The organism is Prevotella sp. ICM33, from assembly GCF_000517825.1.
Classification (GTDB): domain Bacteria; phylum Bacteroidota; class Bacteroidia; order Bacteroidales; family Bacteroidaceae; genus Prevotella; species Prevotella melaninogenica.
In genome coordinates, this window is record NZ_JACD01000028.1 from 1 (window position 1) to 47,574 (window position 47,574).

The 47,574-nt window shown below is 37.8% G+C and carries 42 protein-coding genes and 1 riboswitch; of the genes, 23 read left to right on the top strand and 19 right to left on the bottom strand.

Going from position 1 to position 47,574, the window contains the following annotated elements:
• The 4 genes from HMPREF1505_RS04000 to HMPREF1505_RS04015 all read left to right on the top strand — a co-directional run.
• Positions 1-532, top strand: a 532-nt coding sequence (locus HMPREF1505_RS04000) for an RHS repeat-associated core domain-containing protein (RefSeq protein WP_036922901.1), incomplete at its 5' end; no start/stop codon positions are given.
• Positions 533-668: 136 nt separating this feature from the next.
• Entirely contained in the window at positions 669-908 is a 240-nt protein-coding gene (locus HMPREF1505_RS04005) for a hypothetical protein (RefSeq protein ID WP_155948909.1), read from the top strand.
• Positions 909-938: 30 nt separating this feature from the next.
• Positions 939-1,340, top strand: coding sequence for a hypothetical protein (locus tag HMPREF1505_RS04010; RefSeq protein WP_036922907.1), 402 nt, complete (start codon positions 939-941; stop codon positions 1,338-1,340).
• A gap of 401 nt (positions 1,341-1,741) precedes the next feature.
• On the top strand, positions 1,742-2,209 hold the full coding sequence (locus HMPREF1505_RS04015; RefSeq protein ID WP_036922910.1) for a hypothetical protein: 468 nt from the start codon (positions 1,742-1,744) through the stop codon (positions 2,207-2,209).
• 411 nt (positions 2,210-2,620) lie between these two features.
• Here the strand turns inward: HMPREF1505_RS04015 and HMPREF1505_RS04020 are convergent, their stop codons facing one another.
• A complete protein-coding gene (locus HMPREF1505_RS04020) occupies positions 2,621-4,162 on the bottom strand; it encodes a sulfatase-like hydrolase/transferase (protein WP_036922913.1) in 1,542 nt (513 codons plus the stop codon).
• A gap of 490 nt (positions 4,163-4,652) precedes the next feature.
• Here HMPREF1505_RS04020 and HMPREF1505_RS04030 point away from each other — a divergent pair, with 490 nt between their 5' ends.
• Complete coding sequence (locus HMPREF1505_RS04030; protein WP_036922920.1) at positions 4,653-5,381, top strand: HAD family hydrolase; 729 nt, start codon at positions 4,653-4,655, stop codon at positions 5,379-5,381.
• A 175-nt stretch (positions 5,382-5,556) separates the two neighbouring features.
• Here the strand turns inward: HMPREF1505_RS04030 and HMPREF1505_RS04035 are convergent, their stop codons facing one another.
• The 3 genes from HMPREF1505_RS04035 to rplU all read right to left on the bottom strand — a co-directional run bounded on the left by HMPREF1505_RS04035 (position 5,557) and on the right by rplU (position 7,229).
• Positions 5,557-5,961, bottom strand: a complete 405-nt coding sequence (locus HMPREF1505_RS04035; protein ID WP_036922923.1) for an OsmC family protein — start codon at positions 5,959-5,961, stop codon at positions 5,557-5,559.
• Between the two features lie 643 nt (positions 5,962-6,604).
• Positions 6,605-6,895 carry a 50S ribosomal protein L27 gene (rpmA, locus tag HMPREF1505_RS04040; RefSeq protein WP_004361192.1) on the bottom strand — a complete coding sequence of 97 codons (291 nt, stop codon included), beginning with the start codon at positions 6,893-6,895 and terminating at the stop codon, positions 6,605-6,607.
• A 16-nt stretch (positions 6,896-6,911) separates the two neighbouring features.
• Positions 6,912-7,229 carry a 50S ribosomal protein L21 gene (gene rplU, locus HMPREF1505_RS04045; RefSeq protein ID WP_013263975.1) on the bottom strand — a complete coding sequence of 106 codons (318 nt, stop codon included), beginning with the start codon at positions 7,227-7,229 and terminating at the stop codon, positions 6,912-6,914.
• An 828-nt stretch (positions 7,230-8,057) separates the two neighbouring features.
• Between rplU and HMPREF1505_RS04055 the strand changes: the two genes are divergently transcribed.
• Both HMPREF1505_RS04055 and HMPREF1505_RS04060 read left to right on the top strand, forming a co-directional pair.
• The gene (locus HMPREF1505_RS04055; RefSeq protein ID WP_036922931.1) at positions 8,058-8,624 is read left to right on the top strand and encodes an NUDIX hydrolase; all 567 of its coding nucleotides are present in this window, start codon (positions 8,058-8,060) and stop codon (positions 8,622-8,624) included.
• Positions 8,625-8,655: 31 nt separating this feature from the next.
• A complete protein-coding gene (locus HMPREF1505_RS04060) occupies positions 8,656-8,904 on the top strand; it encodes a hypothetical protein (protein ID WP_036865950.1) in 249 nt (82 codons plus the stop codon).
• On the opposite strand, the gene HMPREF1505_RS04065 is transcribed toward HMPREF1505_RS04060, so the two are convergent.
• The 3 genes from HMPREF1505_RS04065 to HMPREF1505_RS04075 form a co-directional block, all read right to left on the bottom strand.
• On the bottom strand, positions 8,884-10,209 hold the full coding sequence (locus HMPREF1505_RS04065) for an MATE family efflux transporter (protein WP_051412309.1): 1,326 nt from the start codon (positions 10,207-10,209) through the stop codon (positions 8,884-8,886). The genes HMPREF1505_RS04060 and HMPREF1505_RS04065 overlap by 21 nt on opposite strands.
• Positions 10,210-10,303: 94 nt before the next feature.
• Complete coding sequence (locus tag HMPREF1505_RS04070; protein ID WP_036922937.1) at positions 10,304-10,981, bottom strand: DUF4230 domain-containing protein; 678 nt, start codon at positions 10,979-10,981, stop codon at positions 10,304-10,306.
• A 2-nt stretch (positions 10,982-10,983) separates the two neighbouring features.
• Positions 10,984-11,652: a DUF4230 domain-containing protein gene (locus HMPREF1505_RS04075; RefSeq protein WP_036922940.1), complete on the bottom strand. Its 669-nt coding sequence runs from the start codon at positions 11,650-11,652 to the stop codon at positions 10,984-10,986.
• Between the two features lie 789 nt (positions 11,653-12,441).
• Here HMPREF1505_RS04075 and HMPREF1505_RS04080 point away from each other — a divergent pair.
• The 3 genes from HMPREF1505_RS04080 to HMPREF1505_RS04090 all read left to right on the top strand — a co-directional run bounded on the left by HMPREF1505_RS04080 (position 12,442) and on the right by HMPREF1505_RS04090 (position 16,039).
• Positions 12,442-13,650: an L-serine ammonia-lyase gene (locus tag HMPREF1505_RS04080; protein WP_036922943.1), complete on the top strand. Its 1,209-nt coding sequence runs from the start codon at positions 12,442-12,444 to the stop codon at positions 13,648-13,650.
• 518 nt (positions 13,651-14,168) lie between these two features.
• A complete protein-coding gene (locus HMPREF1505_RS04085) occupies positions 14,169-15,563 on the top strand; it encodes a DUF2130 domain-containing protein (protein ID WP_036922947.1) in 1,395 nt (464 codons plus the stop codon).
• Positions 15,564-15,583: 20 nt separating this feature from the next.
• Positions 15,584-16,039 (top strand): DIP1984 family protein, encoded by a 456-nt coding sequence (locus tag HMPREF1505_RS04090; protein ID WP_036922951.1) that lies wholly within the window; start codon positions 15,584-15,586, stop codon positions 16,037-16,039.
• Positions 16,040-17,093: 1,054 nt separating this feature from the next.
• Here the strand turns inward: HMPREF1505_RS04090 and eno are convergent.
• From eno to HMPREF1505_RS04110, 4 genes are all read right to left on the bottom strand, one after another.
• Entirely contained in the window at positions 17,094-18,401 is a 1,308-nt protein-coding gene (eno, locus tag HMPREF1505_RS04095; protein WP_013264782.1) for a phosphopyruvate hydratase, read from the bottom strand.
• Between the two features lie 126 nt (positions 18,402-18,527).
• Positions 18,528-19,103, bottom strand: a complete 576-nt coding sequence (locus HMPREF1505_RS04100) for an LUD domain-containing protein (RefSeq protein WP_036922957.1) — start codon at positions 19,101-19,103, stop codon at positions 18,528-18,530.
• Positions 19,096-20,478 (bottom strand): lactate utilization protein B, encoded by a 1,383-nt coding sequence (locus HMPREF1505_RS04105; protein ID WP_036922961.1) that lies wholly within the window; start codon positions 20,476-20,478, stop codon positions 19,096-19,098. The genes HMPREF1505_RS04100 and HMPREF1505_RS04105 overlap by 8 nt, the downstream gene beginning before the upstream one ends.
• A 34-nt stretch (positions 20,479-20,512) precedes the next feature.
• Positions 20,513-21,244 (bottom strand): (Fe-S)-binding protein, encoded by a 732-nt coding sequence (locus HMPREF1505_RS04110; RefSeq protein WP_036922964.1) that lies wholly within the window; start codon positions 21,242-21,244, stop codon positions 20,513-20,515.
• A 169-nt stretch (positions 21,245-21,413) separates the two neighbouring features.
• Between HMPREF1505_RS04110 and HMPREF1505_RS04115 the strand changes: the two genes are divergently transcribed.
• Positions 21,414-23,282, top strand: a complete 1,869-nt coding sequence (locus HMPREF1505_RS04115; protein WP_036922967.1) for a DNA topoisomerase 3 — start codon at positions 21,414-21,416, stop codon at positions 23,280-23,282.
• 303 nt (positions 23,283-23,585) lie between these two features.
• Here HMPREF1505_RS04115 and HMPREF1505_RS04125 read toward each other — a convergent pair whose 3' ends face one another.
• From HMPREF1505_RS04125 to HMPREF1505_RS04140, 4 genes are all read right to left on the bottom strand, one after another.
• Positions 23,586-24,041, bottom strand: coding sequence for a hypothetical protein (locus tag HMPREF1505_RS04125; RefSeq protein WP_036923010.1), 456 nt, complete (start codon positions 24,039-24,041; stop codon positions 23,586-23,588).
• Between the two features lie 587 nt (positions 24,042-24,628).
• Positions 24,629-25,771 (bottom strand): cytochrome d ubiquinol oxidase subunit II, encoded by a 1,143-nt coding sequence (locus tag HMPREF1505_RS04130; RefSeq protein WP_036922970.1) that lies wholly within the window; start codon positions 25,769-25,771, stop codon positions 24,629-24,631.
• Entirely contained in the window at positions 25,768-27,303 is a 1,536-nt protein-coding gene (locus HMPREF1505_RS04135) for a cytochrome ubiquinol oxidase subunit I (RefSeq protein ID WP_013264766.1), read from the bottom strand. The genes HMPREF1505_RS04130 and HMPREF1505_RS04135 overlap by 4 nt, the downstream gene beginning before the upstream one ends.
• A gap of 79 nt (positions 27,304-27,382) precedes the next feature.
• Complete coding sequence (locus tag HMPREF1505_RS04140) at positions 27,383-27,598, bottom strand: DUF4492 domain-containing protein (RefSeq protein ID WP_004361154.1); 216 nt, start codon at positions 27,596-27,598, stop codon at positions 27,383-27,385.
• 194 nt (positions 27,599-27,792) lie between these two features.
• Here HMPREF1505_RS04140 and HMPREF1505_RS04145 point away from each other — a divergent pair, with 194 nt between their 5' ends.
• The 4 genes from HMPREF1505_RS04145 to HMPREF1505_RS04160 all read left to right on the top strand — a co-directional run bounded on the left by HMPREF1505_RS04145 (position 27,793) and on the right by HMPREF1505_RS04160 (position 33,361).
• Positions 27,793-29,298: a TolC family protein gene (locus HMPREF1505_RS04145; protein ID WP_036922974.1), complete on the top strand. Its 1,506-nt coding sequence runs from the start codon at positions 27,793-27,795 to the stop codon at positions 29,296-29,298.
• A 120-nt stretch (positions 29,299-29,418) separates the two neighbouring features.
• On the top strand, positions 29,419-30,405 hold the full coding sequence (locus tag HMPREF1505_RS04150; protein ID WP_013264712.1) for an HlyD family secretion protein: 987 nt from the start codon (positions 29,419-29,421) through the stop codon (positions 30,403-30,405).
• 323 nt (positions 30,406-30,728) lie between these two features.
• A complete protein-coding gene (locus tag HMPREF1505_RS04155; RefSeq protein ID WP_036922977.1) occupies positions 30,729-31,910 on the top strand; it encodes an ABC transporter permease in 1,182 nt (393 codons plus the stop codon).
• 155 nt (positions 31,911-32,065) lie between these two features.
• On the top strand, positions 32,066-33,361 hold the full coding sequence (locus HMPREF1505_RS04160) for an ABC transporter permease (protein WP_051412310.1): 1,296 nt from the start codon (positions 32,066-32,068) through the stop codon (positions 33,359-33,361).
• A gap of 1,235 nt (positions 33,362-34,596) precedes the next feature.
• Here the strand turns inward: HMPREF1505_RS04160 and HMPREF1505_RS04165 are convergent.
• The 3 genes from HMPREF1505_RS04165 to HMPREF1505_RS04175 form a co-directional block, all read right to left on the bottom strand.
• Positions 34,597-35,361: an SDR family oxidoreductase gene (locus tag HMPREF1505_RS04165; RefSeq protein ID WP_036922980.1), complete on the bottom strand. Its 765-nt coding sequence runs from the start codon at positions 35,359-35,361 to the stop codon at positions 34,597-34,599.
• A gap of 115 nt (positions 35,362-35,476) precedes the next feature.
• Positions 35,477-36,358 carry a DMT family transporter gene (locus HMPREF1505_RS04170; RefSeq protein ID WP_036922983.1) on the bottom strand — a complete coding sequence of 294 codons (882 nt, stop codon included), beginning with the start codon at positions 36,356-36,358 and terminating at the stop codon, positions 35,477-35,479.
• Complete coding sequence (locus tag HMPREF1505_RS04175) at positions 36,339-37,262, bottom strand: DMT family transporter (RefSeq protein ID WP_036922986.1); 924 nt, start codon at positions 37,260-37,262, stop codon at positions 36,339-36,341. Before HMPREF1505_RS04175 ends, HMPREF1505_RS04170 begins: the two co-directional genes overlap by 20 nt.
• A gap of 361 nt (positions 37,263-37,623) precedes the next feature.
• Positions 37,624-37,722: riboswitch (TPP riboswitch) on the top strand.
• A gap of 92 nt (positions 37,723-37,814) precedes the next feature.
• Here HMPREF1505_RS04175 and thiD point away from each other — a divergent pair.
• Genes thiD through HMPREF1505_RS04200 form a run of 5 tightly spaced genes read left to right on the top strand, consistent with a single transcriptional unit; the run spans position 37,815 to position 42,246 of the window.
• Entirely contained in the window at positions 37,815-38,630 is an 816-nt protein-coding gene (gene thiD / locus HMPREF1505_RS04180; protein WP_036922989.1) for a bifunctional hydroxymethylpyrimidine kinase/phosphomethylpyrimidine kinase, read from the top strand.
• Entirely contained in the window at positions 38,627-39,262 is a 636-nt protein-coding gene (locus tag HMPREF1505_RS04185; protein ID WP_036922991.1) for a thiamine phosphate synthase, read from the top strand. The genes thiD and HMPREF1505_RS04185 overlap by 4 nt, the downstream gene beginning before the upstream one ends.
• Positions 39,259-40,836, top strand: a complete 1,578-nt coding sequence (thiC, locus tag HMPREF1505_RS04190) for a phosphomethylpyrimidine synthase ThiC (RefSeq protein ID WP_036922994.1) — start codon at positions 39,259-39,261, stop codon at positions 40,834-40,836. Before HMPREF1505_RS04185 ends, thiC begins: the two co-directional genes overlap by 4 nt.
• A gap of 38 nt (positions 40,837-40,874) precedes the next feature.
• Positions 40,875-41,648 (top strand): sulfide-dependent adenosine diphosphate thiazole synthase, encoded by a 774-nt coding sequence (locus tag HMPREF1505_RS04195; protein WP_036922997.1) that lies wholly within the window; start codon positions 40,875-40,877, stop codon positions 41,646-41,648.
• Positions 41,649-41,658: 10 nt separating this feature from the next.
• The gene (locus HMPREF1505_RS04200) at positions 41,659-42,246 is read left to right on the top strand and encodes a thiamine phosphate synthase (protein ID WP_036923000.1); all 588 of its coding nucleotides are present in this window, start codon (positions 41,659-41,661) and stop codon (positions 42,244-42,246) included.
• Positions 42,247-42,305: 59 nt separating this feature from the next.
• Here the strand turns inward: HMPREF1505_RS04200 and HMPREF1505_RS04205 are convergent, their stop codons facing one another.
• A complete protein-coding gene (locus tag HMPREF1505_RS04205) occupies positions 42,306-43,028 on the bottom strand; it encodes a hypothetical protein (RefSeq protein ID WP_051412311.1) in 723 nt (240 codons plus the stop codon).
• Positions 43,029-43,814: 786 nt separating this feature from the next.
• Here HMPREF1505_RS04205 and HMPREF1505_RS04210 point away from each other — a divergent pair.
• From HMPREF1505_RS04210 to HMPREF1505_RS04220, 3 genes are all read left to right on the top strand, one after another.
• The gene (locus HMPREF1505_RS04210; protein ID WP_036864285.1) at positions 43,815-44,804 is read left to right on the top strand and encodes a 2-hydroxyacid dehydrogenase; all 990 of its coding nucleotides are present in this window, start codon (positions 43,815-43,817) and stop codon (positions 44,802-44,804) included.
• A 306-nt stretch (positions 44,805-45,110) separates the two neighbouring features.
• Positions 45,111-45,710: a porin family protein gene (locus HMPREF1505_RS04215; RefSeq protein ID WP_036923003.1), complete on the top strand. Its 600-nt coding sequence runs from the start codon at positions 45,111-45,113 to the stop codon at positions 45,708-45,710.
• 445 nt (positions 45,711-46,155) lie between these two features.
• Positions 46,156-47,514 (top strand): MATE family efflux transporter, encoded by a 1,359-nt coding sequence (locus HMPREF1505_RS04220; RefSeq protein ID WP_036923006.1) that lies wholly within the window; start codon positions 46,156-46,158, stop codon positions 47,512-47,514.
• Positions 47,515-47,574: the final 60 nt, after the last annotated feature.

The following is a 47,574-nucleotide window of genomic DNA, read 5'->3' on the forward strand; positions in this document are numbered from 1 at the left end:
GTATGACGCTTTAGGCAGACGCATTGAGAAGGTCTTTGACGGACGAGTATATCGCTACCTNTGGGATGGTGATGTCATCCTGCACGAGTGGGACTATGCCGAGGCTGACCGTCCGAACACGATTGTTACCGAGACTGGTGAGGTCACACTTGACAGACCNGAACCANTTGAGAANCTCATCACGTGGGTTTACGATAGTGACAGCTACGTCCCTACAGCCAAGATTGTCGGCGACAGGCATTACAGCATCATCAGCGACTACATCGGTCGTCCTGTCCAAGCATACGATGATAATGGTAATATTGTCTGGCAGGCAGACTATGATATTTACGGTAATCTCCGCAACCTCCACGACAGCAGGAACTTTATCCCCTTCCGCCAGTTAGGTCAGTATGAGGATGATGAGACAGGACTCTATTACAACCGCTTCCGCTATTATGACCCAAGGATAGGTAACTATATCAGCCAAGACCCGATAAGATTAGCAGGAAATAACCCGACACTGTATGGGTATGTGGGGGGATTTAAATAAGTGGGCTGATGTTTTTGGTTTAAAAGGGGGTGGTTCTTATTCTTCTGTACGAAGTAGTAATATTGGAGGGGAGGTGCATCACACACCTACAAACTCAATCAATGGTCTTTCTCATGGCGAAGGACCAAGTATTTAGATGGAAACAACCGATCATAGGATGGCATATAGTCATGGTTGGCAAGGAAAAGAAGGAGCTTTGTATCGACAAACACAATTAGATTTTATAAATCAAGGAAAGTTTGCAGATGCGATTCAAATGGATATTGATGATATTCAGTCAAGTTTTGGAAGTAAATACGATTCTTCCATTAATGAGATGTTAGACTATTCATATGAAAAAGGTTTAATATCAGAGGCAGAGAGAGAGATAAAATGAAAATATGTACAAAATAATACCCATCATAAAATGAAGTATTTAATTAAATCTTACAAAGGAATAAATGATTTTATTTTTGGCTCTTCAATAGAGAATATTCAAAAAAATTATAATGTCCCATTTAAGACGGTTCAAAAAAAAGAGATAACGAAATTATACTCGGAGGATTTATCTTTTACTTTTGAGAATAATCAATTGATGGAAATTTCTGTTATAGAAAACAATGGTGTTGAATTGTGCTTTGATGGATATAGTCTATTTCAAGATAATAATATTATTCAGGAATTGCAAAAGACTTATCTAAGTATTATAAAATATGGATTCTATATTTTTGATAGCATTGGAATTTCATTTAGTGGCTTTGAAGAAAAAGAAGGGCAAAGAACAATAACGGTCTATTCTCCACATTATTGGGATGCTGTGATAAAGTGATTATCAAGGTAATATTTCAAGTTAGAAAATAGCTAATGAATTAAAATGTAAAGCCGATATTGGAGCATATAAAAATTATATGGGGCGAGAATGGAGTAATGGGACATTTGCACCTATTTGATTATAGCATTTTTTATTATAGACAAGAGTCTCATTAATCTTGTAATTTCTTATTGACAATTACTTCCATTTATCGATATTTAATTATCTTTGTACTCATTGAGATGCTTAATATAGTGATTTAACGATTTATGAAAATTCCAAGTCATATAATGAGTTCTAAGAACAAAATAAGTAATAAAGAAATAAATTAAAGAACGATGGCTTATAATGAAGTTACTGGATATAATTTTAGAATAAGTTTTAAAAACGTTTAATAGACTTTGAAGAAGAGAGGAGTTATGAACTGGTATCAAATAAAGAAATATTTATATTATACTCATGATGATTTTATTAGAGATATAATTGCTCTACATCTTAAAGAAGGGACATTGACAGATATTTATAACTATATCTGTAAAACGTCTTTGTTTTCTATAGAAGATAGATTTCATGGGTTTGCAGAGGGTATAGAGGACAATATTTGTAATGAAATAATAACCCTTTTCTTAGATAAACGACCTATTATTAGGTGGTACTTAAATAGTACAGAACAGTTAGAAATGGATATTGATGTAAGATTTGTAGATAGTCTGGATATTCACAATAAGATATGTGATTTCTTTACAGGTTTATCTTGCCTAATAGATGATAATATATTTTTATTAGATGATATTATTAAGGAAAAACCTTTGGTATTAATGATTTTCAACCCCCAAATATCACCTCAAATAATAGAAGATACTTTAAGTTTACAACAAGCTACTTAAACAGAACATTACGTTCCTTCAAAAAGCAAGTTTGTTATAAAGTTGAATATAAGGAGAGTCTTCCTTGACATCAAACTAATATCCTTTAAGAATTCTATTTTACTCCGCACATATCGTGTTGCTGCTCCGCACGTATTGTGCTGTTGGTAAGCACTCATCGTGTTGCTGGCATTACAGCTTACAATTCATTACCAGAGTGAGCTCGGTTTATTGATAAAAATAACTATTGCTGTCACTTCTATCACTCTATATTCTCATCTAACTCGTTAGTTTACAGAAGGATTACAAGAAGTGTTAAAAGTGACAGCAAATCAAAACAAAACTATTCTTGTAATATGTGGAATAGTTTTGCTGTTAGCTATATCGAAAGAATTGGATGTCTTAATTTCTATCAAACATTAATTAATAGTACTATCTATTTCTCTCTTCTTTCAATATTAATTGCATACGAGAAACCTCATCAGGGTGCTCATCAGCAACATTTTTGGATTCGAAAGGACTGACAGTCATATCATAAAGTTGGGGAAAAGGAAGATTTCCTGTTTCAATCTTTGGTCCCCATTGAATCATTTTTGGTCCGTTACTTGGTTCAATGTACCGATATTGAGCGGTAAGCACTGAAAGGATATGTGTGTTAGATTGTCCAATTACATAGTTGCGCCCCTTCAGGTCTTTACCAAGAAGGGTAGGGAGGTAGTCACGACTGTCAGGTGCACTACCTTTTGGAAATCTTGCTTGAACGAGTGAACCCAAAGAAGATAAAAGGTCAATCTGACTCACAAGTGCTTTAGACACCATTCCTCCCTTAATCTTACGAGGCCAAGATATAACTAATGGAACAGCTGTTCCACCTTCAAAAGCACTATATTTATTGCCACGGAAAGGACCAGCAGGACTATGACCATTGAGGAGTTCTTCTGCACCATCCTGATATCCATCATCTACGACAGGTCCGTTATCACTTGTAAGAATAACGAGTGTATTGTCATCTATCTTCAGTTCATGTAGTTTCTTCATTAACTGTCCGACAGTCCAGTCAAACTGGACGATAGCATCACCTCTCACTCCCATTGGATTCTTTCCCCGGAAACGCTTGTGAGGGAAGCGAGGAACATGAACATCATTTGTTGCGAAATACATAAAGAAAGGTTCTTTCTTATGGCTTAAAATAAATTTCACTGCGTGTGCAAGTATTGAGTCGGCAAGGTTTTCATCCTTCCAAAGAGCCTTTCCACCACCTTTCATATAGCCAATTCTACCGATCCCATTAACAATAGACATGTCATGTCCATGACTCGAACGCATATTATAAAGGAGTTCTGGATTCTTACGTCCTGTAGGTTCACCCTCAAAGTTTCGTACATAAGAGACTTCTATTGGGTGAGCCGGGTCATAGTTTGCAACCGAACCATTCTCTATAAAGACACATGGTACACGATCTGCAGTAGCAGCCATGATATAATGATAATCAAAACCAAGATCGCCTAACGACTCTGGCAAAGGTGCGTTCCAGTCTTGCTCACCTCCTTTGTCGCCCAGTCCAAGATGCCACTTTCCTATAGCACAGGTAGCATATCCACGACTCTTAAACATATCAGCCATCGTAAACTGACTCGGTTTTATAATCATACCAGCATTACCAGCAGCTACATCTGTACCTTCTCGACGCCAAGCATATTCACCAGTAAGAAGCGAATAGCGAGAGGGAGTACTTGTTGCAGCGACTGCATGTCCATTCGTAAAACGTATACCTGACTGTGCGAGCTTATTAATATTAGGTGTTTGAACATTCTTGGCACCATAACACTCTAAATCACCATAGCCAAGATCATCAGCCAATATTATAATTACATTTGGCTTATCTGTAGTTGTTCCACGTGTTTGAGCTAAAGCTTTCTGACCTATTCCGATTGCAGAAGATACTAAGGCTATTGTCAAGAGTTTTTGTTCCATTTTGTTTTTAGTTTCCAATTAGGTAAATATTTGGACTTTATAGATGTTATTTATGAGAAAATAGTATTCAAAATATACATCTTCTTTCCAGATTTAAGCGCCCACAAAGAAAGCAAAAATAATTGAATTAATCAAATTTTTTAACGCATTAATTACCTCAACAACATAGTTGAAATAGGGCTTGTTAATGTTAAAAGAGTGCGCAAATAAAATACGTTTATTAACGTATAGGTGTAGTTTGTCGATAAATATAATATATTTGAACATAATTAATAAAAGTAAAATTAACAATTTTGTTGATAAAAATATTGATAAAAAACTTGTAATGACGAAAAAAAGGATTATCTTTGCTGCAAAAAGAAAGGAAAGGAGGATTTATTATTTTTGAAAGGAATTTTATTATTTACCGTCTACGACCAGCCTTTATTGGACAAGGTTCAATAAAGAAGAGAATGTTCACGATAACAATAATATCTAATTTTTTAGGCTTATGACGGAGATTTCACTTATAGCATTTGATGCTGATGATACACTGTGGGGTAGTCAGACCTACTTTAATACAGTGGAAAAAGTGTACTGTGAGATTCTTGCCCCGTATGCTTCTGCAGATGAGGTGTCCCATACTCTCCGCGCCACTGAAAAGGCTAACATACCACTCCTTGGTTATGGAAGTAAGGCTTTCATGCTATCACTAATAGAGAATGCGGTCAAAATCAGTCACGGAAAGGTAAAGGGCTATGATATCGGACAGATTGTCGAGGTAAGCAAAGAATTGTTGCGATTACCAGGTCATCCTTTCGATGGTGTTAAAACAACATTGGCAAAACTGCATGACACTGGTAGATATCGAATGATTGTATTTACAAAAGGAGAACTGCTTGATCAGGAAAATAAGTTTCAACGCTCGGGACTACGTCCCTATTTTGATGATATTGTTATTGTATCAGATAAAACACCAGATGCTTATAAACGACTTTGCAAACAGTTTGGTGTAAAAGCAGAGCAATTATTAGCGGTCGGAGATTCATATTCAGAAGATGTAGCTCCAGTATTAAAAATAGGAGGATGGGCGATTCATATTCCAAATTATATGGATAATGGGGACAGATCATATCTTAATAAGATTCATCCACATTTGATAAGATTATCAAGATTCGCAGAACTAACTAATTTCTTGAGTCCTAACTCCAGGTTAATTGATGAGAGGAAGCTTTCATAACGTAGACTTCTGGCTAAAAAGAAGTCCTTTTGGAAGTTACTAATTAGTAGCATATAGAAGGAATAAAGTCCTGTCATAATCGGTTATTAGATTATGGCAGGACTTTTCTTTATATATAGATGATAAGCAGTTTGATAGTTAATTACCTTATATTGTCGACATATTAATAGTGCTTTTAATCGTACACAAAGGTGAAAACCTTTTCTGCAGTTAACGTATTACCCACAAAACATGCTTTGTTAGCTATATACTCAAACTTCTTACGCTGTTTTTCATCAAATGAAGCCTTAAGATGAAAAGTTATCGGAATACGAGTAACTGTAAACTTTTCCATATCTTCTTCGCACTCACCAACTTCAGCATAACAGCCAGAGAAGTCTACACCTCCACGCTCAGCTTGCAACCCCATAAGAGTTAGAACACAAGCAGATAATGCGTTACCTAATAGTTGAACAGGGTTTTGATTTTCTCCAAGGCCACCAACTGCTTTTCCAGCATCTGTTGTTACGAGAACTCCCGATCTTACGTGTTTTGCCTCAACGCGTCCCTTTCCTTGATAAATTGCATTAGTTACTACCATAATAGATATTCTTTAATTGTGAATCAAAATAATTCTTTATAACTGAATTGATATGGCAAATATAATATATTATGTTGAGAATAGCAACTAAAAGGACCATTATTTATTGTCGGATTTAAAAGCATATGGAAACCATAAACACTCAATGCAACACAGAAGGGTTACAAATCGTGAAGTATTCTGATGGTAGTGTAAAGAAAATGGTTGTTAAATAATAACGCGACTTTTTTATTAAGGAGTAAGAATAAGGGCTCAAATCATTCATTATTATTTAAGTAGGCTTTGTTTTAGCGTGTGAGTAGATGTACTCATTAACTTGATTCAGGAACAAACTAATATATAAAGAGTCATTTTAACCCAAATCGGTCATTAGACCACAATATGTATAATTCTTCTTACTATGGTGTTGGTTCCTAACATCTTTTTATTTTCTTATCGGCATCTTGTGTGTCTTTGTAGCTTGACGTAGCCCACTATACCTGCATTACAAAGCCAAACAATCAGCTCGATAAAAAGAACAAAATATGTTTAGCCTCTAATGATCGATTTGGGTTAAAGTACTCCTATAAAAGCATGAATCCCGGCTCCAAAAGGAGACCGGGATTATGTTGTTTGTTTGGAATAGTTGTTTGTTTGTTTCGCTTTAAGCTTCTGGCTTTACAGTCTTAGCAGCGTAAACTTCCTCTGAAAGGACAGAAACAGTACTCTTATTGTACTTGCCCTTGTGGAAGTAAACAACACCGTCTGCAAGTGCATACAATGTGTCGTCCTTACCCTGTGCAACGTTCTCGCCTGGGAAGTGCTTATTACCGCGCTGGCGAACGATAATGTTACCTGCGATAATCTTCTGGCCACCCCAGATCTTAACACCTAAACGCTTTGAAGCTGATTCGCGACCGTTCTTAGAACTACCTACACCTTTTTTATGTGCCATTCTTAAGTCCTCCTTGTTAAGCGTTAATTGATTTAATTTCTACCTGAGTAAAGTGTGAACGATGACCGTTCTTCTTTCTGTAGTCCTTACGACGTTTCATCTTGAAGACAACTACCTTGTCGCCTTTTACGAGAGGAGCTACTACCTCAGCTACTACCTTTGCGCCCTCAACAGTTGGTGCGCCTACTGTGACTGTTCCGTTGTTATCAACCAACAGAACCTTGTCAAACTCAACAGCCTTGCCTTCTTCCGCATCTTTGATGTGGTTTACGAAGAGCTTCTTGCCCTCCTCAGCCTTGAACTGCTGACCGTTAATTTCTACAATTGCGTACATTTTTTTATTGTAAACGGGTTTGTACCGCTGGGCGGCTGAGCATCTATCCAGCACTTATTCTGAGCCCAAAACGGCATAATCGGTTGCAAAGTTACTAAAAATTAATGTTATGTAACATAATAATAGATGATAATTCTTACCTAATTAACAATAATTAGAGCATTTATTGCACATAAAGTTACTTTGAAGTAGAATCAGTCAATAAAATTAGATCTATTATGTATGAAAATTAAACTTGATGATTTCTTGTCAATATACCCAAGTATACGCACATAAAAGAAGCTACTTTCAAGTTTAATTGAAAGTTTTGTAGAATATGATAATGCCAAAAGCTTATAACATTACTACGTATACCAAGCGCTGTTCAAGGAAACTTCATAGATGTCACAAGCCTCAGTAATTGTCATTTATATCTCAAATCAAAGGAGCTATCGTCTAAATTATCAAGTTGACGCTCATCCTCTTGATAAACATTATCAAGGTTAAACTCTTGTTCGTTGTGCATCTTTGGTTTACGTTTCATAGTAATATTCCTCCATAGAGTAGCTCTGCCGTAAAGCATACCCTTGATTATAATTGATTTAGGATACGGCAAGTCCTTGTTATCTTGTTTACAAATATATAAAATTTAATTGATAGTTTCGTCAACAAAAATGATTTTCTTTGTTTTTTTCCATTTGAAAAGGTTTAAGGTAAGGTAAAAAGGAAAAAACTCTTCCATAATTAACTAAAAGCTAAACGTAATAAAAGTAAATGACAAGCATTATATTTGCACATTAAATTGGAATATAATAACTTTGTATCTACTGAATCACAATTTATGATGTTATGGATAAGAAAAAGCAACGTAACGATGAAGATATGAAATGGAGTATACTTGCATCCGAGCAACTTATTAATCGACCTTGGATGAAGGCTCGTCGTGATACCGTTCAATTACCAAATGGAAAGATCTATGATGAGTATTATGTACTTTCATATCCAAAGTGGATTAATGTAATTGCTGAGACAGAAGATGGGAAACTTATCTTAGAACGTCAATATAGACACGGACTTGGCGTCGTGTCAACAGAGATTTGTGCAGGAGTGGTAGAAGAAGGAGAGACTCCGCTACATGCAGCACAACGAGAATTAGAAGAAGAAACAGGGTACACTGGTGGTAAATGGGAAGAGATTATGACCATAGCTCCTAACCCAGGAGTTATGGATAACTTATGTCATTGCTTCTATGCTCGTGGCGTGAAGAAGACGAGCAATCAGCATCTTGATGAGACAGAAGACATAGATGTTTTTCTTTGTCCTAAAGAGGAAGTAAAACAAATGTTATTACGTGGTGAGTTTATTCAAGCATTAATGGTAGCTCCATTATGGAAATACTTTAGCATCAAAGATTGATTTAGTTTCAAACATTCTAATAGATAAGAACATGATTACAAAAGATAGCATTGAGGCAGCCTATTGCTTTTTCCATCAGAAGTATCAAGTTTACGCATTCTCAAACAGCGAACGACAGAAAGATGACATCGAATATGCCATCAGTTCATATGTAGATGGGATGAGTCCAGAACTATACAAACTGTTAGCTAATGGTCGAGAGGAGTTTCTTTTGACACATAATAGATTTGCTGAAGATATGCAAGAGGCTATTAAAAAACTATCCAATTTGTCTCTTTAGTCTTCTAATCAACCAAATATAGGCTGGAATAAGGAATATATCTGCCATTATCCATGCTACTGGGTCAGCATAACAAACACCTATCCATGCCAAAGCAGGTACTAACCAAATACTCACACCACAGCGTGCTATCATTTCCATAACTCCACTCATCATACTCAAGTTACTATATCCAAGACCTTGAATACTGTATCGAAGTATGACGAGGACTCCCAATGAAGGATAGAACCAGTTTGAAATACGCATCAATTGTGCTGCATTTGCAATTACTTCCTGCTCTTTTCCATTAACAAAAATCATCATCATTTCGTCTGCAAAAGGATAGATAATCATAACTGTAAGAACGAAATAAGCCATCATTATCCACATTGCATCATTCACACCAGTTTTTATTCGCTGAAGTCTCTTTGCACCAAGGTTTTGTCCACAATATGTTGCCATGGCTACACCTATATTTTCAAGTACACAGGTGAATAGGTATTTAATACGAATAGCTGCAGTAAATGAAGCGACATAAACTGTTCCTAAAGCGTTATTTGCACTTTGCAGCATAATAATACCAATAGAGGTAATTGAGAATTGTAGCCCCATAGGTATACCATTGTTCAACAAAATACTTATTCTTTTGTTATCAAACTGACGTTCATCACCGATAGGTACGAGGATTGTCATGTGTCGTTTGATAAACCACCAACATAATGATGACGCAAAAACCTGGCTGAGAAAAGTTGCTATACCAGCTCCTTCAACTCCCATTCCAAGTAACAGAATAAAAACAATATCAAGAAAAATGTTTAAGAAAGAGGATGCAAGAAGAAAGTAAAAAGGCTGCTTGGAATTACCTAATGCTCGTATCTGACCAGATAAGAGATTATAGGCAATAGTAAAAGGGATAGTGCAAAACTGCAGAAAAAGAAAGACATAAGCGTCATGAGAAATATCTTCTGGCGTGTTAACCATTTGTAGAATCTTATCACATAGAAAACAGGAAAGTAACGTAATGACGATGGCTAATACTAAAGCAATACGCATAGCATTGCTAACATAACAACGCATCTTATGGTAGTCCTTTGCTCCAAACGCTTGAGCTACAGGTATAGCAAAACCAGCGCATGAACCATTACAAAAGCCCATGATAAGAAACATGATACTACTTGACGCACCTACAGCAGCCAAAGCCTCTACACCTATCCATCTTCCAACTATTGCGGCATCAATAATTAGATACATTTGCTGCAATATATAACCAAGAATGAGAGGTATTGCAAATTTAAAGATAGCACGTGAAGGAGCGCCTTCTGTCATGCTTTCTATATGTTGTGTTGTTTCTTCTGATGCCACTATCCTCTTATTACCCCTCTCAATTATAAAGCAGAAAAATTCCTAATAACTGTGTTTGTTATTGTTTCTTTGTGACAAACTCAACCTTAATATTTTTATAGCCCATAGAACGGAGGAACTGAGTAAACTGCTGCTTAGCATTTTTCTCAGCTATCCTAATATTCTCAGCTGTCATACAACGAGCTAACATCTTTTTATAGGCGCGATTATAGAGTTGTTCACGATCAGCCGAAGTCCAGTCTCCTTTCTCAAAAAATGAGCGTGATTTAGCCTCGTCGATAAAGTTAGTGTCAAGTAATCCTATAGGTGGCAACTTTGCAACGATAACACTGTCATTCTCAACACGAAGCCAATGAGGTTCTGTCTGATGCAAGTCAACACCTAAACGAACCGTACCATAATAAATACGCACAAGTTCTGAGTCAGAGAAGAAGCCACGACTCACCGTATCTATGAGTTCTTCATCATTGATTGCAAGAAATTCCCATTGACCTATATCTTGTATTTGTTGTATCTGTGTTGGCGTTATATCAATACGCTGATCAGCAGATATACTTATTTTATTGGATGAATTAAACCAATAAAATAGACCGACACAAATACTAATGATGATTAAAAAGGTCAGCAGACAGCCTTTATTAAATGATAAGAAACGACTAAGAAGTCCTTTCTTATTCGGCTTAATATCATTCTTCTTTTGCTCTGTCATTATATTTTCAGGTGTTCTTGTTTCCATTTTTAATCCTTTTTATTTACTTCAATCACCTGTCCTAAATCCTTCAGAGTAAACTTTTTGCGGAATGAGACAGTTATATCAGATTCTTTATAACCCATAGCAGTAAAGATCGGAACAAGCTGTCGTGCAGCACTTTCTTGTGCCTGTTCGATGATACCCATCTGTGGTATAGAAGCTATAACCTGTTTTCTTCCTTGTGCCTCATAACTTGTAAGTTCAGCATCCGTAAAGTTATGACGTGTCAGTGCCACATATTCCTTCACCTCCTTATGATTAATCTTTGTTGAAGTAAGAACAATCTTTGGATCGGGTAGGGTAATGAGAAGTTCCTTTCCGTGGCGTTGAATATTCTTATCACTAAAACCAGATAAGTCTATGTAGGCTTTTAATGTAGCGTCCATTGGAATTGCAATTCGACGATCACCTAATGGTAAAGTCACACTGAAGTCTTGCTTCATGAACGAGCCAGACAATTTCATCTTATCATCATGAGTGATAATCTTATGAATACGGTATTCTGTCGTGTAAAGTCGTGAACATTGCTGTACCTGTGTTACCAACATTGGAATCGTATCAATAACCTTTGCAACTGGCTCTTCTGTACTTTTTTTATCAGTACAAGCCACTGTCAGCAATGAAAAAATCGACAGTATGAGGGCAAAATGTTTCATTCTAAATCTTTATAATTATCTGCGCAAAGATACAAAAAACACATGATAAAACACTTTCTTGACTAAAAAAAGAAACAAAAAGGTAGAGTAGGGGGATAAAATATCGAACTTAATAGAATTATTTAGGCTTATCCGTTTAAACCAAACCACTAAGATTGAAATATGAAATGCAATAAATATATTGCCAAAACTGTCAAACGACCTGCTTAATTTTCATGTCTCTGACATAGAAAACATTTTTATATTAATTACTATGAATGTTAATAACAATATGAAAAATCATGACATAATTTCGAATAATATATCAATAAATAAAGGTAAAAAAACGTATGAAGAGAGGATTTGTAACCAACAGGAAATCAAGTTGTTATAAACTTGTACAAAATAAGGTGCTTATTTGGACTTCAAAAGGGCGTTAATAAGACCTCAAAAGGGCACCTATTGCAAGCCAATTAGGCGTCTTTAAGAAGCCTAAAGAGCATGTTTTAGATTCGAGTTGTGTGAAAATTATTTACAGATAGAGGTTAATAGGAGGATAATTTGCAGAAGACAATAGACGTGGTAATGGATAGACAGGGTAATTCTATTTCATTAAATAAATATTTGATAACGCCCTATCCTCATAATAATCGATTAAAAGGAAAATTAGAAATATAAACTATAGGAATAGGTTTTAGATAATAAAAAATCATATTCGACAATTTATAAGATGCATTTCTGCATAATTGACGTTTTTTTTCGTACATTTGCAGCAGAATAGTAAATAAGAAGTATTTGGGACAACCATATATGGAATCATTAAGAGAGATATTTAGAATCGGTAAGGGTCCATCAAGTAGTCATACGATGGGACCACAACGTGCAGCAATAATCTTTGCAGAACGTCATCCGGAAGCAGCAAGATTTGAAGTTACATTGTATGGAAGCTTGGCTGCCACAGGTAAGGGGCACATGACAGATAAGGCCATTATTGACGTACTAAAACAAATAGCACCAGTAGAAATAGTATGGGAACCTTCGGTTTTCCTTCCTTATCATCCTAATGGCATGTTGTTTCGTGCTTATAATAACAGTCAAGATCTCTTAGACGAATGGACCGTATACAGTGTTGGAGGTGGTGCTTTGTCAGAAGGAAAGGCCACAGACGACTACTTTCATAAGGAGTCTGTCTATGATTTGCATACACTTAAAGATATCCAAACATGGTGTGAACATCATGGACGTGGTTATTGGGAGTATGTAAAACATTGTGAGGGGGATGATTTATGGGACTATCTGCGTGAAGTTTGGAAAACAATGCAGGCTGCTGTTGAGCGTGGTCTTGACAGTGAGGGAGCCTTACCAGGTCCATTGAACCTTGCTCGTAAAGCACCTAATTATTATATAAAGGCACGTGGATATAAGCCTTCTTTGCAGAGTCGAGGAATGGTTTATTCATATGCTTTGGCAGTTAGTGAGGAGAATGCCTCTGGTGGTACGATTGTGACCGCACCTACTTGTGGTGCCTGTGGCGTAGTCCCTGCAGTTCTGTATCACCTATCAAAGGGACATGATTTTTCAGAAACTAAGATATTGCATGCACTTGCAACAGCAGGTCTTTTTGGTAATATAGTAAAATATAATGCTTCAATTTCAGGTGCAGAAGTAGGTTGTCAGGGTGAAGTTGGAGTAGCTTGTGCAATGGCATCAGCAGCTTCTTGTCAGTTGTTTGGTGGTAGTCCATCTCAGATCGAGTATGCTGCAGAAATGGGTTTGGAGCACCATTTAGGTATGACATGTGATCCCGTGTGTGGTTTAGTACAGATTCCTTGTATTGAACGTAATGCTTTTGCAGCTTGTCGTGCATTAGATGCTCAGCTTTATGCATCCTTCAGTGATGGTAGCCATCGCGTTTCATTTGACCGTGTTGTAGAGGTTATGAAGCAGACTGGACATGATATTCCGTCTCTTTATAAGGAAACAAGTGCTGGAGGTTTGGCAAAGGATTATCAGATGTAAAGCTTATTTATCAGTAGTACATCTGTCTGATACCTATTAAAGAAGATATATAGATGTTCTTAATGCTCAGTAAACGTTTTACCAGATATTGGTAAAAGCGATTACTGAGTATTGTTTCTTGTAATAAGAAAGTTAATCAAGGGTTCTTTCATCCTATTCATATTAGAATCTTTTAAACCAATGGACATATTGAAAAAAGATAAAGACTATGCCATTTTATTAGACTTATTCATTTGCAAATAATCTAATTTTAGATTCTATTAAACAATAATCAACATTCCTTTATAGGGGTCATTTCTGTTGGTAATAATAGTGAATCCAATAATTTAACAAGCTATTTATTATTTTTCTTGCTTAATCATTCAGAATGAGCAATTAATTTTGTATATTCGCATTCGGCTTGTTTATTTTATAGCTAACATAAATATCGCTGCAGATTGAATGACGAAGAACAATAGAAATATTTATGGTCAGAATTCTGTGAGTAGACTTTTCAAATATCTAAAGATATCAGATTTATGAAAGAATTAGTATGCCCTAACTGCCATAAGGTATTTACTGTTGACGAAGCAGACTATGCTTCCATCGTTAATCAAGTAAAGAATACAGAGTTTAACGAGGAGGTTAACCGTCGTATAGCTGAGCTTCATGAGCAGCACAAGGCAGAACAAGCCTTAGCAACTGCAAAGACAGAACAAACCTTTCAGCACCAACTCTCTAAGAAAGAACTTGAACTTGGTGCAAAAGATGCTGAGATAGAACGTCTGAAAAGTGAGAAAGAAAGCGAACTTACGAGGCTAAAAAGTTCATTCTCAGCTGAGATAGAGGTGCTTAAAACACAGTTAGAAAACATTGCAACTCAGAAGAAAAATGAGATGATGATTGCTTTGGCAGAGAAGGAACAGCAAATATCTAAGCTTAACTCTGTCATAGAACAGAATGATAATAAGTTGCAACTTGTGCTCATGGAGGAACGTAGTAAAGCTCAAAAGGAGGTTCAAGCAAAGGACACAGAAATCTCTCAGCTTCGTTCTGCAGTAGAATTAGAGAAGCGTGAAGCACAACTTCATGAGGCATCACTCATCAAACATCATGAGAATGAACTTCGAATGAAGCAGGATTTAGTCGACTATTATAAAGACTTGAAGACCAAGATGTCTACCAAGATGGTTGGTGAGACGCTTGAACAGCATTGTAGTATAGAGTTTGACCAGTATATTCGACCAATGATGCCTACTGCATACTTTGAGAAAGACAATGATGCAAGCGATGGTACAAAGGGAGACTTCATCTTTCGTGCAGAAGAAGATGGTACGGAGTATATCTCTATCATGTTTGAAATGAAGAATGAAATGGATACTACTGCCACTAAACATAAAAACGATGACTTCTTGAAAAAGCTTGATGATGACCGTAAAAAGAAAGGTTGTGAGTTTGCTGTTTTAGTCAGTCTTCTTGAAGCTGATAATGAACTTTATAATACTGGTATTGTAAACAAGAGTCATCTGTACCCAAAGATGTATGTTATTCGACCACAGTTCTTCGTTCCATTTATCAATCTTCTTGTACAAACGTCAAAGAAGAGTTTAGAATATAAGAAGCAACTGATTCTTTCACAAAGCAAAGAGGTGGATGTCACCAACTTTGAAAATAAGATAGAAGACTTCAAAACTAAGTTTGGACGACATTATGAAATGGCATCTAAGAAGTTTAATGATGCTATTAAGGATATTGATGCTACAATTATAAAACTTCAAAAGGTACGTGAGGAACTTTTAAGTAGTGAGAACAACCTTCGTCTTGCTAATAAAGACACAGACGATCTTACTATACGTAGGCTAACGTACATGAATCCTACAATGAAAGCCAAGTTTGACGAAGCACGTAAGAATAACCAGAATATAACAGAATAATTACAAAAATACATATCACAATGAAATTAGCAGAAGCATTAGCTATTCGTAAAGATACACAAAAAAGAATAGAACAGCTTAAAAGTAGAATACTGAATAATGTTCGAGTACAGGAAGGAGATTCTCCTTCTGAAGACCCTAAGGAGTTGATGAAAGAGATGGATGCTTGTCTGAATACTCTTTTCGCTTTAATCTTCAAGATTAACAAGACTAACATGAATACTATTAGTGAAGGGCGTACAATTACAGAAATGATGGCAGAACGTGATATTCTTTCTATGCGTATTACGTCACTCCGAGAAATATTCAATAAAGCATCAGAATCTCAGGAGCGTTACAGCCGTTCTGAAATTAAAATGGTAACAACCATAGATATCAAGCCTTTAAGTAAGAAGATTGATGACTTGTCTAAGCAATTACGCGAACTTGATATGAAGATACAGACATTAAACTTCACAACAGAACTAATGGAGTAATCTTTATTCAAGAATGTAAGAAAATAAAAGGGACATTTTAAGGTGTAGTCTTATTATGTTGTAGGTGTGAGCTAAAAACAACATTACATCAGAGTACGGGGTTTCTGAGGATTTATTTGCAGGTTGCATTTCCCAGCATATAATGTCTAAAAAGACTGGTACGGTGTACTTTGCATTTTGCATATAGCATTACCATTAGCTGACTATAACATATTTGACGAGGGTGGGATTGGGAAATTTTTTAAGAGTTATATTTGATTTTGAAAGTTAGAATCAAGCGATAAAATAAGGTTTTATATTATCTTATACTCTTTTAGTGGATTACAAGCAATCTATTTATCATAATGCTCATTATGTATTAAGCGTATAAAAAGATGTTAAAAACCATTAGGCGTTAGTTATATTCTTACTTATAAAATTAGTTATCAAAGAGAAAGTAAGTCTGTTTGCACAACAAAAACTATACAAATAAGCTAAAAAGAGAAAATAAGAAACAGAAAAAACAGCTTCAAATTAAAATGAATAACTTTAAAACTTAAGAAAGAAATCGTTAAAAAATATCATGTCATAATAACCTAATAAAAACCATCTTTGTAAATAATTTTCGTCTACTGCATTTTTATTGAGGCTAAATTAGATGTGAATTAAGGCTTAATTGACTTGTTAAAGACGCCCTTTTGCAACCTTGTTAACGCCCTTTTGAAGTCCAACTAAGCACCTTTTCTTTTGCTGTTTTGTAACTTATTGAATTATAGGTACTTACAAATAAAATCTATAATTGCATTTTTGAGCATTATAAATGACTATTTTCAAGAATTAGTGTAAAGTTTTTTCGCACGACGAAAGTACTAAAATTCTAATTATTTTATTGCTATAAGACATTGGCTTATACATTAATAATTTATTGTATAACGAAGAAATCTATTTATGTTATGGGAAACCCAATGACATTCGCCATAACTACAAACAATAAAAATAGGAGATAATCACTATTATAAGCAATTATCCCCTACTCTATAAAAATTCATTTAATCACACAAGGTGATAAAATGGATTACTTCAACTTTGTGTAACCATACTTAGCACAAGCACCAAGTTCCTCCTCAATACGGATGAGCTGGTTGTACTTAGCCATACGGTCTGTACGAGACATAGAACCAGTCTTAATCTGACCAGAGTTTGTTGCAACAGCGATGTCAGCGATAGTTGTGTCCTCAGTCTCACCAGAACGGTGTGAAGTTACAGTTGTATAACCATGACGATGAGCCATCTCGATAGCCTCGAGAGTCTCTGTCAAAGAACCAATCTGGTTAACCTTGATAAGGATAGAGTTAGCTGCACCCATCTTGATACCCTTCTCGAGGAACTTAACGTTAGTTACGAACAAGTCATCACCAACGAGCTGGCAACGATCACCGATAGCAGATGTCAACTTAACCCAGTTCTCCCAGTCGTTCTCATCGAGACCATCCTCGATAGAGTCGATAGGATACTTTGTGATAAGGTGCTCGAGGTAAGCAATCTGCTCATCAGCACTAAGCTTCTTACCATTAGGATCCTTTGGCATACCATTCTTCAACTGACGATAGTCATAGAACCACTTACCATCCTCGCATACAGCAAACTCAGAAGCAGCACAGTCCATAGCAATCTTAACATCCTTGCCTGGCTCATAGCCTGCGTCCTTGATAGCCTGAATGATTGAATCGAGTGCATCCTCGATACCATCGAACTTAGGAGCGAAACCACCCTCATCACCTACTGCAGTAGAGAGACCGCGCTTCTTCAAAAGCTTAGCAAGTGCGTGGAATACCTCAGCACCCATACGGATACCTTCCTTCTCAGAAGGAGCACCTACTGGGCGAATCATGAACTCCTGGAATGCGATAGGAGCATCAGAGTGAGCACCACCGTTGATAATATTCATCATAGGTACTGGCAATACATAAGTATTTGCACCACCGATATAACGATACAATGGAATGTTCAATGCCTTAGCAGCAGTCTGAGCTACAGCCAAAGAAACACCGAGAATAGCGTTAGCACCGAGCTTACTCTTAGTAGGAGTACCATCGAGTTCAAGCATCTTGTAGTCAATAGCACGCTGATTCAGCACGCAGTCACCCTTCAAAGCTGGAGCGATAAGGTTGTTTACATTCTCAACAGCCTTGAGAACACCCTTACCCAAGAAACGGTTCTTGTCGCCATCACGAAGCTCCAGAGCCTCGTTCTCACCGGTAGAAGCACCAGATGGAACGCTTGCACGACCCATTACGCCATTTTCGAGAGTTACCTCTACTTCAACTGTAGGATTGCCACGTGAGTCCATAATCTCGCGAGCATGTACTTTTTCAATCTTCATAACTTATATGTTTATTAAAAATCAGTTATATTTTTAACTTTCTTTTTCTCCTTGCAAAGTTAATAAAAAAAGTCGTAAACCTATCCTAACAATACGTTATATTTATGTTTTTGACAAAATTAACGTTTATCCCTTTATGATAACTGTGACTCCACGTGCTGCTTGTGCTCCCATAACAAGTGCTTGTTCTATATCGGCTGTTTTGCTTGGACCGGATATAAAACAGCCGTAACCATAGTCTATCATGTTAATCTTTTTATATGCTTCATGCATATTATTGACAATATTGTTACGTTGAACGAGAATTACAAGATTCTCTGAGATGAAACAAACAACTCTTTCTTTCATTGTTTGTGGTACCCATACACATCCGTTCTCTGCTACAGCAATTTCTCCCTGAATGATTCCTACATCTGTTCCATTGAGGTCTTGTGCCTTTGAAACAGTGTCAGGATTAAGGTCTGCCTTTATTCCTTTTACACTTGAAGCCAATATCTTAGCATCAGGATAAGCCTTTTGTATCAGTGCATTGATATCATCTTCCGCCTTAGCCTCAATGACTTCACAGCCTACAATATGACTCATCTCGATAAATTGCTGTACTACATCTTGATATTTAATACCCTCAATAGGCTTCTCGGGCATATCAAACTGTTCTTTTGTATTACGTCGTAATTTGCTAAATAAATCTTCTTTATTCATGCTTCAATTCCTCCATTGCGTGCTTAAATATGACATGGAAAGGCTTTTTCGCAAACTTTGGCATTGTATGACCAATGCTCCATGGATTAAGCTTTATATCCATTAGCGATTCTGGTATGTGATTGGCTACTGATGAATTACGAAGTAAAGCATCATAAATATGATAGTTTTCGTAAACAACTTTCATTCCTTCTGCCATCACTTTCTTCTCTTTGTTCTCTGTTCCATACGTTTCAAGGCTCTGACGCCAGCGATAAATCTGACTACCAGGAGTTACCTTTGCAGGGCAAACACAATCACAACTCAAACATAATGAGCATGCAGACACATTCCCACTATGCAGTTTTGGATTCTTTAGCATACCAAGATTAACTCCAATAGGACCTGGAATAAAGTAACTATATGAATAACCTCCTGAACGACGATAGACTGGGCAAGTATTCATACATGCACCACATCGAATACACTTCAGTGTCATCCAATGTTCTTTATTAGCAATCATGTCACTACGACCATTGTCTACTAATATTACATGCATCTCACCTCCTGGTCGTGCCTTACGAAATTGAGAGGTAAAGGCAGTTGATGGTTGTCCTGTTCCACTGCGTGCTAATAAGCGTTGGAACACTGCCAACGAATCATAATCAGGAATAACTTTCTCAATACCCATAGCAACGATGTGTAGCTTTGGTATTGAAGTTGACATATCAGCATTACCTTCATTGGTACAAACAACACAATCTCCTGTCGCAGCAACACCAAAGTTACAACCTGTCAGTCCTGCATCAGCATCCATAAAATCACCACGCAAATCTTCACGTGCACAACGTGTAAGATAAGCTGGGTCATGATTTCCTTTCTCTTTAGAGATTCCTTTCTCTTCAAACATCTCTCCAATCTCATCACGAGTCAAGTGAATAGCAGGCATAACAATATGCGCTGGCTTCAAATGCATGAGTTGAAGAATACGCTCACCAAGGTCGGATTCAACGACATTGATTCCTCTCTTTATCAGATAAGGATTCATTTCGCATTCCTCGGTCAGCATTGATTTAGATTTAACGAGTTTCTTTACTTTATGAGATTCAAGTATCCCATAAACCATTTCATTAAACTCTTGTGCATCTTTTGCAAAATGAACAATAACACCATTACGTTCCAAACTATTAGAGAATTGCTCTAAATAGTCAGCTAAATGGGTTGCTGTATGCTCTTTTATTCGACTTGCATGTTCGCGTAAATCCTCCCATTCTGGTAGCTCTGCCGCTGCAGCATCTCTTTTCTGACGTAATGACCAAAATGTACGGTCATGTCGTTCAACCTTCTTAGGGTCTTTCAGAAACTCTTTTGCTTTTTTAGAATGATATGTTGACATAACTCTTTTGTCTTTTATAACCTTTATATAAATATTATAAACCTGCAGCTAAAATCTCAGCTACATGCATGAACTTGATAGGATAGTGGTTCTTTCCTGCTACACCCTGCATGTGCATTAAGCATGAACTATCCGAACCAGTAATAAACTCAGCTCCCGTATCCATATGACGTTTCACTTTATCATTACCCATGGCAGTGCTAACATAAGGTTCTTCAATAGCAAACATACCACCAAAACCGCAACATTCATCCTTGCGATCAGGTTCTTTAACCGTGATACCTTCCTTGAGTTTCAATAATTCAACTATCTTATTTACAGGTTTCTCTTGCAATTCAGAAGGTGTACTAAGCGTTAATTCACGTACACCATGACAAGAGTTATGAACAGACACGACATGAGGAAAACTTCCAGGAAGTTCCTTTACCTTCAGAACATCATGTAAGAATTCTACCAACTCCATTGTTTTCTTAGGTGTCTGACACTCATGATCGAGTATTTGTGGGTAATTAACCCGCACAAAAGCAGCACAAGATACACTCGGTGTTACGATATAATCGAAGTCTTTAAACTTATCCTCAAAACGTCCAGCAAGGTGATCAGACATACGCTGAAAGCCACCATTTGCCATTGGCTGACCACAACAAGTCTGATGTTCGGGATAGACAACATCTATTTTTAGCTTTTTCAAAAGCTTATAAGTTGCTACGCCTACTTGTGGATAAAGTGCATCGACGTAACATGGAATAAAGAGACCAACTCTCATAATTTTATCTTTTCTTGTTCGTTTCTATGCTACAAATTTAGATAAAATTACTTAGATTGCATAGGAAAATCACAAAAAAGACAGGTAATAAAATAAGTTTAATCCTTAACAAAGAATATTTTTCTTACCTTTGCAAAGGTAAAATGGCTTAAAACTAAGAAGAAATTGTATGATAGTTTGCATTGCAGAGAAACCCAGTGTTGCTAAAGATATAGCTCGAATCCTTGGTGCCAACAAGGCTTGTAACGGCTATATGGAGGGCAATAATTACCAAGTAACATGGACCTTCGGCCACCTTTGTGAGTTGAAGGAACCTAATGATTATTTTACGAACTGGAAATATTGGAGTCTCGCTGCATTGCCAATGATACCTCCACGCTTTGGTATTAAGCTCATTGAAGACGAAGGTATCAAAAAGCAGTTTGCTGTTATTGAGCAGCTTTACCAGTCGGCTGAGATGATTATCAACTGTGGTGACGCTGGTCAGGAAGGTGAATTAATTCAGCGGTGGGTAATGCAAAAAGCAGGTGTAAAGTGTCCTGTGAAGCGTCTTTGGATATCTTCGATGACGGATGAAGCTATTCGCGAGGGGTTTGCCAACTTAAAGGAACAAGAGCAGTTTCAGCCACTTTACCTCGCAGGATTGTCTCGTGCGATTGGTGACTGGCTGTTAGGAATGAATGCTACCCGCCTTTATACATTAAAGTATGGCAACAATAGTTATGGCAGAGGTCAGGTTCTGTCAATTGGTCGAGTACAGACACCAACCTTGGCACTCATCGTACAGCGACAGAAAGAGATAGATAACTTTAAGCCAGAGCCTTATTGGGTATTAGCTACAGTTTATCGTGAAACGCAGTTTACGGCAACAAAGGGTAAATTCACCTCTAAAGAAGAAGGCGAAAAAGCCTTCTCAACGATTGAAGGAAAGCCTTTTACAATTACAAGTGTAGCAAAAAAGAAAGGGGCAGAACAGCCAAAACAGCTTTATGATCTCACCTCTCTGCAGGTAGATTGTAATCGTAAGTTTGGATTCTCTGCTGAGATGACACTCAATACGATTCAAACTCTCTACGAACGTAAGCTTACAACTTATCCACGTGTTGACACACAGTTCCTCTCTGATGATATCTATCCGAAGTGTCCGCAGATAATGAACGGACTCTTTCAGACTACATTTGCGGGTAAAAAACCTTATGCCGATATTGTGAAGACGTTGGGTGGCAAGCCATTGCCTAAGACAAAACGTGTCTTTGATTCCTCAAAGGTGACAGATCACCATGCCATTATTCCAACTGGTGTATTACCACAAGGACTGACAGATGCTGAACAAAAGGTGTACGACCTCATTGCGCGTCGTTTTATCGCTGCTTTTTATCCCGATTGCAAGTTCTCTACGACAACAGTATTAGGTAATGTTGACGAGATAGAGTTTAAGGTTTCTGGTAAAGAAATATTGGATTTGGGTTGGAGAGTTTGCACTGATACCTCTGCAGGCTCCTCCTCTACTCCATCAGATGATAGCCAAGAAGGAACCAATACAACCTCTCCTCTACTTCCTACCTTTAAGAAAGGGGAATCAGGACCGCACACCCCTACTCTTACCGAAAAACAAACAACCCCTCCAAAACATTACACTGAGGCTTCTTTGCTTCGTGCAATGGAAACTGCTGGTAAGTTTGTTGAGGACGAAACCCTGCGTGCTGCTATGAAGGAGAATGGTATCGGACGCCCTTCATCACGTGCAGGAATTATTGAAACACTCTTTAAACGCCATTATATTCGTCGTAAAAGAAAGAATATAGAAGCAACTGAGACTGGTATTGCACTGATTGATACGATTCACGAGAAACTTCTTACATCAGCCGAATTGACGGGTATCTGGGAGAAGAAACTTCGTGATATTGAAGCAAAGAAGTATGATGCTTCTCAATTTATTAATGAGTTAAAAGAGCAGCTTACTAACATAGTCAACGACGTGTTAGCTGACAATTCTTCACGAAAAATTGGTGAAGTAGAAGGTAATAAAGAAAAGTAAAAATGATAATCTTTCATTTTTCTGCAATCAACGGTATCTAAATAAAATAGAATAAGTAAAGAGCTGGCAGACTTGTAATCATACCTTCAATTAGACTTACCCACCATTTGTCTTCAAATATGACTGCAAAGGAGGTAGATGAAAGTATAATCATTGGTACGTATATCAGCAAATTTAGATATGGAAAATAGCCTTGTGTTATGGCTGTTATGAAAAGAATCAAGATAGACATACATAGGAAAATGGCAATCCATACCGTGTAAATTAATAATCTCTGTTTCATTTTTCTTTTGTCTATGTTATTTACATCCTCCTTACATACCAATCATTGCCAATATATTCATACTCTTGCTTATGCGCGTCGAAAAGGTATCTTTTATCATCATAGCCTTTATTTATTTTTATATAGTCAATACCATTAGAAATCACTCTTATTATCTTCCCATTATCTATGCAACAATACGATAGATTTAATTTCTTATAAGCCTTGAGAAACTTAATTATCTCGTTATCCTGTAAGGGATAGTTCTTTGGCTTTTTAGTTATTCTTAGCTGGTTATCTACAAATACAAGACCACTCCTCTTTTCCCTAAACAGCTCAAAAATGGTCATGTCAATATCTCTATTATAGATTAAGACACCATCTAATTGATGAAAATCATAGTTTATTATTTGACTACTATAGTTTACTTCTGAAGAACAACCACCAAAAAGAAATAGAGTAATCAATAAAACTAATATCTTTATCTTCAAATCCATACACCTATTTTCTGCAAAAATAACGCAAACGAGAGCAAAGGAAGCTTGCTTCCACTTTGCCGAGTGCAGCATATTTTCTGCAAAGATATAAAACATATTCTATAAATCGAAATTTGAACTTTACTTTTTGAATTCCATTTTGATTAATACGATATAAAACCGTTATTTTGTAAAAATAATTCTAAACACACAAAATAAAAGACGCCCAATAAGGGTTCAATTGAGGCTTAATTGACCTCTAACAAAGGCTTAATTGAACCCTTAAAGGGCGTTAGTTAGAAGTTAATTAAGCACCTTTTGTTTTCTGACTTTGTAATCTATTGATTAACTGATAGTTGCAACTATGGTTTTTAATGGTCATTTCTTGAGTTCAAAAGTGCCTTTTATAGAGATTTTTGTAAATATATTTCAATCGCAAAAATATCTTTTTTTATAAATAAGTGAGTGTTGTTGTCTAATAAACAAACTAATTTAAAACCAAGTTTAGTACTTCTTTCTATAAGAAGAAAGGGGTGAGAGAAGCTCATAAATAGAAACTTCTCTCACCCCCATAGGCTTTTATCTGTATAGAAAAGGAAGACTAAAACTTAGTAAGCGTGGTCATCCTCAGCAATTTCCTTACGATCAATAGCCTTCTTGTCAATTGCACGCCAAGCATAAACAATGTATGCCAAAACAAATGGAACAAGGAAGCTAACATAGAACATAGCCTTCAATGTGAACTCACTTGAAGAACTGTTCTGAAGTGTCAATGAGCTCTGTTGGTCGGCTGTTGATGGATAGTAAGCTGTGTTGTTCCATCCTGCAATGAGGAAGAGAACCAAAACAACAAATACAACACCAATACCTGCAGGCCAAATACCACGTACATACTCTGGCTTAAGAACAGTCTTAACGATTCCGAAAAGCAAGAGAACAACACCTACAAGCAGAATGATAGCTAATGGCCACATTGCTAATAAGTTATTCAGATACTTCATTGGTTCCATAACGATAACGCCAGCTTCATTTACTGCATAGCCCTCACCTACCAATGTTACAATAAGGAAAGGCAAGAAGAACAGTAAGAAAAGAACTGTGTTAACGAGCAACTGCTTGCGAACACGTCCACGGATAATGTCATCGTTCACATTATTATTAATATAGAGTGTACCGAGGATACGTGCAAGGAATACAACAGAAATACCAAAGATAACTACCCAAGGATTGAGCAGTACGTCAAGTCCACGTGAACCATTTGCCCAATGAGAGATAACAGGCTGCGTGAAGTCAGTAATGTTACCTTTCTCTACGATGAAGTTAGAACCTGTAAAGAAAGTTGCAACAGCTCCACCTAAGAGCAATGGACCAAGAATACCATTAATAATCAATCCAGTCTGGAAGGTACGAACACCAAAGAGGTTACCTGCCTTGTTCTGGAATTCATAACTAATAGCCTGAATGATAAATGTGAAGAGAATCAATACCCACACCCAATAAGCACCACCAAAACTGGTACTATAGAACAATGGGAAAGAAGCAAAGAATGCTCCACCGAATGTTACGAGTGTTGTAAAGGTGAACTCCCACTTACGACCTGTTGAATTAATGAGCATACGGCGCTCTTCTTCTGTCTTACCTAATTGGAAAATCATTGAGTTTGCACCCTGCACGAACAGCAGGAAGACAAGTAGCGCACCTAAAAGTGAGATGATGAACCACCAGTAGTGTTGCAGAAAATCGTATGTCATAGTTCTGGTCCTTTCTTAATTTGCTTACACATAATACTAACTTCAACTGTCAACATTGCAGTAAAGAGAACAAGGAAGAGGAAGAAGGTGAATGCGATACCACCACTTGAGAGGTCGCTCACTGCTGCCCATGTTGGAAGCATATCCTGGATTGTCCATGGCTGGCGGCCAAATTCGGCAACAAGCCATCCACACTCACTTGCAATAAAAGCTAATGGGATGAGTGCAATACCTACTCTCTGTAACCAACGTGGACGAGTAATATCTTTCTTGTAAACAATAAACAATATCACTGCAAAGATAAGGATGAAGAAACATCCAAGGCCTACCATAATGCGGAATGACCAGAAGTTAACAGGAATGAATGGTACAACCTGCTTAGCATCCTTAATATATCCATAGCCAAAGTACTTCATATCCTTTTCAAGAACTTTGAGATTAGACTCTTTGTCCTTTCCTGCACGATAGTCTTTAAGTGCTTGAATGGCATTACGACCACGTTCCTGCTTCTCCTTCAACGATGGTTCCATTGTGCCGTCAGCCTTCTTATAACCACGGATAATATCCTTTACACCAGGAACATAACCATGAGCATCCTTTGTTGCAAGGATAGAAAGCATGTTAGGTACAGCTATTCGCATAGGAGGTTCAGACTGGTTCATGTAATCAGGCTGCTCAAATGGGTTCACCCAAGCAACTGCTGTCAAACTCTGATCAGTACCTCCTTCATAGAGAGCTTCCATGGCTGCAAGCTTCATTGGCTGTGATTGCGCTACCATATAAGCAGAGTTATGACCTGTAGAACCTGCTAAAAGAGAAGCTACAAGACCAACAGCTGCACCTACCTTAATACTCTCCTTTGCAAGCTCTATGTGACGCTTACGAAGCAGATACCAGCAACTTACACCAACTGTGAATGCTGCGCCCAATATCCAAGAAGAAGTAATGGTATGTGTGAACTTGTCAATTGCAAATGGACTCAGCGCAACATCGAGGAATGAGGTCATCTCATTACGCATCGTATCAGGGTTGAATGTACAACCGATAGGATACTGCATCCACGCATTAGCCACGAGAATCCACCATGCTGAGAGCGTTGCTCCCAATCCAGTGAGCCATGTTGATGCGAGGTGGAAGCCCGCTGAAACCTTGTTCCAACCGAAGAACATCACTGCAACAAATGTTGACTCCATAAAGAAAGCCAAGATTCCTTCGATGGCAAGTGGTGCACCAAAGATGTCACCAACGAACCAAGAATAGTTGCTCCAGTTAGTTCCAAACTCGAACTCAAGGATGATACCAGTAGCAACACCCATGGCAAAGTTAATACCAAACAATCGCTGCCAGAAGCGAGTTGCAGTACGCCAGAACTCCTTTCGGGTGCGATAATAACAAGTCTCCATGATTCCCATTACGACAGCTAAGCCCAGTGTCAAGGGAACGAAAAGCCAGTGATAGATGGCTGTCAGTGCAAACTGTGCACGTGACCAGTCAACAGTTCCAGGATCAATGGCTAAAAGTAGGTTTTCCATTGTTTGTTGTTATTTATTAAAATGTTATGAATTGAATATATTGCTATCGGTTATAATTGATGATAATAACTGAAGCTCGTTATCTTTTCATCAGTTGTTGCTCAATGAATTCACCCTCTTTTCCTTTTTCCGCATTCGCTTTTAGAAAGTTTGGAAAGAAGAAAATCTTTAACACAAGGAACATAATAGCCAACTTAACTATTATCACTGTCCAAAGTGTTTTACCCAATGTCATGTGCCGAAACCCGTCATAATAGAGGTCAAACGCACGATAAAAGAAATTGTTTTTGTTCACTGTATGAAATGTTTTCGTACTTGTATTTTATACAAACCTATCCTGCAAAGTTAAACATTTATTTCCAAAGTTGTTCTATATTTCCCTAAAAATAGGCATATTTTTGTATTTTAATGATTATCAGCCTACCTTTCCTTGTTAATCAATATAAAAAAGCTACTTTTGCAAAAGATATTTTTTAGAGGCATTTAACAATGAAAAAGTTATTCACCATAGCAATGTTATTGGGTGTCACCTTGGGCATTCATGCACAGGAGGTGTACTCTCTGCAGAAGTGTCGTGAGCTGGCTTTACAAAACAATCGTCAGCTAAAGGTTTCGCGTATGACAGTAGATGTGGCAGAAAACACACGTAAGGCAGCTAAGACAAAGTATCTGCCACGTGTTGACGCACTTGCTGGTTATCAACACTTTTCACGAGAGATATCACTCCTCAGTGACGACCAGAAGAATGCATTTAGCAATCTTGGAACAAATACCTTTGGGCAGTTAGGTGGTCAGATCGGACAAAACTTGACCTCGTTAGCACAACAAGGTATCCTCAGTCCACAGATGGCTCAGCAACTTGGTCAGCTCTTTAGCAATGTTGCGACACCACTCACTCAGGTAGGAAACAATATTGGACAAAGTATCAATGACGCATTTCGTTCAAACACAAAGAACGTCTATGCCGGTGGTATTGTTGTCAATCAACCTATTTATATGGGAGGTGCTATCAAAGCAGCTAACGATATGGCAGCTATTGGTGAGCAGATTGCACAAAACAATATCAGCCTTAAACGACAGTTAGTCCTCTATGGAGTTGATAATGCGTATTGGCTTGCTATATCCTTAAAGAAGAAAGAAGCGTTAGCAATTCGCTATCGTGATTTAGCTCAAAAGCTCAATGAGGATGTTAAGAAGATGATACGCGAGGGTGTAGCTACTCGAGCTGATGGATTGAAGGTTGAGGTAGCTGTTAATACAGCTGACATGCAAATTGCTCGTATTCAAAGTGGTGTATCATTGGCTAAGATGGCATTGTGTGAACTTTGTGGTCTTGATTTGAATGGTGATATACCTCTGTCTGATGAAGGTGATGCCGACCTCCCTCCTACTCCATCAACGCAGTTTGACAACTATACAGTCTCTTCTTCAGATACAACAGGGCTTAACGAAGCTCGTCCAGAGCTACGTCTCTTACAGAATGCTGTTGATTTGAGCATACAGAATACCAAACTTATTCGTTCACTTTATATGCCTCATGTACTTCTTACTGCTGGCTATTCCGTATCGAATCCGAATCTCTTTAATGGTTTTCAGAAACGTTTTACGGACTTATGGAACATTGGAATAACAGTTCAAGTACCAATATGGAATTGGGGAGAAAACAAATATAAGGTACGCGCAAGTAAGACCGCTACGACTATAGCACAGTTAGAAATGGATGACGTACGTAAGAAGATTGACTTGGAGATAGAGCAGAACAGACTCCGTCTTAAAGATGCAAACAAGCAACTTGCTACCTCTCAGAAGAATATGGCTGCTGCAGAAGAGAACCTTCGTTGTGCTAACGTAGGCTTCAAAGAGGGTGTTATGACGGTTACAGAAGTTATGGCTGCTCAGACTGCTTGGCAGACTTCACGCATGGCAATCATTGATGCAGAAATCAGCGTAAAGTTAGCACAAACAGGATTGCAAAAGGCTCTTGGCGGTTTATAATACAAGTTTGAACTTTGAGACTTGCGTTTCATGGAGTATTAGAAAGCCACCAACTCATATCTTAAAGGTTCATATTGCAAGAATAAAATACTTAATACATAAAAATCAAACCTCAAAAATATGTCAGCAAAATCACAACATAATAACATACTTTTAGCCGTAATAGGCTTTGTTTCTGTAGTAGTTATCGTGGCCGTTATTGGTTATTTCACCATTGACCGCACAGAAGAAACCATACAAGGAGAAGTAGAAGTAAGTGAATATCGTGTAGCTTGTAAGTTCCCAGGCCGTATCACAGATATAAAAGTGAAAGAAGGCGACTTTGTTCACAAGGGAGACGTCCTTGCTACATTGGCTATCCCTGAAGCAAGTACACAAGAGAAAGTGGCTGAAGCTGCGGCTGGTGCAACAGATGCTTTGAGTGCTTTGGCAGAAGGTCCTACACGTCGTGAGACTGTAGAAAGTGCTTATCAAATTTATCAGCAGGCTATTGCAGCAAATGATATTGCCGAAAAGACCTACGGTCGTATGCAACGATTGTACGACGAAGGAGTGATGAGTGCACAGAAACGTGATGAGGCTATGGCAGCATACGAAGCAACAAAGGCTGGTGTACAAGTTGCTAAATCGCAGTGGGAACTTGCTAAGAATGGTGCCCAGCGTGAGACTAAAGAGGCTGCAAGAAAGCAAGCGCAGGCTGCTCGTTCTGCAGTTGATGTTGTTCGTTCAGTCTTGAAAGAAACCGTACAGCGTGCAACAGCAGACGGAGAGGTTGAAACAATCTATCCAAAGGTAGGCGAACTTGTCGGCTTAGGTAGTCCGATTATGAGTATCTCAATGGTTGATGATATTTGGGGAACATTTAATGTTCGTGAGGATCAACTCAAGGATATGAAGGTTGGCACAGTTCTAAAAGCCTTTGTTCCTGCTCTTGATAAGAATATTGAACTGCGTGTAACCTCCTTAAAGGATAAAGGTTCTTACGCTGTGTGGAAGGCTACTAAGACCAATGGACAGTATGATTTAAAGACATTCCAAGTTAAGGCAAAACCAACAAAGAAGGTTGAAGGTTTAAAGCCTGGTATGTCGTTGATACTAAAGAAGTAGGACCTCCCCCAGCCCCTCCAAAGGAGGGGAGTTGCCTAACGGGATAAAATTGGTTGTTTTTTAAGTAACAATCAGTTATCGAATAATGGCAAAATAAAAAACTCTCTTAGCACCTTCCATAGATGTGCTGATGGTAAACACATGTGGTGCTGATGGCTAACACCAATGGTGCTAAGGCTTAATACTAAAGACAGAGGGGCTTGCTTTACTAATAAGCTATTAAGAAATCATTATTTAAAGACCATCTAACAAAGACATTTAAAGGCAGTTTTCCTCACATAATATCCTTTTATAGAGGGAGTTGAGGAGGCTTTTTAATCATAATGAAGAAGTTACTCTTATACATAAGAAGGATTGTTAATCTCTCTGCTCGTGAAGTTAGATTGATGATACATAACCCCATCTACATCTGTTGTATGGTGGTTTTTCCTCTTGTTATCATCTTTTTCTTTACATCTCTGATGAGTACTGGGCAGCCAGAGAAACTCCCTTGTGGTGTTGTCGACAACGATAACACTTCTGTTACACGTGCTATGATTCGTCAGTTGGATGGTTTTCAAAGTACTCGTGTCGCAGGGCATTACAACAATGTATCTGAAGCACGTAAAGCCATACAGCGCAATGAGATATATGGTTTCCTCTATATCCCAGAAGGAACAACGGCTAAGCTTGTTTCTCAGCGGCAGCCAGAGGTATCTTTCTATTATAGTAATGTGACACTCGTTGCGGGAGGTATGATTTTCAAAGACCTCAAGACTGTAACTACTCTTAGTTCTGCAGCTGTTGGTGCAGCTAAGTTGCAGATGCTTGGAAAGACGCCTGATGAGATTAAAACAATCATTCAGCCAATAGGTCTCGATGTACACATGGTTGGTAATCCTTGGATGAACTATAATGTTTATTTAAGTAGTATTATGATTCCCGGTATTCTGGTGCTATTCATGTTTCTCATTACCGCCTACTCTATCGGTACCGAGTTAAAGTTTGGTAGAGCTAATGAGTGGATGTCTATGGCTGGAAATAATATTTTTTTAGCACTTACAGGTAAACTATTACCACAGACACTCATCTTCTTAACCATATTCTTAGGATATGAATGGTATGTCTATGGTTATCTAAACTTTCCACACCCTGGTGGGCTGGGTATGTTCATCTTCCTTGCCATACTTACTGTACTGTCATCTCAGGGATTCGGTGTTTTTGTCTTTGGATTGATGCCTTCTCTGCGAATGTCAATGAGTATATGTTCTCTTTGGGCTGTGGTAGGTTTCTCTGCCTGTGGTGCAACCTTCCCACTATTTGCTATGGACGGTATGATTGAAGCCTTGGCACAGATCATACCATTGCGCCATTACTATATGATTTATCAAATCTGTATCTTCAATGGTTATCCTTTGATAAATGCATGGGTGAATGTCATAGCACTGGTAGCTTTTGCCTCACTGCCAATCCTTGTGATTAGAAATATTAAACGAGCAATGGTTGAATATGTGTATATACCTTAAAGATATGCAAGTGTCAGCCACTAACGGTCATAAAGGATGAGTTTATGTACAGAATTTTATCAAAGGAAAAGTTCCATAAATAGTTATATTTATGTGTATTACTCATCTCTGATTAAATAATCTCTCAAAGAAGAGGGTTTAACAAACTGTCAATTATGTCAGAAACAAAGAATACAACGAAGTCTATTAACAAAAAGAAAGCAAGCTCAGGACCACTGAGTTTTCTGTCTTCTCTTTGTTATATATGGTGGTTGGAGACGAAGAGTACGATTAAAGACGAAGGAGTATTAATATTCTTTCTTGTTGTACCTTTGGCTTATCCACTGCTTTACTCATGGATATATAATAATGAGGTGGTGCGTGAGGTTCCTGTCGCTATTGTCGATTTATCTCACTCTTCATCTTCACGTGAGTTTATTCAAGACTTTGATGCGTCACCTGATGTACGTGCTGCCTACTATTGTAATAACCTGCAGGAGGCTGAAGCATTGGTAGGAAAACAGGCTGTACATGGTGTACTCTACTTTCCAAGTGACTTTGATCGCACTTTGCATCGTGGTGAAAAGGCTCATGTGGGCGTGTATTGTGATATGAGTCTGATGCTTACCTATAAGGCTATCTATCAGACTGCATTGGCAGTATCAATGGAAATGGGTACTGACATAAAGAAAGAACATTCCTTATCGTTTACAAAAAGAGATGAAGAGGTCAGCACCGAACCAATGATAGTAGATGCAGAGCCTATCTTTAACACAACGGGAGGTTATGGTAATGCTATTCTTCCTGGTGTGTTGATTCTTATTCTACAGCAAACATTACTTCTCGGAATTGGCTTATCAGCAGGTACAGCACGTGAAAACAACCGTTTCCAAGACCTTGTCCCTATCGGTAAACACTACAATGGAATTATGAAGATAGTACTTGGCAAATCCTCTTGCTACTTCATGATTTATTGTGTTATGGCAGCATACGTAACAATGGTTGTACCCCATTTGTTTAACTTCACTATGCTTGCCCATCCTGCTGACCTCTTTTGGCTTCTGTTGCCATATCTATTAGCAGTTATCTTCTTCGGTATGACTATCTCGTGTCTTGTGCGTTATCGTGAGAATGTGATGCTTTTAGTGGTCTTTACCTCTATCCCTTTCCTTTTCCTTACAGGAGCTTCATGGCCACAGAGTAGTATTCCTGGTGGCTGGCAGGGTGTCAGTTGGCTTGTTCCTTCCACCTTTGGCGTTCGTGGATATTTACGAATAGCCTCTATGGGTGCTACCATTGATGATGTATTGCCAGAAGTTCGTGCGTTATGGATACAAGCAGCTGTATATTTTGTGACAACCTGCTTTGTCTATAGGTTCCAGATTATCAATGCTCGTAAACATGCTATCTCACACTATCAGATGATTCAAGATAGGATTAAGACTGCTCGTGAGAAGAAGTCTAAGGAATAATAAATATTCTAAGAAAAGGTTTTAGCATACAATGCTCTTTATTGATATAATAGAGAAGTAGAACCCTTTACAGCAGAAAGAATAATCTGATTTGTAAACATTTTTCACTAATCCAATTCTTATTAAGGCTTAATTGGCTTTGAAAAGACGCCCTTTTAGCTTGCAAAAGGTGCCCTTTTGAAGTCTTACTAACGCCCTTTTGAAGGCCAATTAAGCACCTTTTCTCATGCAATCTTGTAACATCTTAATAGCAAGACAGTTACAAAGGCAAATGAAATAGTACTTTTTCACCTGATTTCTACAGGTATATAGAGGAGTAATGTAAACATTTTTCGCTATAGTGTGATTATCTTTAAGGTTGGATATAGTAAAAGTGATGGTATGAGATTCATCCCATTTATATCAAATTTAAAATCTTTAAAATTCCATATATCAATGAGATGATAGCACCTATCCACCCTCTTATATACATATATTCGCCACCTCCTCCAGAATTATGAGCCTTAGAACATAACCATATCATAATGATACCCACTATTATATAGTTCGTCCCCTCTAAGACCTTATTAAACAATCCTACAAGACCTAAGATAAAAATAACACATAAAGAAATATATGCAACTGAAGAAATCAAAGTATTTCTCCTTTGAGAATTCCTCAAGCAATAAAAGAGATAGCAAGACAAACATATAGTCAGAAGCCCAGATATACTATATAATCCCATTACTTTAATTTATTAGTGTAAACAAATAGATATTGATTATACTTTAACGCTTCATTAAAAGAAGTACTAAGTCCAAACGCAAACCTCTCCGTTTCATATCAAAATCATAAATAGCATAAGTCTTGTTCCAACCCAATTACATTTTTGCTTGAAAGGTAATTCGCAAAACTCAGCGTACAACAAATCGCTTTACAAAGGTATTTTTGTATATGAATCATCATCTATCAATATTCCATATTTACTAAAAGACCACAATGAAAGTTATTAAAACGGACCTCATAGTCTAACCCTTCAGATACTTTATGTTCAATCATTTTAAGCTTCATCTTGTCTTCTGTACTTTATAAGACAAATGGGAATATAAGTTTATACGTCTATTAGATACATCTATAATAAACTATAAACTTGTATTCCCGTAACTAATATATCCTCTTATATCACTCTTAAAAGTAGAAGTGTCCTCTCTTCTTTGTGTTAAATGCTACCCTTATGCAAGGTGGAAAAGAAAGACTTACTTTGATGTGTCTCTATGTAGCACACTTCCGTTTGCCTGATGCGTAGCAAGAACAAGCACTTCAGCAATCTGAACATGCGCAGGAGCGGAAGCAGCATAGAACACAACCTCAGCTATATCGGCGCCAGTAAGTGGCTTAACACCCTCATATACCTTTTCAGCACGAGTATCATTGCCATGAAAACGTACGTTAGAGAAGTGGGTTTCTACCAATCCTGGTTTTACATTCGTCACACGTACAGAGGTATGTGCAAGGTCAATACGGAGTCCGTCGGTAATAGTCTTTACCGCTGCCTTTGTACCACAATAGACATTACCGCCCGCATAGGCTGCATCGCCAGCCACAGAACCGATGTTAATAACATGTCCGCTGTCACGTTTTACCATTCTTGGAACAACAAGGCGTGTCATGGTTAAGAGTCCTTTGATATTGGTATCAATCATCGTTTCCCAATCTTCAAAGCTACCTTCGTATTCAGGTTCTAAGCCAAGAGCCAAACCAGCATTGTTAATTAAGACATCAATCTGCTGCCATTCAAGTGGTAGGCTGTTGATAGCTGCAGTTGCTGCATTACGATTTCGTACGTCAAAAGCAAGTGCTAACACTCTCACTCCTTCTGCTTCGAGTTCTTTCTTTAAGTTAGCAAGAAGTTGTGCTCTACGCCCAGTAATGATAACATCATACCCTCCTTGTGCAAACTTACGTGCACAGGCTTCGCCAATTCCACTGGTAGCACCAGTAATCAATACTATTTTTCTCATATTATGACTAAGTTATTATTGAAAGACAATATAGTTTAAGACGGACTTATAGAAAGGAGAACTTGCTCCCCTTCCAGTTTCTTATCTAATAGTTAGTATCTACAAAATACTACTATTATTTATTCGATACCGCCACACCTATTAATATCAATGCACTTCCGACATAGGCTATGGCTGTCATTGGCTCGTTGAGGAAGATAGCACTGGTTGCTACTGTGGTGATAGGGTTTAGATATAGATAGTTCGATGATGTCATGGCACCAATCTTCGCAATGACTAATGTCCACAGAACGAAGCAAAGGAAAGACGCTACAAGACCAAGGAACAATAGGTTTAAGATAACTTTCGGTGTGAGAAGCATGGAGGTGGTTGCCGTCCATGGGTCAAAAAGAAAGGCTGGCAATACCGTTACAAGTCCGTAGAAGAATATCTTACGTGTTATAAAAACAGCTGAATAACTGTTTGATATCTTCTTCATCAGTAAGGAATAAACAGCCCAACATAGTGATGCCAATAACGTGAGGAGGTCGCCCCAAGGATTCAGATGTAGGACAAAACTACCATTGAAGATAACGATAGCAACACCCATCAAGGCTATCAACGAACCGAGAATCAATGACCAACTTGCTTTGATACTCTTCACAAAGGTGATACCAAGTAGTACTGTAAGCAGTGGTGCAGTACAAACAATAAAACTAACGTTATTAACATAAGTAAGTCCCACGGCATAGTTTTCTGCAAGGAAGAACACTGAACCTCCCGTTATACCTAATAAAACCATAATTAATTCATCACGCCATGTACGAGAAAAAAGCTGATGTGGCGAGATAAACCATATACAAATATAGGCAATAACAAAGCGTAGGAAAAAGATTTCCAACGGTGTTAACCCACTGTTATAAAGCACCTTTGTGTTTACAAAGGTAGTGCCCCATATGGCGACAATAGCAATGGCAAGAAGATGCCATAGTATGTTTTTATTCTTGATGTTCGGCATATTTCCTAAGAGGATTAGGTAAGGTTTTACCCTTTGTGATAAGAATTATTACGGAAGTAATGATAAGTACACAACCAATAATAATAGATGTTGTGAGTGGTTCACCCATTAGTGTGATACCAATAGTCATTGCAGTGAGAGGCTCAAAGGCTCCTAAGATAGCAACACTGGCAGAATCAATCAAGGTGAGTGAACGAACCAACGTAACGTTACTGATAGTGGTTGGAATCAAACCCAGTAGTATCAATGAAAGGAAAGAGTCTGCATTCGTAATTCGTTGTACCCCTCCTGTCGTAAATGTTGCATAAAGGATGAGTAGCAACATAGCCATAAAAAAGATGTAGAAATTAACCTTCAACGCCGGCAACTTACGAATACGCATGTTAGGGAAGAGTACCATATAGATAGCATACAGCAGTCCTGAAGACATGGCAAGTGTAACACCCCACATCGACTTAATACCGTCTGTATGCCCTATTCCACCAAGAAAAGCCACACCGGCAATAGCAAGTAAAATAGCTAAGGATATGCGAATTGTAAGTTTTTCGTTAAAGAAAAGAATGAGAAGAACCTCCGTCCATACCGGATAAGAGAATAGCAGGGTAGTAGCTATACCACCAGGCATATATTCGTAACTACTGAAAAGACATACAGCCGACACAGCATACAGAATCGAAAGGAATGTGATACGGAGTCCATCTCCCCATCGTATATGTAGATTTTGCTTACGCCATAAGAGGATTGCCATCATAAAAAGACAACCGAAGGCGAAACGATAGATTAAAACTGACGGCAGTAACATTCCCGACTCCATTACAGGAATAGAGAAAAGCGGGATAGTACCGAACGTAATTGCAGAAAGGCTGGCATAACCATAACCCTTTATAGTGGAAGAATTATTCACGATTTATATGTGTGTTGATTAACGCTAATATAAGTGCAAAATTACATATTTTTCTGCAATATATGTACCGAAAACTCCTATAAAAAGGTCAAGAATAGGGAATAATGACTATACCATGAGGTATGGCAATAATAAATAGCTTTTACGTTGGCTAACTATTGCAAGGCATTTAGCACCCAACACCATTGGTGTCTACCATTAGCACCACATGTGCGGAGCATCAACTCCTTGGAAAACATAGTCTTTTAATTGGGGAGAGAACTATATAATATGGCGTACTAAACGTTAAATATAAGTTAAATCTTAGGTAACTATTTCCTATTTAAGTAATAACATATACTTTTGTCAACCGATAAATAAATTAAGAAACAAGGGGTGCTTCACGGTTGTGTTGCTGAGATTATACCCATAGAACCTGACGCTGATAATGCAGCCGCAGGGATTGTCTCATTCTATACTTACATATTGTTTGTCATTAATGAGACTGTTTTCTATCTCGTATCATCTTTTGAAAAACTGCAATAGACGTACCTCTACAAACCGATATGGTGCATGAGATATATTTGTGCATTGACAATTGCAGGCTCTGACTGTAGCGGTGGAGCTGGAATACAAGCAGACATAAAGACTATGTCAGCCTTGGGTGTCTATGCAGCAACTGCTATTACATCTATTACTGTGCAAAATACGAAAGGTGTACAGGCTGTTCATGGAGTGAATCCTCTTATCGTTGCCAACCAGATTAAGGCGGTTATGGACGATATAAAACCTGATGCTGTAAAGATTGGGATGGTAAATGATTGTGCTACTATACACGCCATAGCTGATACGTTGAAATTTTATCCGAACATTCCGATAGTGATTGATCCGATTATGATATCTACGAGTGGCTTTAGACTTATGAAACAAGATGCTTTAGAACTATTTTGTGACTCTTTGCTTCCTATGTCTACTCTATTGACTCCTAATCTTCCTGAGACAGAAATATTGTCTAACATGAAAATAAATTCCATTGATGATATGGATATAGCAGCACAAAGAATCTTGAGTTTGGGGTGTAAAGCTGTTCTGATAAAAGGAGGACATATGACAGGAGATAGAAAGATTGACCGGCTATATATGGCTAATGGAATAGTACAAACCTTTACCCGTAAGACAATAGACACCCGAAACACTCATGGAACAGGTTGCACACTATCCTCTGCTATCACTTCGTTTATAGCACGTGGACTGGAATTAACTGATGCCATAGCTGCTGCAAAGAACTATCTTTCTCAAGCATTGGCGGCTGGTAAGGATATTCATATAGGCGAAGGACACGGACCTGTCAACCATTTGTTTAATCCAGAGAAACAAATAACTTTATGATACAATTTATTACACATGCCAATGAACGCTATGATTACATAGATGGCGTTCGAATGGCACTCGAAGGAGGATGCCGATGGATTCAACTTCGAATGAAGGATGCTTCAGAAGAGGAGGTTCTGAAGACTGCTAAAAGTACGAGAAAACTATGCAGACAATACGATGCAGTCTTTATTCTTGATGATTATGTAGAACTGGTAGAAAGGACAGGTGCTGATGGTGTGCATCTTGGTAAGAACGATATGCCTATCGATAAAGCACGTCGTCTTCTTGGAAAGGATAAAATCATTGGTGGTACAGCAAATACTTTTGAGGATATCAAACGTATTTATTCTGCTAGAGCAGACTACATTGGTTGCGGTCCTTTCCGCTTTACGACTACCAAGAAAAAGCTATCTCCTATCTTAGGGTTAGATGGCTATAGCCGTATCATAGAGCAAATGAATACTTACGGAATTTATACCCCTATCATTGCTATTGGTGGTATACTTCTACAAGATGTATCGGATATAATGCAGACAGGGGTGAGTGGTGTAGCTGTTAGTGGTGCTATCCTTAATGCTAACAATGATGATACCCCAGTTACCACCATGAAAAGATTTATCAATAAACTTAAATCAAACAATAAATGAAAACGGAATTCAAATTTAGCTATCCTTCCTCTGAGAAGGTTTACCTAAGTGGAAGACTCTATCCTGAGCTCAAAGTGGGTATGCGTAAAGTACATCTTACTCCTACTGTTACTATCAAGAAGGGAGAAAGATGTGAGGAAAACAATGCTCCTGTGTATATATATGATACCAGTGGTGCTTACAGTGATCCTAATATTGATATCAACTTAGAGTGCGGACTGCCTAAACTTCGACAGCCTTGGGTCATAAAACGTAAGGAAAGAGAGACCCAAATGTATTTTGCCAAACAGGGTATAATAACTGAGGAGATGGAATATGTTGCCATCAGAGAGAATATGAATTGTGAGGAGTTGGGTATCAGTACGCGTATCACTCCAGCGTTTGTATGCAAGGAAATTGCCGAAGGGAGGGCTGTAATACCTGCTAACAAAAAGCATCCAGAATCTGAACCGATGATTATCGGGACGAACTTTCTGGTAAAGATAAACGCCAATATCGGCAATTCTTCTACGTCTTCAGACATTGAACAAGAGATTGAAAAGGCGGTTTGGAGTTGTAAATGGGGTTGTGATACATTAATGGATTTATCTACAGGTAAGGATATTCATGAGACACGAGAACGAATTCTTCGTAACTGTCCTGTGCCAGTTGGGACTGTACCTATGTATCAAGCTTTTGAGAAAGTTAATGGAAAGATTGAAGCTCTTAACTGGAAAATCTTCCGTGATACTTTGATAGAACAATGTGAGCAGGGAGTAGACTATTTTACAATTCATTGTGGCATACGATTAAAGAATATACATCTTGCCGACAATCGATTGACAGGTATCGTAAGTCGTGGTGGTAGTATTATCTCTAAATGGTGCAAGGAACATCAAAAAGAGAGTTTTCTCTATGAGCATTTTGATGATATATGTGATATCTGTGCAAGGTATGATGTTGCTATATCGTTGGGAGACGGACTACGTCCTGGTTGTACGTACGATGCGAATGATGCTGCTCAATTTGCCGAACTTGACACGATGGGTGAATTGGTTGAGCGTGCATGGGATAAGAATGTACAGGTCTTTATTGAAGGACCTGGTCATGTTCCAATGCATAAAATCAAGGAGAATATGGAACGACAAATTGATAAGTGCCATGGTGCACCCTTCTATACATTAGGGCCACTCGTCACAGATATTGCTCCAGCTTATGATCATATCACGTCTGCTATTGGTGCATCTCTCATCGGATGGTATGGTACTGCCATGCTATGTTATGTAACACCAAAGGAACATCTTGCCCTACCAGAGAAAGATGATGTTCGTATTGGTGTCATCACTTATAAGATAGCTGCCCACGCAGCAGACCTTGCAAAGGGACATCCAAGTGCTTCTATCCGTGATAATGCATTGAGTAAAGCACGTTACGACTTTCGTTGGAAGGACCAGTTTAACTTAGCACTCGACCCTGAGCGTGCGCTTGAATATTACAAAGCAAGCAACTCTGTTGATGCAAACTATTGTACAATGTGCGGTCCACACTTCTGTGCTGCACGTATTAGTCATTCTCTCAAGAACTGTGAGGAATAAGCAAAAGAATAACAATTATCCATAAATATAAATTTATTATGATTGAGACACAAGTATCAAAAGGTATTATTAGTACCTATTTCGACAAACTTCAGCGTAATTTACAACTCGATGTTGCCATCGTTGGTGGTGGTCCTTCTGGCATCGTTGCAGCTTATTATCTGGCAAAAGCAGGGCTTAGAACTGCTCTGTTCGATCGCAAGCTGTCACCTGGCGGAGGTATGTGGGGTGGCGCAATGATGTTCAACCAAATCGTTATACAGGAAGAAGCGTTGCACATTGTCAAGGACTTCAACATCAGCTATCAGCCTTATGAAAACGAACTTTATACCATTGACTCCGTTGAAAGTACCTCCGCTTTGCTTTATCATGCAGCTCATGCTGGTGCAACAATCTTCAACTGCTATTCTGTTGAAGATGTTGTCTTCAAGAATGATGTTGTAAGTGGTGTTGTAGTCAACTGGACTCCAGTCCTTCGTGAAGGACTACATGTTGACCCATTAAACATCATGTCTAAATGTGTGATTGATGGTACTGGTCACGACAGCGAGATATGTAAAGTTGTGGCACGTAAGAATGGTATTCAACTTGACACTGCTACAGGCGGAGTTGTGGGTGAAAAGTCCTTGGATGTGGCTGAGGGTGAGCGTATGGTTGTTGAAGGTACACGTGAAATTTACGCTGGACTCTATGTCTGTGGTATGGCTTCTTCAGCCGTAGCAGGAACTCCAAGAATGGGTCCAATATTTGGTGGTATGTTACTATCAGGCAAGAAGGTAGCCGATTTAATTATAGAGAAACTAAAGAAATAAATATCATCTAATGAAATGGATAACCATTACCTCTCCCGAATTCTTATCGGGAGAGACTACTTTCATAAGTAAACTCTTTTCACAAGGGCTTGACTTATTGCATCTGCGTAAACCAGAAGCATCATTAGAAGCCTACAAGCAGCTTCTTCTTCAAATACCAGAGCAGTGGCACAGTCGAATCGTTCTGCACGAACATTTTGAATTGGCAGAAGAATATAAGCTTCATGGTATTCATTTGAATCGGCGCTGTTCTGTGGCCCCGAATGCTTTTCATGGAAGCATCTCTTGCTCCTGTCATACAATAGAGGAAGTTATTACACAAAAAGAGTCAAAAGACTATGTATTCTTGAGTCCTATCTTTGATAGTATTTCTAAAGTTGGATATCATGCAGCCTTCTCCCCAACCTTACTTAAGCAGGCTGCCGTAGAGAATGTAATTGACGAAAAAGTAATTGCCTTGGGAGGTATAACTGCTAAAAACATCCCACTTGTCAAAGAATGGCACTTTGGTGGTGTTGCGTTATTAGGAGATATATGGAAGCGTATGTCAGACCCACAAGTAGATGAATATCTGAAGCATATTCGAACACTCCTTTAATAAGTTTAGACCAATATGAACTCAAACTCAATAAAAATGATTCTCCAATTGACCTTTTATTATTCCTCTAAGTAACGAAATATAGAATAAACTGGGGTGTTTCTCAACCCCATTGACGAGGTAACCTTTAAAGGTATATAATCTAATGTTTCTGCTTCTTTCAGAATCATAAATGTCTTTTGTTCAAGCATTTTATTAATCCTATAGTGTGAGTCAATGTCCTTCTTCTTTATATCTACATGATATAGAATTACATATCCTGAAAAGTAATAACAAGCTATTATCTGTTTGCGATTCCTCTTTGGATAATACCAACACCCCGATGATGATACAACGCTATCATACGTGTATTCAAATGGCGAAAGTCCTAAATCATATTTATAAATACCCTTTTGAGCATCTAAAGCAAAATCCTCATTGTAAAATTGTTTATAACCAATAGTATCCTTAGGATTTATAAACCTTCTAATACTGGCATTATCTTCTAAATTTACATAGAAGGGATATGTTTTCCTGTTCAATGAAATCGTACGTCCAATGTGACGATAAGTAATTCCCCCACCTTGTAATTGATTATCATATACCTCATAAAAGCTTTTTACGATTCCGTTTTTAACATATACAACCTCTGTTGACATCTGTGCATTGAGCATATATGCTTGTAACAAAAATACACAACAGAGTATTCCTCTAAGATAGTTATTAGAGGTTCTCCTCAATTCCATTCTGTATACTCTCCGTATCGCATCTGTTTTATATAATCCTGTTTTATGGTTCATCATCGATGGTGTTTTATTAATAGGTTTGATAATAAGCTATTGAAAAAGCAAAGATAATCATTTACAACATAAAAAGCAAATTTACCGTTCAATTTATAGGTCCCATTGAAATTAAAACTTCTATTAAAAACAAGCAAGAAATTACTATTCGTATCATTAGAATACTTTATTTCGTTTCACTCTTCTCCGTTCGCACTATTGGTGTTCACCATCCGCACCATTGGTGCTGTGCCTCCGCACCATATGTGCTGAGCCTTTAAACATAGATAAGGAAAGAGGAGAAAACTTTATAATGACTCTTTTCTAAGCGAAGAAAAGAGACTTGTAGATAAGGTTTGTTATCAAAGTGAAAACAACTACATTCTACTTTTAATCATGAGTAATTCTGAGCCATTATACACGACCTCATCAATTCATTCCAAACTTCTACTTTCTTATAACATCACAAATTCTTTAAAATAGATCTCCTGTCACTCCTATCATCTAAAAAAGACTTGTAACTCATTGGTTTATAACAGATTCATTTAAAGTGTTAAAAGTGACAGCAAAATAAAATTAAAACTATCATAGTAATATAGCTTTCATTTCTACAAAATGGTAAACTATTCTATCTCATAACGAACAACTATAAAAGATAATTATTTGCAAGAATTACAAATTATATGTACCTTTGCATTGTCTTAAGTAAGTTGGATGATTACCTGAGGAATCAGAAAGAATAAAGAAATCCTTTTATCGTATAAAGGATTATCTATAGCACTTATAATAATTAAATTTAGGTAAATAGCAATGAGGATAGCATTTTTCGACGCAAAGTCGTATGACATCGAGTCTTTCAACGAAGTAAACAAGGATTATAATTTCGATATTCGCTATTATCAAGAGCGTCTCAGTATTAGTACTGTGCCTTTGGCAAAGGGTGCAGACGTGGTTTGTATTTTCGTAAATGCAGAGTGCGATGCAAGAGTTATTGATGAATTAGTGAACAATGGTGTAAAACTTGTAGCGCTTCGATGTGCTGGTTTCAATAATGTTGACCTTAAGGCTGCTGAAGGTCGTATTAAGGTGACACACGTACCTGCTTACTCTCCACATGCTGTTGCTGAGTATGCTGTAGCACTGATGCTAAGTCTTAACCGTAAGATTTATCGTGCTGTGAACCGTACACGTGATGGAAACTTCACATTACATGGTTTGTTAGGCTTCGACATGTATGGTAAGACAGCAGGTGTTGTTGGTATGGGTCGTATTGCCAAAGAGCTTATAAAGATTCTTCACGGCTTTGGTATGAATATTATGGCATACGATCTCTATCCAGATCAAGAGTTTGCAAAGCAGTATAATGTGAAGGTTGTTCAGCTTGACGAACTTTATGCGAATAGTGATATCATCTCCCTCCACTGCCCATTGACACCAGACACAAAGTTCCTTATCAATAAGGAAAGTATTGCAAAGATGAAGAAGGGTGTGATGATTATAAATACTGGTCGTGGTCAGCTTATCCACACAGAAGACCTTATCGAAGGCTTGCGTACAAAGCAGGTGGGTTCAGCTGGTCTTGACGTTTATGAAGAGGAGAAAGAGTACTTCTATGAAGATAAAAGCGACAAGATGATTGACGATGACGTATTGGCTCGCTTATTGATGGTTCCAAACGTTGTATTGACCTCTCACCAGGCATTCTTTACAAAAGAAGCACTCTACAACATCGCTGTTTCAACCCTTAGCAGTGTAAAAGAACTATCAGAGGGTAAGGAACTTAGTTGCCAGGTGAAGTAAATATTAGAATCTTATAATCCTCATAAAGATTATAAGGTCAGTATTAGGTATACAATAAGATGGATTGAAAGAAAAATCTTTTTCAATCCATCTTTTTATATGTATTTTCTTTGTTGTTGTATCATATAAATAATATTTAACGCAAAAACCTTTGAAGTTACATTAGTTTCGTTTAACTTTGCGCACATAATTAACGAAATATTCAATATAAAACTTCTCTATTGGAAGCTTTAAAAGGCTTATGATGAGGAGAATAATAAAGGATAACTATAGAATAAAATATACTTAATAAAAAAACAAAGAGTTATGAAAAAGATTTTAGTTGTAGCAGCACTGATGCTTTCATCAGTATCTACATTCGCACAGCATGCAGTTGGTTCATTCAACCTTCAGCCAAAGGTTGGTGTAAACATTGCTAACCTCACAGAAATAAAAGATTCAGATCCACGTATTGGTCTTGCTGCTGGTGTTGAAGGCGAGTATCAAGCAAGTGACATCTTCTCTGTAAGTGCAGGAGTTCTCTACTCTATGCAAGGTGCTAAGCAGGAGTATTCTGTTCTGAAACAGACATTTAAGAATACATATAAGCTTGATTACATTAACGTTCCAATTATGGCAAACGTTTATGTAACAAAGGGTTTGGCTGTTAAATTGGGTGTTCAACCTGGCTTCTTGGTTAGTAGCACTACTAAGGCAGAAGCTAACACATTCCTTGGAACAGGAAGTTCTACTAATGATATTAAAGCAAAGTCAGTTGACTTCTCTATTCCTGTAGGTATCTCTTACGAATACAACAACTTCCAACTTGACGCTCGTTACAACTGGGGTTTGACCAAGGTTTTTGAGAACTACAAGAATAAGAACAGCGTATTCCAGATTACTTTGGGTTACAAGTTTGACTTGTAAATCATTAAAACAAATACTATATTGTTTTGAGGAGACCATAGGGTCTCCTCCTTTCGTTTGTGCATTATCGTCCTCAATATGATTAAACCCGAATCGGTCATTAGAGCACAATATGTATAGTTCTTCTTACTATGGTTTTATTTCCTAACCGATTCGGGTTAAAGCGATAATATTAGAGGGCTTTACTCCTAATTATTTCATGAAAAGACTTTGGGTTGATTTTATGTTTCTTATATAATAAAGGTGTACTCTCTTACCTGTAAAAACACTCTTTTCACCCTATAAATAAACCGCCTAAGAATAGATAAAGTAGTCTTTTCTTACTCTATACCTCTCTTTTTTTTATCATAAACTAAGATTAAGTAATTTATGAAAATTGTATGAAAATACAAAATATTTTCGTACCTTTGCAGCACACTTGGGATAATAAATAGCAAAAATTAGTATGTCATATCAATTTTCAAAGTACGAAACACACTATCGTAACCTTACTTATTTAGGCGTTCCAATCATTATCGGACAATTAGGAAACCTAATTCTTAACTTTGCCGATACGCTTATGATTGGACATCATAGTACAGAAGAATTGGCTGCAGCGGCATTTGTCAACAATATGTTTACGTTGGTCATTATTTTTGCTATTGGCTTTACATATGCTATTACAGCACTTGTTGGTATCCTATACGGACAGGATAAGACTCATCGTATTGGTGAGGTAATGAAGAGTGCTGCTGCAGCAAACACCTGTATGGCAATACTTTTATCTGCCATTATGATTGTTCTGTACTTGAATATTTATCGTTTGGGACAGCCAGAAGAGTTATTACCACTCATTCGCCCTTACTTCCTTATCCAACTTGTATCTCTCCCATTTGTATGTTGGTTTAATACTTTCCGCCAGTTTACCGATGGTATCACTGACACAAAGGTGGCAATGTGGATTCTTGTTGCTGGAAATGTGATGAATATCTTTGGCAACTGGATACTGATTTATGGCCATTTAGGACTTCCAGAGATGGGACTGGTTGGTGCAGGACTATCTACAATGATTTCACGTATCGTGATGGCTTTCATTATGGTAGGCATCTTCTTCTTTAGTAAGAAATATAAAGAATACAAGAAAGGATGGAGTTTAGGCCAGGTGAAATATGCAGACTTCAAGCAGATTACTGTTCTTGGTATTCCTTTAGCATTACAAATGGGTATGGAAACTGCTGCCTTTAGCCTTTCAAGCTTGATGGTTGGCTGGTTCGGTACAGAATCCTTAGCGGCTCATCAGGTTATGTTGACGATTTCACAGTTAGGCTACATGATCTACTATGGCTTGGCAGCAGCGGTAGCAGTACGCATTAGTAACTTCATGGGACAACGTGACTATCTTGCTGTAAGAAGAACAGCAACGGCTGGAATTCATTTAGTCTTCTTGCTTGCCATACTAACTTCTGTGCCAATCTTCATTTGCCGTCATATCATTGGTGGACTTTTCACTGATAACGTAAACGTTATTTCAATGGTCTCTATGACGATTATTCCATTTATGATTTATCAGTTTGGTGATGGCTTGCAGTGTAATTATGCCAATGCTATGCGCGGCACAGCTAATGTTCGTCCGCTAATCTGGATTGCGTTTGTATCTTTCTTCGTTGTTTCTCTTCCTTTAGGCTATCTCTTTGGAGTCGTTATGAACTATCAGCTGGTCGGTGTCTGGTTTGCCTTCCCATTTGGTTTAACACTGTCAGGCGTACTTTACTATATCTACTATCAGAAGGGATTGAACAAGATAGAGTCTGGAGCAAAGATATAATTCATAATATTGCTGTCCGGTAAAACTTAAATAACATATAAATCCTTGCGGAATTGTCTT

Bases quoted from the DNA above. Each gene is read 5' to 3' on its own strand.
- HMPREF1505_RS04155 (WP_036922977.1), top strand. From the start codon at position 30,729: ATGAAGAAGTTACTCTTATACATAAGAAGGATTGTTAATCTCTCTGCT.
- HMPREF1505_RS04005 (WP_155948909.1), top strand. From the start codon at position 669: ATGGAAACAACCGATCATAGGATGGCATATAGTCATGGTTGGCAAGGA.
- HMPREF1505_RS04010 (WP_036922907.1), top strand. From the start codon at position 939: ATGAAGTATTTAATTAAATCTTACAAAGGAATAAATGATTTTATTTTT.
- HMPREF1505_RS04070 (WP_036922937.1), bottom strand. From the start codon at position 10,981: ATGGAAACAAGAACACCTGAAAATATAATGACAGAGCAAAAGAAGAAT.
- HMPREF1505_RS04055 (WP_036922931.1), top strand. From the start codon at position 8,058: ATGGATAAGAAAAAGCAACGTAACGATGAAGATATGAAATGGAGTATA.
- HMPREF1505_RS04105 (WP_036922961.1), bottom strand. From the start codon at position 20,478: ATGTCAACATATCATTCTAAAAAAGCAAAAGAGTTTCTGAAAGACCCT.
- HMPREF1505_RS04195 (WP_036922997.1), top strand. From the start codon at position 40,875: ATGATTGAGACACAAGTATCAAAAGGTATTATTAGTACCTATTTCGAC.
- HMPREF1505_RS04035 (WP_036922923.1), bottom strand. From the start codon at position 5,961: ATGGTAGTAACTAATGCAATTTATCAAGGAAAGGGACGCGTTGAGGCA.
- thiD (WP_036922989.1), top strand. From the start codon at position 37,815: ATGAGATATATTTGTGCATTGACAATTGCAGGCTCTGACTGTAGCGGT.
- rplU (WP_013263975.1), bottom strand. From the start codon at position 7,229: ATGTACGCAATTGTAGAAATTAACGGTCAGCAGTTCAAGGCTGAGGAG.
- HMPREF1505_RS04145 (WP_036922974.1), top strand. From the start codon at position 27,793: ATGAAAAAGTTATTCACCATAGCAATGTTATTGGGTGTCACCTTGGGC.
- HMPREF1505_RS04100 (WP_036922957.1), bottom strand. From the start codon at position 19,103: ATGAATAAAGAAGATTTATTTAGCAAATTACGACGTAATACAAAAGAA.
- rpmA (WP_004361192.1), bottom strand. From the start codon at position 6,895: ATGGCACATAAAAAAGGTGTAGGTAGTTCTAAGAACGGTCGCGAATCA.
- HMPREF1505_RS04205 (WP_051412311.1), bottom strand. From the start codon at position 43,028: ATGATGAACCATAAAACAGGATTATATAAAACAGATGCGATACGGAGA.
- HMPREF1505_RS04185 (WP_036922991.1), top strand. From the start codon at position 38,627: ATGATACAATTTATTACACATGCCAATGAACGCTATGATTACATAGAT.
- HMPREF1505_RS04170 (WP_036922983.1), bottom strand. From the start codon at position 36,358: ATGCCGAACATCAAGAATAAAAACATACTATGGCATCTTCTTGCCATT.
- HMPREF1505_RS04090 (WP_036922951.1), top strand. From the start codon at position 15,584: ATGAAATTAGCAGAAGCATTAGCTATTCGTAAAGATACACAAAAAAGA.
- HMPREF1505_RS04015 (WP_036922910.1), top strand. From the start codon at position 1,742: ATGAACTGGTATCAAATAAAGAAATATTTATATTATACTCATGATGAT.
- HMPREF1505_RS04165 (WP_036922980.1), bottom strand. From the start codon at position 35,361: ATGAGAAAAATAGTATTGATTACTGGTGCTACCAGTGGAATTGGCGAA.
- HMPREF1505_RS04110 (WP_036922964.1), bottom strand. From the start codon at position 21,244: ATGAGAGTTGGTCTCTTTATTCCATGTTACGTCGATGCACTTTATCCA.
- HMPREF1505_RS04065 (WP_051412309.1), bottom strand. From the start codon at position 10,209: ATGACAGAAGGCGCTCCTTCACGTGCTATCTTTAAATTTGCAATACCT.
- HMPREF1505_RS04115 (WP_036922967.1), top strand. From the start codon at position 21,414: ATGATAGTTTGCATTGCAGAGAAACCCAGTGTTGCTAAAGATATAGCT.
- thiC (WP_036922994.1), top strand. From the start codon at position 39,259: ATGAAAACGGAATTCAAATTTAGCTATCCTTCCTCTGAGAAGGTTTAC.
- HMPREF1505_RS04200 (WP_036923000.1), top strand. From the start codon at position 41,659: ATGAAATGGATAACCATTACCTCTCCCGAATTCTTATCGGGAGAGACT.
- HMPREF1505_RS04215 (WP_036923003.1), top strand. From the start codon at position 45,111: ATGAAAAAGATTTTAGTTGTAGCAGCACTGATGCTTTCATCAGTATCT.
- HMPREF1505_RS04085 (WP_036922947.1), top strand. From the start codon at position 14,169: ATGAAAGAATTAGTATGCCCTAACTGCCATAAGGTATTTACTGTTGAC.
- HMPREF1505_RS04080 (WP_036922943.1), top strand. From the start codon at position 12,442: ATGGAATCATTAAGAGAGATATTTAGAATCGGTAAGGGTCCATCAAGT.
- eno (WP_013264782.1), bottom strand. From the start codon at position 18,401: ATGAAGATTGAAAAAGTACATGCTCGCGAGATTATGGACTCACGTGGC.
- HMPREF1505_RS04125 (WP_036923010.1), bottom strand. From the start codon at position 24,041: ATGGATTTGAAGATAAAGATATTAGTTTTATTGATTACTCTATTTCTT.
- HMPREF1505_RS04130 (WP_036922970.1), bottom strand. From the start codon at position 25,771: ATGACATACGATTTTCTGCAACACTACTGGTGGTTCATCATCTCACTT.
- HMPREF1505_RS04060 (WP_036865950.1), top strand. From the start codon at position 8,656: ATGATTACAAAAGATAGCATTGAGGCAGCCTATTGCTTTTTCCATCAG.
- HMPREF1505_RS04150 (WP_013264712.1), top strand. From the start codon at position 29,419: ATGTCAGCAAAATCACAACATAATAACATACTTTTAGCCGTAATAGGC.
- HMPREF1505_RS04020 (WP_036922913.1), bottom strand. From the start codon at position 4,162: ATGGAACAAAAACTCTTGACAATAGCCTTAGTATCTTCTGCAATCGGA.
- HMPREF1505_RS04220 (WP_036923006.1), top strand. From the start codon at position 46,156: ATGTCATATCAATTTTCAAAGTACGAAACACACTATCGTAACCTTACT.
- HMPREF1505_RS04075 (WP_036922940.1), bottom strand. From the start codon at position 11,652: ATGAAACATTTTGCCCTCATACTGTCGATTTTTTCATTGCTGACAGTG.
- HMPREF1505_RS04135 (WP_013264766.1), bottom strand. From the start codon at position 27,303: ATGGAAAACCTACTTTTAGCCATTGATCCTGGAACTGTTGACTGGTCA.
- HMPREF1505_RS04160 (WP_051412310.1), top strand. From the start codon at position 32,066: ATGTCAGAAACAAAGAATACAACGAAGTCTATTAACAAAAAGAAAGCA.
- HMPREF1505_RS04030 (WP_036922920.1), top strand. From the start codon at position 4,653: ATGACGGAGATTTCACTTATAGCATTTGATGCTGATGATACACTGTGG.
- HMPREF1505_RS04210 (WP_036864285.1), top strand. From the start codon at position 43,815: ATGAGGATAGCATTTTTCGACGCAAAGTCGTATGACATCGAGTCTTTC.